A 57,671-nucleotide genomic window follows, 5' to 3' on the forward strand; every position below is an offset into this window, starting at 1 on the left:
ACCCAGGAAAATCAGAAAGCCAATAAGGATAATTAGGATAGGGGTAGTCATAGCGAGCCCGCGCCCGGGAAAGGAAAGCAGCAAGGTGCGAGCTCGGCAAATTAAGTCGCTCACCGGCAGCAACGGCCCAGGCCAGAACGGCGCGCGTCGGCATGAGGGGCCCGCGCAGGCCAGTGCGGCCATCTCCATCGCGCCGCCTGCTTGCCCCGGTCGCTCAACAACGCAAGCAACAAAATGCAAAAAGCCCATTCTGCTTGAACGGGCTTTTTGCGTGGGTTAAACTTCCCTCAGCTCAGATACAGGCTGCGAAGCTGCTCGAAAATGAATGGCTTGAACAACTCCCTGCACTGCAGCTTCCAGGTGTTGATAAAAATTATTGAGCTTCACTGTCCAGGGCAAATCGCTCAAACGCGGCCGTGACCGAAGTCGGGCCCTGCGCTATCACGCCCACGCGCACGCCCCGGTCCCAGGGCGGGAGAAACTTGCCATCGATGGCGCCATCGTTAGCCAGCGGGTTGGTCCAGGTGGTGCCGTCGGCGCTCCAGGCGAAGCGGTAGCTGTTGCCGCCGCTCACTTGCATGCGCAGCTGCACGGCTTTGCCGGCCGTGGCGGGCAGGGCCGTTTCGGCCAGCACGCGCTGCTTGCCGGCGCGCCGCTCCCACAGCCGCAGCTTGCCGCCGCCCGTGGTCAGGGCCAGGGCGTTGTCGGGGTCGCCGTGGGCAGCGAGGCCGGCGGCGGTGCCCGCGGGCAGGGTGGAGGGGGTCAGCAGTGTGGTAGTGGCCGTGTAGGCCGCCGTGAGGGTGTGGCGCCCGAGGGCCGCGCCTCCTTTGGCGGGGTGGGCGGTGAGGCGCAGCTGGCCGTTGCTGAGGGCAAATTTGGGCTTGTCTTCAATGGGCCACTGCCAGTCGAGGCCCAGCTTGTCGCCGGTAAACTCGTCGGCAATGGGGCGGGTGGCTTCGGGGTTGGGCTTGGCGGGCACGCTGGCATTGTCCGTGAATACAGGCCAGTTGTCGTCTTTCCACACAAACTCGCTCAGCACGCCCTGGCGGCCTACGTTCTCAAAACTGCTGGCGGAGTAGGCGTGGTGCAGCAGAAACCAGCGGCCGTCGAAGCCCTGTGTAACGGTGCCGTGGCCGGGGCAGCGCCATGCTCCGCTGGCGGTGATGATGGGGTTGCGCGGGTTTTTCTCCCAAGGACCGAGCAGGCTTTTGGCCCGGGCCACACCGGTGCCGTAGGTGCAGGCCGGCCCGCAGCAGCCGTTGGCCGCGTAAAAAGCATAGTAATAGTCGCCGTGGCGCACCATGCTCACGCCTTCCACCAGGTTGCCCTCCCAGGGCTCGGTGTTGCGAAACAGCTCGGTTTTAGTGCCCGTGAGGGCGGTGCGGCCTTCGTTCAGCGGCTGGGCCCAGATGGGCGTGGGCTGGTTGATGCTGTTGCCGTCTTCTTTCCAAATGAGGTAGAGCTTCCCGTTTTCGTCGCGCATGGGGAAGCCGTCAATCGAGCCGGCGGCCTGGGCCACCAGCGGGCCGTGGTCGGTGTAGGGGCCCTCGGGGCGGTCGGCGCTGGCCACGCCCACGGCTAAGTTGCCGCCCCGCTTGTGCGCCGAATAGAACACGTAAGTCTTGTTGCCCTCTTGGGTGATTTCGGGGGCCCAGAAGTAGTAGTCGGCCCAGGCCGGAAGCTTGTCCGGAAACACGTGGCCCACGAGCTGCCACTCCGTTAGGTTATCGGATTTCAGCAGAGGAAAAGCCGGCCCCCAGTTCGACGACGTGGCCGAGGCCCAGTAGGTGTCGCCCACCTTCACCACGGAAGGGTCGGGGAAGTCGCCGGGCATCACCGGGTTCGCAAAGAGAGCCGGCGCGGGGGCGGCCGTTGCAGCGGCAGCCAGGGCCGTTGTAGCGCTCTCTTTGCTCCCGGTTTCACTCACCTGGGCATCCGTGGGGGTGCGCTGGCAGGCCACGGCCAGCAAGCTGCTTGTTATTAGTAAAGACTTAAGCGTTGAAGTGGTAAGAGTCATATTTTCAATTGGAAAACAAGGTGCTTAGCAGAGTTTGTCAAAGCAAAGGCAAGAGTGGCGCTACTCTCCACTGGGCCGGGGCAGCGGGGTGCCGGTGGGCACCGGCGTGCTAAAGTTGGGGGTATCGTCGGGGTTCCATTCAAACTTTTGCATGCGGGGGTTGCGTGCGCCGCCGCAGCCTTGGTTGGGTGCAAGGTTGGCGTGGTAAATTATCCAGTCTTCTTTGCCGTCCTTCGAAGTGAAAAATGCATTGTGGCCGGGGCCAAAAGCACGGTCGGCGGGGTCTTTGGTAAAAACTGGGGTAGGCGTTTTGGTCCAGGCCGCAGCATTCATGGGGTCGGCGGTGCTGCTGGCCGCGAGCAGGCCCAGGGCATATTCATCGGAGCTGCAGTGGCTGGCCGAATACACGATAAACGTTTTGCTCCCGTGCTTCACAACCTGCGGGCCTTCATTGACGAAGGGGGTATTGATGCCAAACTGCTCCCAGGCAAACTGCGGGCGGCTGAGCTGCACGCGAGGGCCGGTAAGGGCCGTAGGCGAAGCCATGCGGCCAATGTATAAGTTTTGCTGGTCAGAGCCCACTTCTTGGCCCGACCACAGCATGTAGCGGTTGCCGTTCTGCTCCAGAATAGTAGCATCGATAGCCCACAGGTCCTGCCCAGGTACGACTACCTGCGTAGGAGAGCTCCAGGTGCCAGCGGTAGGGTCCGGCGCCGCATTTTCCATCACCCACAGGCGCTGGCCACCGCAACAATTGCCGGGGCCAGCCGTGAAGTACACGTACCATTTGCCATCCAGAAAGTGCAGCTCGGGTGCCCAGATGTCGCGCGAGGTAGGCCCGGAAGAGGGCGGCGTCCAGATGACCTTGCTCACTGCCGAACCCAACTCCGACATCTTTGCAGTTTTCCACAGCGTAAGGTTGCTGCCGGTGGTGTGCATGTAGTAATAGAAGCCGTCTTTCTGGGTCACCCACGGGTCGGCGCCAGAGTTAAGCAGGGGGTTGACGAAAGTATTGGATATGCTGGTAGGCGGCGTTACCGTCACAGGCGTAGGCTCTTTTTTGCAGCCCAGCAGCCCCAGCACGAGGGCGGTAGCTAAGTAAATGTGTCGGTAAGAAGTCATACAAGCGGAGGTTATGGGACGGCAGGCGTAACCAGATGGTAATGAGTACGACTTACGGTGTGAGGCGACTGAGTTGCTGGCCTCTACTTTAAGCCAAACAGCCGCTGCACCAAGCGGTACAGCGGCTGAGCAGTCATCGAGCGCTGCCCGATAAGCCTATAAATAGTTGGGGTTCTGAGCGAGCTTGTTCAAGTCAACCTCGGTCTGCAGTATAGGCAGCAGGCGCGACCTGCCAACGATAAAAGTGTTGAAGTCGGGGTCGCGGGCTTTGAGGCGGTCTACCTCGGCTTGGCTGTCGAGCAGGCCCCAGCGCTGCAAGTCAAACCACCGCACGCCCTCGCCGGTCAGCTCGGTTACTCGCTCGTGCATGATTTGCATGCGCATGGCTTCCCGGCTGGTGCTCGCGGCTGCTGGCACTGGACCCAGGCCGGCGCGGGTCCGCACCCGGTTGATGAGTGGTATAGCGGCTGCGGTTTGACCTAGCTCGTTCAGGGCTTCGGCTTGCAGCAGGAGCACATCAGCGAAGCGCATCACGCGCTGGTTGATGGGAGAGTCGAAGTCTTCGAAAGTGCGGTAGTAGTCGGTTGCGTACTTCCGGTAATAGATACGTGACCGGTTACGGGCATCCCGGCTGTAGCGGGTTAAGAAACCCACGCCGTACACAAGGGTGTCGGCATCGGCGGGCAGGGCCGAGGGAAAGAGCGTCTGGTCGCGGCGGTTGTAGAACGCAGTAGCGGCCAGGCGTGGGTCGCGCTGCCCGTTGGCAGCGGGTTCCTGCAGAAACTCGCGCACCACCCACGGCCGCAGTTCGCCGTCGTTGAAGCCCGCGCCGGGGATGCCGGGTCGGCCACCTGCTTCGGCCGTGCCAGGAATGCCCCAGAATTGCGAGCGCTGCCCGCCCTGCGACGACGTTGCGTCAGGGCCGTTGCCAGCATCGTTGCCACCCTTCCGCTCGTCCGAGAACTGCACCTCAAAAATGGACTCCCTGTTGTTCTCAGTGGTGTGGCGGAAGTTGTCGGTGTAGCTCGGAGCCAAATCGTAGCCGCTGCCGGGGGCAATTACTTGCGCAAACTGGGCTTGGGCATCGGCCCAGCGCTTGTTCTGCATGTAGGCTTTGCCCAGCAGGGTGGTAGCAGCACCCTTGGTGGCGCGGCCTGCCTCGCTGCTAGGGTACGTTGCTGGCAAGTCTGTCTGTGCGGCCTGCAGGTCAGATATTACCTGATTCCATACCTGGGCCTCGGTGCCTTGCTGGCTGGTTTGGTTCAGGTCGGTGGAGTATTGCAGCACCAGAGGCACGTTGCCGTACAACGAAACGAGGTTGAAGTAGCTCAGGGCGCGCAGAAAACGCGCTTCTGCTATTATTCGCTTCTGCAAAGTGGCGTCCATGCCTTCGATGCCGGGCACGTTGGCGATTATCTGATTGCTGCGGAAAATGGTGCGATAGTGGTCGCGCCAGATGTCGCGCGACACCTCAAAGTCGTAGTTTACTTGGACAAAACGGGTGAAGTCGGCCAGTTCGCCCCAGGGGCTTTGGCTAAAGCCGCTATCATCGCGCAGGTCAAAAGCAAAGTTGAGCCAGCGGCGGTACATGCCCAGGCCCTGCAGCCCCGCGTAGTTGGCCACGGAAGCTTTTACGGCGTCATCGCTCGTTTTCCAAGAAGTCTGGATAGTGGGCAGGTTAGGATTTACCTGGTCTAGCAAGCCTTTTTCGCACGCTGTAGCACCCAGCAATAACGCACTCGCTAGTCCGAATTTGGTTAAAAATGAAACTTTCATATCTGATATTGAATGAAGATGATGGAGAGGGCGGCCTAGAAGCCAGCCTGAATGCCCAGCGTGAACGAGCGCAGGTTGGGGTAGGAGCCTTCGTCAATGCCGCGGGATAGGTTGTTGGCCTGGGAATTGAAGGAACCAGTGCCCACCGTTTCGGGGTCGTAGCCGCTGTAGTCGGTTACCGTGAATAGGTTCTGCCCGGTGACATACACCCGCAGCGAACTCACGTATTTAGCGCGCTCTAGTGCTGCTTTGGGCACAGTGTACCCAAGTTGCACGTTCTTCATGCGCAAATAAGAGCCGTCTTCCAGCCAGCGCGTGGAGTTGAAGCGGGCATTGTTGCCAGCGGCAAATCCGTTCTGCGGGCCACCCGCTATGATGGCGCGGGGCGTAGTAGTAGACGGGTTAGTGGTGGTCCAGGGACTAAAATCTGCGCGGTAGTTGCTGTTATCGGCGGTGTTGTCCGTCAGGAAGCGGCCTAAGTTCATTACGTCGTTGCCCTGCACGCCCTGGATGAAGGCCGTCAGGTCGAAGCCGCCGTAGCCCAGGTTCAGGTTCAGGCCGTACTGCAGTTTTGGAAACACCCGGCCCACGTGGGTCCGGTCCAGGTCGGTGATGATACCGTCGCCATTAATGTCCTTGTAGCGTACGTCGCCTGGGGCCAAGCCGGCCGGAATGTTCGCATCGCCGCTCTGGTAAATGCCGTCGAATTGGTACAGGTAGAACGAGCCAATCTCATAACCCTTTTCGGTGCGGGTGATGTCGCGTGGGCCACCTGTAAAGAAGTTAGCAGCTCCGCTGCCTTCGCCACCAGCCGTGCCAAGGTCAAGCACGGTGTTTTTCAGCGTAGTTAGGTTACCCGAGGCGCCGTATCGAAACTTGCCCCGGTCGTCGTTGTAACCGAGCACAAGCTCAAAGCCCTTGTTTTCGAGCTTGCCAATGTTACGATAGGGGTTGTCGCTGGCATTGCCCAGCGTGAGGGGCAAAGAGGGGTTAACAAGGGCATCGAAGGTTTGCGACACATAGTAGTCGGCCGACAAGCTCAGCCGGTTACTTAGAAAGGTCGCGTCGAAGCCCACATTGGTCGTTTGACGGCTTTCCCAAAGGATGCCGGTGCTGGCGTAGTTGGTTTGCAAAGCCCCATTTTGGGTAACACCCCCAAAGCCGTAGTTGGCATTGGTGTTTATAAAGCCCTGCGACCGATACGACCCACCATACGGTCCGTTGACTAAGTCATTGCCGAGGCGGCCAAAAGAAGCCCGCAGCTTGAGGTCTGAAATGCCGCTGAGGTTCTCAAAAAATTTCTCCTTCGACACGCGCCAGCCCACGGAAGCCGCCCCGAAGTTGCCCCAGCGGTTGTTTGCGTCGAAGCGGGAGGAGCCGTCGCGTCGAAACGCCGCCGTCACGAGATAGCGCTGGTCGTAGTCATAAGAGAGCTGACCAAAGAAAGACTCTTTGCCCCACACATACGACGAGCCGATGGCCTGCGGCGTCTGATTGCCTGCGTCCAATGCCCAGAAGTAATTGGGCCCCTCACCGTAGCCGAAGTTGACACCTCGCGTCAGGTTCTGTTCGAAGCGCTGGCGGCTGTAGCCGCCCACTACAGTCAGGTTGTGGTCGCCGAAGCTTTTGTCGAGTGTCAGCGTGTTTTCGGCCATGCCGAACACGTCGTTGCCCTGCGTCTCGCCAAAGTTGGAAAGCTGGGTAATGTCATTTTGCCGCCAGATGCCGTACCGCCGCCGCTGCTGGTCCTGAAACGCGTGGAACTCTGTGGCCAAGTTGAGGCGGTAGCGCAGGAAGTCAAAAATGGATACCTCGCCGTACACGTTGCCCTGCAGGCGGTTCGACGTGCCCGTATCGTTGAGCAGGGTTTGCGAGGCAATCGGGTTTAGGCCGAAGGTGCTGGCGTTGGGGTTGCCGATGCCGAAGCCGCCCGGTACCGTGCGGTCGAACACCGGGTTCACGGGAAGCATTTGCACCACGTTGTAGAACGGCGAGCCGTAGAACGGGATGACGTTGAGGCGGGTCTGGTTGGTGCGCGAAAGCATAGCGTTTTCGCCAATCTTGAAGCGTCCGCGGGTGAAGCCCGTGTTCACGCGCAGGCTGTAGCGCTCAAACTCCGGCCCCTGCACTGTGCCTTTCTGGTTGAAGTAACCACCTGCCACATTGAAGGTTGAAGTAGGCCCACCGCCTGAAAAACCCAGGTTGTAGTCCTGCACCGAACCCTGCTTGAAAAATTCCTCCTGCCAGTCAGTGTCGATGCCGGCTGGCAAATTAGCGGCAAACGGCTGGCGCGGAAGGCCCGCGTTGTCGTACGCCTGGTTATTAATGGCTGCCCATTGCGCAGCGTTGGTTAGGTCGAGGCGCTTTATCAAGTTCTGCACGCCGCCGTTGGCGCTGAAGTTGATGGCCGTGGTGCCGGCCTTGCCTTTTTTAGTGGTGATAATGATGACACCGTTGGCGCCCGAAGCCCCATAGGGAGCCAGCGAGGCCGCGTCCTTCAGGATTTGTACCGATTCGACATCGGCTGGGTTAAAGTCTCGTTGGCCGCCCTGGTTCTGCACCCACAGGCCGTCAATAACGTAGAGTGGACCACTGCCGCTGGCAATAGTGCCTAGGCCGCGAATGTTGATGTTAGGCGCTTGGCCGGGCTGGCCCGAGTTAGTAACCTGCACGCCCGCCACGCGGCCCTGAATGGCCTCGCCCACGGAAGCTACCGGCGCCCGGCGCACTTCCTGGGCCGTCACCGTCGACACTGCGCCTGTTACATTTTGGCGCTCCTGCACCAGGTAGCCCACTACCACGGCCTCCGATAGTTGCTGCACATCTGTGGCAAGCGTCACGCTGATGTTGGATTGGCCATTAACAGCCACTTCCTTGCTGACGTAGCCCACCGACGAAATCAGCAGGGTAGCATCGGCCGGCGCATCGAGGGTAAAGCTGCCATCGGCGCCCGTAGAGGTGCCGTTGCTGGTGCCTTTCACCAGTACCGTAACGCCAGGTAGGCCTTCGCCTTTCTCGTCAACCACACGCCCCGTAATGGTTTGGAGCGGAGCAACCGCAACGCTGAACTCAACCGAGCGCCGACCAGCGGCCTGGGCTTCGGCTGCCGGCTGCATGCACAGCGGCACGCAGCACAATAATGCCGGCACTGTTTGTCGGCATAAATCGAGATAAGAATTTTTCATGAAAAAAAGGGTTGGTGGGGTTTTGTTTCAACGTGGCAATCGTTTGCATAGATTTTCAGCAAAAGAGGCACTTAACTAGAGCAATTCTGGAAACCAAACGGAATGCGGGAAAGAGCGGGGAGCGCGCAGGTAGTGCTGGGTGGAGATGCCCGAGCCGAGACAGGCATTTGCAACTAAGCTGTAATTATAAGCATAATTGCAAGAGTAGTCAAGCTCAAGTGTATTGTTATGGGCCTTGGGGTTGGAGCTAGTCTGTTGCTGGTGAATGAGTATTCATGGCAATTTGTTTTTAGGTGATATCCTTTGGCGAGAGAGTCATACGCTGCATCAGAATTGGGTTGTTGCCAAAAAACGCCTCATAGCCACGCTTGCGCAAGGTTTTTGAGGTGCCAGTTCGTCGAGAAAAAAGAAAGAGTAAACCAGAAGTCTTCCGCTCCATGACAGCAAACGTTTGCACAAGCGGCTTATACGGACGCGTGCAGTTTGGGATACGGCCGCAGCTGTACTATTAGAAAAACAGGTAGCTCTTCGGCTGCTTACTCACCCGAAGGCCGCGCCAGCGGCTGGCCGGGGGGCACTGGCTTGCCAAAGACCGGGGTGCCATCGGCCTGCCAGGTGAAGGGCTGTGCGCGGGGCGAGCGGAACCGGCCGCAGCCCTGCCCGGGCTCGTCGTTGGCGTGGTATAGTATCCAGTCCTCGGTGCCATCCGGCGACTTGAAGAAGGAGTTGTGGCCCGGCGCAAACACCTTGGCCGCCGCGTCTTGCTGAAATACGGGCACCGGCGACTTGGTCCAGGAACCCGGTTGCAGCAGGTCGCTGTCGGCTGGGGCGGTAAGCATGCCCAGGGCGTAGAAGTCGGTCCAGCAGCCGCTGGCCGAGTAGATAAGAACGAGTTTATTACCGCGGCGCAATACCTGCGGCCCTTCGTTCACATCGACGTGGGGTGGGTCGTCGGGCGTACTCAGGTCGCCGTGCCGCTCCCAGGGGTACACGGGAGTCGATACCTTCAGGCTCGGGCCGTCCACGGTCCAGGGGTTTTTCATGCGGGCCAGGTAAATGCACTGCCGCCCGTTCACGTCGCCTTCCCAACCCGACCACACCAGGTAGTACTGGCCATTGTTTTCGAACACCGAGCCGTCAATGGCCCACTTGTTGGCAACGTCGCGCAGTTGGCCTTTGTCGGTCCAGGTGCCTTGCATGGGGTCGGGCGAGGCGTTTTCCAGCACCCACAGGCGGTGGGTTTGGTTGGTGCCAGCATCGGCGGCGTAGTAGAGGTACCACTTGCCGTTGAGAAAGTGTAGCTCCGGGGCCCAAATGTCGCGCGAGTTGGGGCCGGTGGCCGGGGGCGTCCACACCACTTTGCTGGGCGCGGTGCTGAGTTGGCTCAGCGACTTGGTTTTCCAGAGCGTGATGTTGCGGCCCGTGGTGTGGGTGTAATAATAGTAGCCCTTGTGGTAGATGCTCCACGGGTCGGCGCCGGAGGGGAGGAGCGGGTTGGTGAACGTTGGTTTTACGGCGGCGGGCGTCTGCGCCTGGCTGGGGCAGGCGAGGAGTAGGGTGGTGCTGAGGAGCAGGAAAAGCTGTTTCATGGAAGTCGGTGCTTGATTTGGTGCAGGCTCAGACTGGCTTTGGAGCTTCACCCTCGGCGGGACCTCACCCCCGGCCCCTCTCCCGCGGAGAGGGGAGCCACGGCGGCGCGGCGTAAGGTTAACATGACTCTTTGTCAATCGTCAGGCTCCCCTCTCCGCGGGAGAGGGGCCGGGGGTGAGGTCCCGCTGGCTGATATCCCATCATATCCGGCCTCCACTTTACTTCCCGTTCAGCTTCTTAATCAGCTCCGTCTCATCCTGCCGGTAGGGCGTGCCATCCTTGCGGAACACCTCGTGGAACCACTCCACCGGCTCGCCGCCATCGGCAATGGGCACGTCCCACTGGTACTTGGTGTTGGTCTTGCCATCGACCAAGCCCCAGTTGATGGCGCCCACGTTTTGCTTTTTGAGCAGAGGCATGATGTTGGCGAAGCGGCTGTTGCGGGGCCGGGCCATGTACTCGGTGCAGATGAGGGGCCGGCCGTGGGTTTCGAGCAGCTCAATGATGCGCTGGTGGGTGGGTGCCTCGTCGTAGTTGTGGTAGGTCACGATGTCGGAATTAAGGGCCTGGTACTTATTCAGCGCTTCAAAATCCCAGTTCCAGAGGCCGATGCTCAGGGGCTGGGTGGGGTTTACTTCGCGGGCCCAGGCAAACACGTTGCGCACCAGCGGTAGCGAGGTGTTGAGCTTGTCGGAATTGCCGGGTTCGTTGAACAGGTCCCAGAAGAGGATGCGTTGGTCGCGGGCGAAGCTGCGCAGCACGTCCTGCACGTAGGGCTTGAGGGCGATGAACTTGCTGGAGTCGCGCGAGATGATGTCGCCGGGGTCCTGCATCCAGCCCGAGTTGTGAATGCCGGTTTTGGGCGCGGGCTGGGGGCCTGCCTGGGGGTTCTTGTTCCAGCAGTCGTCGAAGAACACCAGAATGGTTTTGATGCGGTGCTTGTCGGCAATGCCCAGGTAAGTGTCGACGCGCTGCTTGAAACCTTTGGGGTCCTGCTGGTAGGCGAGGCTGTGCAGAAACACTCGCATGGTGTTGAAGCCAATGGCTTCGGCCCAGCCCAGCTCGCGGTCGATGGTGGTGGGGTCGAAGGTATCGGCCTGCCACATTTCCAGCTGGTTGATGGCCGTGCTGGGGGCGAAGTTGGCCCCGCTCATCCAAGGGTGCGTTTTGTACCAGGCATTGGCTTTCTCTACCGACCAGCGTTGGCCTTGCACGGCGTTGGCCGTGCCTTTGGTTTTAATCTTGGTTTTCTGAGCATACGAACCATTAGTGGCCAGTAGCATCAGCACGAACAGGAGCAGTCTTTTCATGGAGTGGGTGGGATTAGCAAGGGCGGAAGTGGTGGCTGACAAAACTCAGAGCCGTTGTCGGGGAGCTTGCGGCTACTACGCTTTGGGCTGGGAAGATAGTAGGATTGTTTATGACGAAGATTATTTGCGTTGGCCAAGTGGCCCCGCCAGGGAGGGCGCCTACCTTGCGCCTGCATCCGGGGCGAGCAGCCTTATCTTACTTCCTTCAAGCGTCCATTCCCACCCACCAACGCGTTTCTGTTATGCCTTCTCGTCGCGATTTTATGCTGCAGGCCACCGCTGGCCTGAGCGCCCTGGCCCTGGCCAGCCAGGCGGCCGCCCGTGCGGCGGCCCGCACCTACACCAACCCCGTGTACGCCGGTCAGTTTCCCGACCCCTTTGTGCTGCGCCACCAAGGTCGCTACTATGCTTTTGGTACCACGGGCACGGGCCGCACCCGCGACGGCCGCATTTTCACGCTGCTCACCTCCAGCAACCTCGTGGACTGGAAAGATGCCGGAGGATGCCTCGCACCCCCCGCTGCCGCCGAGGGTGCCGACTTTTGGGCGCCCGAAGTGGTGTTTCACAAGGGTACGTTCTACATGTACTACTCCATGGGCGGCGGGGCTATTGGGGCCACTGTGGGACACCGCCTGCACGTGGCCACCAGCAAAAAGCCGGAGGGGCCCTACCAGCAAGTAGCCTTGCTCGACGTGCCGGCCAGCAAGTTTACCATCGACGCCCACCCGTACCAGGACACCGACGGAAAGTGGTACCTGTTCTACGCCCGCGACTTCATAGACACCGACAACGGCTACCGCCCCGGCACAGGCCTGGTGGTCGACCGCCTGCTCGACATGACCCGCCTGGCCGGCGAGAGCCGCACCGTGATGCGCGCCCGCCACGACTGGACCGTGTTTGAGAAAAACCGCACCATGCCGCTCTACGACAACAAAACCTTCCCGGAGTGGCACACCCTGGAGGGACCGTTCATTCGGCGGCACGGCGGCAAGTACTACTGTTTCTACAGCGGCGCCAACTTCCTCACGCCCCGCTACGGCGTTGATTACTGCGTGGCCTCGTCCATCATGGGCCCGTATTCCGACGCCGGGGCCGAAAAAGGCCCGCGCGTGCTGGGCGCCGTGGCTGGCCACGTGCGCGGCCCTGGCCACCACTCCCACGTGCTCAGCCCCGATGGCAAAACCGAATACTTGGTGTACCACGCCTGGAACACGGCCATGACCGAGCGGCAGCTCTGCATCGATAAGCTGGCCTGGACCGCCCAAGGCCCCCGCTGCGTGGGGCCCACCTACACGCCGCAGCCCCTGCCCAGCTAGTAGGAGCGGGGTGAAATTTGTTTGGGCCTGAGACACTGAGGGCAAGGGGTGGCAACGGTGGAGCGATATTTGTCGTTGCAGGCACTATAAGTTGTGCTTACTTTGCTCATGCTTCGTCCCATTTCCTTGCTCCTGGCCGTTGTGCTGGCCCTCACGGCCCGTCCGGCGGCAGCCTATGCAGTGCTCACCCACAAGGCGAACATCGATTCGACCTGGGAAAAGAGCCTGGTGCCAGCGCTGGAACGGCGCTACCCCGGCGCCAGCCCCGAGGAGCTGGAAGATGCCAAAGCCTACGCCTACGGCGGGGCCATCATCCAAGACATGGGTTACTACCCATTTGGTAATGTGCTCTTTACCAACCTGACGCACTACGTGCGCTCGGGGGACTTCGTGCGCAACCTCATCAGCCAATCCCACGACCGCCTCGACTATGCTTTTGCCCTGGGCGCCCTAGCCCACTACGCCGCCGATGTCAGCGGGCACGCCGAGGGCACCAACCGCGCCATGGCAAGCGTGTACCCCGAGCTGGCCGCCAAGTACGGGCCCGTTATCACTTACGAGCAGGCGCCTAAGCAACATTCCCAGCTGGAATTTGCCTTCGATGTGGTGCAGCTGGCCAGCGGCAAGTACCGCAGCCAGGATTACCACAAAAGCATTGGTTTTAAAGTAAGCAAGTCGTCGCTGGAGCGGGCTTTTCGCCAAACCTACGGCCTGGAGCTGGGGCAGGTGATTGCCAACGTGGACCTGAGCATTGCCTCCTTCCGCTTCGCGGTAAGCGAGCTGATTCCGACCGCGGCCCGGGCCGCCTGGCACCACAAGCGCAAGGACATCATGAAGATGAGTCCTGGGGCCCGGCGCCGTGACTACCTCTACCGCGAGAGCCCGCGCGAGTTTCGCAAGAAGTACGGCAACGATTATAAGCGGCCCGGCTTTGGCGCCCGCATCATCTCCTACTTCATTCGGGTGCTGCCCAAAATTGGCCCGCTCAAGCCTTTTGCCTTCAAGCTGCCCACGCCCGAAGCCCAGGAGTTGTTCAAGTCCAGCTTCCGGATGGTGATGGAGAACTACCGCGCCGATGTAGCCCGGCAGCCCGCCGACACGGCCGCCTCGCCGCTGGCCCTCGACAACACCGACTTCGATACCGGCCACCCCACCCGCGCCGGCGAATACGCCCTAGCCGATGAAACCTACGGCGAGTGGCTGCGCCTGCTGGCCAAAAAGAAGTTTGAAAACGTCAACACCAAAGCCCAGCAAAATATCCTGAATTTCTACAATACGCCGCCCAAAACGCCGGCCTCTGAAAAAGAAAAAAAGGACGACAAGCAGCGCGAAACCAAGGAAGCCTTGGAGCAGCTAAAGGCGCTACAGTAGCGTAGTAGTGAGGCGGCTGAGTGGCAGATACGGTAACTACTCCACTGCCAGTAGCCGGGTCGTGCGCTGAGCGCCGGCCAGCACGTGCACGCGGTAGAGGCCAGGGGCCAGCCCCAGTAAGCTCAACTCGCATCGGGCGCCGCTAGTAGCGGGCGTAAGGACTTGGTCGCGAACCACCCGGCCCAGGGCGTCGACGAGCGTGACCCGGCCTGGGGAAGCACCATGGAAGGCTGGTACCACCACCGTGGCCGAGGCGTGGGCCGGATTGGGAAATACCGTGACCGTGGGGGCCGCCAGGAGTTCGGAGGAAGTAGTGGATAAGACGGCCTGGTCCGTAAGACTGACCAGGAAGGGCACGATGCTGTTGCTGGGGTAGGTGAAGGCGTTATTGCTAAAATACGCTGGCGTTTCTACCCAGCCGCCCAGGTAAACAGTACGCCCCGACAAGGCCATGGTAGTGGCTTCATCACGCCCGAAGCCGCCCGCGCTCTGGGCCCAGTTGAAGCTGACGCTGGAGCCGGCATCCGTCATTTTTGCCACAAACGCGTCGCCGGAAGCGTTGCTACCGGAAAAGTTGCCCAGGGTATGGGAGCCGAACTGGCTGGTTTGGCTATAGATATTTCCTGCTAAATAGAGGCTGGGCCCATCGGCGGCCAGCCCTACCACGGCTTCACTGTTGAAGCCACCGGCTCGCTCGGCCCACATGAAGAAACCCGCAATGCCTGTGTCGGTAAGCTTGGCCACGAAGATGTCGGCATTGGTGATGGTGGGCGATGCGTTGGCCAGCGTGGTACTGCCAAAGGTGGCCGTGGGCCCCGAAAATATTCCGGCTATGTATACGTTGAGGCCGCTTACTGCCAGGGAACGAACGTAGGTGCCAGCGCCCGGCCCCGCTCCGGCTTGTTGCACCCATGCAAACTCGGCACTGGCCCCGGCGTCGGTCAGCTTGGCCACAAACACATCGTAGGTGCTGCTCTGCTTCGAAACCATCAGGGAGCCAAACGTGGCGGGTTGGCTGCTTAAGTTTCCGGTCAGGTACACACTGTTGCCGCTCACGGTCAGGGCCCGGCCGCCGTCGTTGAAGGTGCCGCCAGCTTGCACAGCCCAGGTGAAATCAGCGCTCGGCCCCGCATCGGTGAGCTTGGCCACAAACACGTTTTGCCCTCCAAAAGCGGCGCGGTTGGTCAGGACTGTGCTGCCAAAGGTGCTGCGCGGCCCCTCGAAGCCGCCGGTGATGTACACACTGCTTCCGCTCGCGGCGATAGCACTGGGAATGTCATCGCCGGCACCTCCGGCCTGGCGGACCCAAGAGAAGCTAGCCGTGCTGCCAGCGTCGGTGAGCTTGGCCACAAAAATGTCCGCAGTGAAGCTGGCAGGGGTTGAATTTAAAATCCGGGTGCTCCCAAAGCGGAGACTGTCTCTGCTGAAATAGCCCGTCAGGTACACATTGGAGCCATTTACGGCTAGGGCCGTTATGGACGCGTTGCCGCCGTCGGCACCTTGTTCAACCCAAACAAAGCTGCCAGTAGCCGGGCTCCATTTTGCCAGATACAAGGCCCGCCCACTTCCACTGGTGAGGGTGAAGGCTCCCAAATGAACGGTACCATCAAACGAGCCCGCCACATACACGTCGCCATTGGCCGCGGCGGCAGAGGCGTATACCGAAGAGCTGTTAGTGCCGGAGGCCCGCTCGCTAATGGCTATGGCGTTCTGCCAGGAAGGGGCCTGCGCCCTCGCCCCGCTGCCAACCAGTAGCAAGAGGAAAACCCAAACAAGTGTGAAGCCCCGAGTGCTCCCGGAAAAGGTGCCGAGCCAAGCGAATAAAGGTAGAGACATAGAGAGGTAGAAAAAGAGAAATAGTTACAAGAATCAAGGTTCAAAGGTAGAACTGGAGAGCGGAAAATATTTCATTCCGCTGCTTAAACCACAGGGCGTTGGCCGCATCTATGGTAATGAATTCTAGTCCTCCATTTTATACCATTTCATTGTTGCTATGAAAAGAATAGCCCCCTATTTCCTGACGCTCGCCCTGCTGGTGCTGCTGGTAGCCTCAGCCACTGCCGAAAGCCTTAGCGGCGGCCCGCACCCGCGCAAGCACTGGCCTGCCAACCCCGAAATCACAGCGTACCACCGGGCCAATATCCAGCCCGTGCTCCAGCAGCAGCGCCAGAAGCTGGAAGCCCAGCTCGACCCCGCCGACCGTACTCAACTCACTGCCTACCGCACCCAGCTAAAGGCCTTGCGCGAGCAAGGCAAGGCCCTGCGTCAGGCGCCCGCCACTCCGCCCGCCGATGGTAGCAACCGCCCCGCCCTCACCGATGTCCAGCGGGAGCAGCGTCAGCAGCTGCATTCCCAGACCAAAGGCATCATGCTAAATGTGGCCCAACTGGCGCAGAAATACGAAGTGCCCATCCAGCAACTTGCTAAGGAGGTGGAGCCCCAAAAGGAAAAGTGGGCCGCTGACCTGAAAGCCCTCGCTACCAAAAATGCCACGCCCGAGCAGCAGGAGCGCATGGCCGCCCACGGCGGACGCATGCGGCACCACGGCGCACACCGGTTCTTTGCCCCCGCCAGGTTCCTGCTCATGGACCCGAACGCGCCAACTGCTGCCACCTCTGAGCGCAATCTGGGCGGCACCAGCTTCTATCCCAACCCAGCCACCGCCACCAGTCAGTTGGATTATGATGTGAAAAAAGCTGGCCCAGTTACCGTCGAGCTGCTCGACAGCAAAGGCAACAAGCTGCGCACCTTGGTTGCAACCACGGAGCAGGAAAAAGGCCCCCATACCCAGCAGCTCGATTTGCGCGACCTGCCGGCTGGTACTTACTTCTACAAAATCATCACTAAGGCTGGGAGCGAGACCAAGCGGTTTGTGAAGGAATAATTCGCCTTCTCAGTCCCAGCGGGCCTCACGTAGCGACCTCACTCCCAGCCCTCTCCCGCGGAGAGGGGAGCCACGGCACAAGAACAAATAAGCTTTTCAAACAGAAAGCCTCACTGCAAACTGCAGTGAGGCTTTCTGTCTAATCATCAGGCTCCCCTCTCCGCGGGAGAGGGGTCGTACCCGGCAGGGCCGGGGGTGAGGTCCCCGCGTAAGGTCTCAGCTTCTTACCTACCCTGCACCAGCCCCCCACTCAGCCGGCGCAGCGTCGTCTCAGCCTGCTTGGCCTGGAAGCGGATATCCAGCAGCCGCACCTCAGCGTCGAGCTGGGTGCGCTGGGCTTCGCGCAGAGCTAGGGTGGTGAGTAAGCCCAGGCGATAACGCTCCAGCGCGATGGCCACGTTTTCGCGGGCCAGCAGAATGTTGGTTTCTTCCAGCTCCAGCAGCTGCAGGCGGTTCTGGTATTGCGCGTAGGCCTGCTCGGCGGTAGCATCCAGGTTCAGCTCGGTCTGGCTGAGCTGCAGCTGGCTTTGTTCCTCGCCAATGCGGGCGTTCTGCTCAATGCGGCGGCGGTTGAAGCCGTCGAATATGGGCACCGATGCCACCAGGCCGTAGTTGTAGCCGAAGGTGCGGCCGGTGTTGGTTACGAGCTGGGTGCCGAAGAAGGCGGCGCCGTTCACGTTGCGATTCAGGCCGTACCCCGACGTGAGGCCGATTTGGGGGAAGCGAGCGGCGCGCGCCAGCTTGCGGTCGTAGGTGGCGACTTCGGTGTTGGTGCGGGCCTGCTGCAGGCGCGGGTTGTTTTGCCGGATGGCCTGCGTGATGACTTCCCGGTCCAGGTTAGTGGTGACTACAATGGAGTCGGCGGGGCTAAAGTCGAGCCGCGGCGAGCGGCCCAGCAGGTTGTTCAGGTTGATTTTGGCCGTGGTCAGCGCTTCCTGCTGCTGGATGAGGATGGAACGGTCGGCGTTGTAGTCGACGCGGGCGGTCAGCACTTCTACCTTGGCGCTCACGCCCACGTCCACGCGGGCCTGGGTTAGGTCGATGCGGGCCTGCCCAATCTTGAGCGCTTCTTCGATGGAAGTGATTTTGCCCTTCTCGCGCACTACGGCGTAATACGCATCGGTGATGTTGGCCACGGTTTCTTCCACAATGGCGCGGGTGAGCTGCCGCTGGCTTAGGTCGAGGGCCTTGAGGCGGTCGTAGGCAATGAACATCCCGAAGCCGTCGAAAATAGTCCACGTGGCCGCTATGTTGCCGTTGAGCTGGTTCGACTGGGCGTTGCTGGCCGTGCTGGGCTCGGGCCGGCTCGACGACTCCTGGCGCACGTTGTTGGTATTGAAAACCCGGGTAAAGTTGCCGTTCACCGTGGGCAGCTGACCGGCGTTGCCGCGGGTTACGTTGTTTTCACTCACCCGTTCGTCGGTGCGCGAGAGCCGGATGTTGAAGTTGTTTTCCAACCCCAGCTGAATGGCCTGCGCCAAGGTCAGCGGCGCAGCCACCGCCACACTAGCGGGCCGGGTGAGCTGCGGCTGGCGAGGCGTGGAGATTTTTTGTTGTTGGGCGTAGCCAGCCAGCGGAAGCAGGAAAACAAGAAAAAGAAGCTTCGAGGGTTTCATGTGGAAAATTCAGAACATCTAACTCCCCTCCTTTTTTAAGGAGGGGACGCTAAGCCGTCAGGCTTAGCTGGGGTGGTTGCGCTCGTTGCACGATGGCCGAACGGCACCTGCATCATTCACGCGGCTATCGTTCAGCCATCGTGCAACGAGCGCAACCACCCCCGTCCGAGCCCTTGGCTCGAACATCCCCTCCTTAAAAAAGGAGGGGAGTTTGGGGCTAAGCCGCTACGGCGTCGGCGGGCTTGGCTTTGTGCTTTTTGGCGGTGGCGAAGTAGGAGTACATCACCGGCACCACATACAGCGTGAGGGCCGTGGCAAACACCAGCCCGCCCACCACGCCAATGCCCATGGCCCGGCGGCTAAGCGCGCCCGCTCCCGTGGCAATGGCAATGGGCAGAATGCCCAGAATAGCCGACAAGCTGGTCATCAGAATGGGGCGGAAGCGCGCTGTGGCGCCTTCCACCAGCCCGGTCATGTAGTCAACGCCACCTTTTTCCACGCGCTGGTTGGCAAATTCCACGATGAGAATACCGTTTTTCGTCACCAGGCCGATGAGCATGATGATGCCAATCTGCGAAAACAGGTTGAGCGTCTGGTTGAAGTACCACAGGCTGAGCAACGCGCCCGACAAGGCCAGCGGCACCGTTACCATGATGATAACCGGGTCGCGGAAGCTCTCGAACTGCGCGGCCAGCACCAGGTAAATCAGCACCAGCGCTAGGCCAAACGCGAATATCAGCGACGAGGAGCTTTCCTCGAAGTCGCGCGAAGTGCCCGACAGCTCAGTGGTGAAGGTGTCGTCGAGGTTCTGCTCGGCAATGGCGCGCATGGCGGCGATGCCGTCGCCTAGGGACTTGCCCGGGGCCAGCGAGGCCGAGAACGTGGCCGAGTTGTAGCGGTTGAAGCGGTAGAGCTGGGGCGGCGTGCTGCTTTCTTCCAGCCGAATCACGTTGTCGAGCTGCACCAGTTCGCCGGCCGCGTTTTTCACCGACAGCAGGCGCACGTCCAGCGGTTGGTTGCGGTCTTCGCGGGCCACCTGCCCGATAATCTGATACTGCTTGCTGCCCCGGATGAAGTAGCCGTAACGCTGGCCACTCAAGCCAGCCTGCAGCGTTTGCGAAATGCTTTGCACCGAGATGCCCAGGCTTTGGGCTTTCTCGCGGTCAATGTTCACGCGCAGCTCGGGCTTGTTGAACTTCAGGTTCACCTCCACAAACTGGAAGGTGGGGTCCTGGCGGGCCAGTTCCAGGAACTTGGGCACGGCTTCGCGCAGCTTGTTGAAGTCCTGGGTTTGCACCACAAACTGCACTGGCAGGCCGCCGCCACCGCCGCCAATGCTCTGGTCCTGCGACACCGACGTGCGGGCCGCCGGCAGGTTTTTCACGCCCGCGCTCAGGGCCGTGGCCACCTGGTCCTGGGTTTTGGGGCGCTGGTCGGCTTCATTCAAAATCACGCGGGCAATGCCCGAGTTCGAGCCGCCGCCAAAGCCGGGCGAAGTCACCGTGAACACGCTGCTCAGGTTTTCGCGGCCCGCCGAGTCGACGCCCAGCTTGGTAAGCTGGCTGATGTACGCATCCATGTACTCAAAGGAGGCCCCTTCCGGGCCCGTAGCGCTCAGGTTGATGCGGCTGCGGTCTTCCACCGGCGCCAGCTCCGACGGAATGATTTTCATGAAACCCCAGATGCCGCCGCCCGTCACCACTATCATCACCCAGGCCAGCCAGCGGTTGCGCAAAAACGTGAGCAGGCTGCTCTGGTAGGCATTAATGATTGTTTCGAAAAACGGCTCGGTTTTGCGGTAAAACCAGTTGTGCGTTTCCTGGCGCTTCAGCAGCTTGGCGCACATCATGGGCGTGAGCGTGAGCGAGACGAAGGCCGAAATCAGCACCGAGCCCGCCACCACAATGCCAAACTCGCGGAACAGACGCCCCGTGATGCCCGTGAGGAACACCACCGGTAGAAACACCGCCGCCAGCACCACCGTGGTGCTCACCACGGCCATCAGAATTTCCTCGGTACCCTTGGTGGCGGCTTCCTTGGGCTCTTCGCCGGCCTCGATGCGCGAGTAGATGTTTTCGAGCACCACAATGGCGTCGTCCACCACCAGGCCAATGGCCAGCACCACGGCCAGCAGCGTGAGCACGTTGATGGAGAAGTTCAACAGGTACATCACGAAGAAAATACCGATGAGCGACACCGGAATGGCCACCACCGGAATGAGCGTGGAGCGCCAGTCGCGCAAAAACAGGAAGATGATGACCACCACCAGCACAAAGGCCTCGACGATGGTGTGCTGCACCTCGCTGATGGAGTTGCGAATGAAAATGGAGTTGTCGATGCCCTTAGTGAGCTTCAGGTCGGGCGGCAGGTCTTTGCCGTAGGTGTCGAGGCGCCGGTTAAACTCGTCGGCGATGTCAATCTGGTTGGAGCCCGGCTGCGGAATAACGGCCAGGGCCACGCCCGGCACCCCATTTACCCGAAAGATGGTCTGGTCGTTTTCGGGGTATAGCTCGGCGTAGCCCACGTCGGACAAGCGCACCAGCGAAGCCGCGTCCTTGCGGATAATCAGGTTGTTGAAGTCTTCCACCGTGGTCAGGCGGCCCATGGTGCGCAGCGTGAGCTGCGTGCTCTGGCCTTGCACCGAGCCGCTGGGCAGCTCCACGTTTTCGCGGGTGAGGGCCTGCTGCACGTCGACGGGCGAGATGCGCAGGGCCGACAGCTTCACGGGGTCTAGCCAGAGGCGCATGGAGAACTTCCGCTCGCCGTACACGCGAATTTCCGACACGCCCGGAATGGTCTGCAGACGCTCCTTGAGGGTATTGTTGGCGTAGTCCGTCAGCTCCAGCAGCGTGCGCTTGTCGGAGTTGAGGTAGGTGATGACGATGGGCTGCGAGTCGGCGTTGGCCTTGCTCACGATGGGCGGGTCGATGTCGCGCGGGAGGCGGCCCTGGGCACCCGATACCTTGTCGCGCACGTCGTTGGCGGCCGTTTCCAGGTCGGCGTCGAGGTCAAACTCCACCGTAATCTGGGTGCGGCCATCGCGCGAGTTAGACGTCATGTTCTTGATGCCGGCGATGCCGTTGAGGGCTTCCTCCAGCGGCTCGGTCACCTGGCCCTGCATTACGTCGGCCGAAGCGCCGGTGTAGCTAGCCGAAACGGTAATGATGGGCGGGTCCACGCTCGGATACTCGCGCACGCTGAGGTAGCGAAACCCGATGACGCCAAAAATGACGATGACCAAGCTCATCACAATGGCGAGCACCGGCCGGTTGATACTAGTGGAGGAAAGACTCATGGCACTTGGCTGATAGAACTAAAAACTCCCCTCCTTACCAAGGAGGGGATGTTCGAGCCAAGGGCTCGAACGGGGGGGGGTTGAGGTCGTTGCACGGTATCCGAACGATTCACATGCGAGTTGTTCGGGTATCGTGCAACGCCCGCAACCACCCCAGCTAAGCCTGGCGGCTTAGCGTCCCCTCCTTGGTAAGGAGGGGAGTTTGATGTTCTTACTTAATTACTCTAACCTTATCGCCCGGCTTTACCTGCAGAATACCGGTTTGAATCACAGAGTCGCCCACGGCCAGGCCTTCGGTGATTTGAATAACCTTATCGGAACGGATACCAATCTTCACTTTTCGCGGCACCATTTTGCCGTTCTTCACCGTGTACACGTTGTAGCCGCTGGCTTCCGGAATCACGGCTTCGGTGGGCACTTGCAGGGCGGTGTTGCTTTCGCCTAGCTTCAGGTTCACGCGCACGAAGGCGCCGGGGCGCAGCTCGTTGTTGGTATTGGCGTAGCGGGCGCGCACCGGCTGGGTGCGGCTCACGGGGTCAATCTGGGGGTCGATGGCGTAGACTTTCGCGTCGAAGGTCTTGTTGGTGGTTTCGTCCACCACGCTCACTACGTCGCCCACGCGCACGTTGGCGGCAAAGCGGCCGGGCACGGCAAAATCAACTTTCACGGGCCGCACCTTCGAGAGAGTGGTGATTTCGGCACCGGGGCTCACAAACGTGCCCACCGTGGCGGTGGTCAAACCCAGCACGCCGGAAAACGGCGCCCGCACATAGGCCCGGGCCAACGAAGCACGCAGGGCCTGCAAGTCGGCCTGCGCCGTGAGCAGCTGGTTGTTGGCCGTTTCGTATTCCTGGGCACTGATGTATTCTTTGTCGAGCAGGGTGCGCTGGCGGCGCTCCTGGTCGCGGAAGAGCCTGATGTTGTATTCCTGCTTCTTGATAGCGGCCTGCGCCTCGTCGGCGTTGATGGTAAACAGCAGCTGGCCCTTGCTCACCGACTGCCCTTCCCGGATGTTGAGGCTGGTGATTTTGCCCGACAGCTCGCTTTTGATAATTACCGATTCCTCGGCCAGCACCGAGCCGGTGGCGGCCACTTGGTCGGTGAGGGCGGTGGCTGCTACCACGTACACCTGCACGGGCTGAGGGCCACCTCCGCCGCCTTTACCTCCCGGACCGCCTTTGCCGCCTGGGCCACCGCCTTTAGCGCCCGCGCCTTTTTTGTCGCCGCCAGCCGTGCTGGGGAAATACTTCATCTTCACGAAAACCAGCCCGGCAATGACGAGGGCCGCAATCAGCCAGCCCAGCCAGCCGCGCCCCCTGGAAGGCGGCGTTTCGGGCGTGGGCTCAGAGGTGGGAGGGGTAGCAGTGGGCCCGGGTGTGGTAGTGGTGTCCCAAGTAGGAGCAGGAGCCACGGTGGTATTTTCGAATGACATAGGTTGCAAGAACGCGCAAGCAGTAGTGGATGTTTGGGGCCGTTCGAGACGGCAGAACCGGCATTGACCAAAACAGATTTCGACTCGGACTGCTATAGTGCAAATTTCGATGTAAAGGTTGCGTCATTGTTCCTAAAATAGACGGAACACGTACTCCAACCAGACCGAGAGTACCTTCGCCCCGATGAAGCCAGCCGCCCCAAAACCTGCCGAGCCGCGCAATTTTTTTCAGGACGTGCACGAAGTCGCCCGCCTCATTCCGCCGGGCCGCGTGAGCACCTACGGCGCCATTGCCCACTACCTGGGCTCGCGGCGCGGCGCCCGCACCGTGGGCTACGCCATGATGGCTGCCCACACCGCCGACCACTACGTGCCCGCCCACCGCGTGGTCAACCGCCTGGGGCAGCTCACCGGGCGCTTGCACTACGCCACGCCCTTCGCCATGCAGGAAGCCCTGGAAGCCGAGGGCATCCGCGTGGAAGAAGACCAGGTGGTAGATTTCGCCAAGCTGTTCTGGGACCCCAGCACGGAGCTGGCCTAGGCTTATGCATCCGGGCTTATGTACCCACGGCCACGGCCGCTAGGGGTTGCGTTGTTTTTCCAGGGCATCCACGTCTGCCTCGCCCTGCCGCACGGACATGCACTGCCAGGGCATGAGCGCCGCGGCGGGCAGCAGCTTCACGTAGTTGGCCAAGGCGGCGTTGGGAGCAAGCAACGTGGCTGGCCCGCCCAGGGTGCCGAAGCTCAGGCGCATGGGGCGCCCAAAGTGCGGCCACACCAGCTCCATGTATTGGCCCGGCCGCAACTGGCCCACCTCCTGGTCGTCGAGGAACAGGCGCTGCGCTTCGGCTGGGCCGCCCAAAGGCCGGTACACATACACAAAAGCTGTGTCCCGCCGCGAAGACGGTCCCCGCGCCTCAAGCGGCGCCGCAAGACCCGTCCGCATATCGAGCGTGTACACCATGGGCTGGCCCGTATTGTCGGGGCCCGTGCCGCCATACCCGCCAAACCCCAGGCTGCCTTCGATAAACTTTTTGCTGCGTCGGTTGGTCGCCTCCACATCCACTGGTGCGCTGCCCACAAACGTATAGCCATCGCCTTGCCGGGTTAGGGGGCGGTAGTAGGTTTGCTGGCGAACGTAGGGCTGCCGTCCATCGGAAAAGCCCCACACCGTTTTGGGAGATACCCGCTCGCCGGTTGCATCGCGCACTTTCGCCCGAAACAGGATGGAGCCCTTCCAATCGGAGGTTTTCCCGTGGGGCAAATTAAAGTTTAGCGTGGTCGCAAGTGAATTGGCGTGGATGGTGTCCAACTCCAGCGTAGCCGTGGTGTCGGGCCGGTTGGTGAGGAATTGCTCAATGCTGTAATAAACGCCCCGGTGCGGGGCCGCCACCCGCAAAATTGCCGGGCGAGCCACCGGCGGAGCATCCACAGGAAGTTGCGTTAATGTGCGGGCCGGTCGCCGGGCCGCTAGGGCCCAATTGGCATCGGCCAGCTGCAGCAGGCAGCGCTGCAGGAGCAGTGCCACGTGCGTGCTATGGTGAGCGTCGGAGTATATGCCTCGGGTGCTGGTTTGGTCGGCCACACTGGCTACAAAGTGGTAGCCATCGGGCAGGTGTTGGTACACATCGGCTACGAGCTCGGCAGTTGCCGTTGCCGCTTGGTTTTTTACGCTAGGTACCTCGCTTACGCGGAGCTGGCGCAGGCACAGCACCACTGCCCGGTCGGTGGGCTGCTGGGGCAGGTGCTGCCGAAACCAGTCCGTTAGCTCGGGCTCCAGGCCCTTCCGGAACATTACGGTGGCTCTCGCATCGTACAGGCCGTGGTATATCGTGCCAATGGCTGGTTGGCCTTTTCGGCCGTCCACTACCTGCTCCACAAACACCGTGCGCCCGGGCACACTCAGCGGCTGGTTGCTCAGCTGCAGGTAATAAATGGTGCCACGCGCCGGCGCGACCTGGGCATTGGCCGGCACCAGGCAGGCGAAAGGGCACAGCAGCGCCAGCACGCAGCGCAACCAGTTAGTGGCATTCGGTAGAAAAAGCCGCATCGGAAGGAGGTATGAAGCGAATGGGACGGAATGCGAGGCAGGCAGCGCCTAGTAGGGCACCGTCCGCAAGCGCTGAATGCGGCGTAACTCAAACAAGCCTTCCTTCGCCGATACTGCCCGTAGCACAGGCGCGCCGCCGTCGGCGGGCACGGTGCATTCCAGGTAAGTGGGCTGGCTGAAATCCGGCACAAACTCCTGGCAGCCTTCGGGCCCGGTTCCCAGTCGCACACATAGCTTCAACTCGTGCTGGCGGTCGCGCCAGGTCAGGGCGGTCCAGTTGCGGGCTTGCAACTCCATGCTGTTCTGCCCGGAAGCGCTAAAAGTCACGGTTTTGTTTTTGGCCGCGTCGGTCCGCCGATACACGTATACCCTGACCGAGTCAGGCGCTTTTGCGAAGCCGTTGGTTTGGGCATCGTCCTGCACGGGCACCACGCGCCCCGAGGCCAAGCGGAGTTCGTAAAGGTCCATCTGGCGGGCACCATTGGCAGCGCTGGCAATGGCAACCCCCACCAGCCCGGCCACGGCACCGGCGGCAGCTAGGGTGTTAGCCGCCTGTGCATCAAATGCCGGCGGGCCCGTGAAGGTGTAGGTGCGCCCATCGGCCGCCGGCAGTAGCTTGTAAAAGCGGCTGTGGTACGCAATCAACAGCTCTTTGCCATCGCTAATCCCCCAAAGCCCCGACGTACTCACCGGGCGGGTAGGATGCGTGTTGTCGGTGTATAGGTAGTTGGGCTGCACTTCGTCGGTGCCTGCCCAGCGCTTGCCGGGGTGGGCAATGTGCTCAAATGTGAACGGATAGGCTGGCTCGCTCGGCTCATTGTTCAGAAACTCCTGCAGGTTGCGGTACACGCCCATCTTGGGGGCCGCCCCGGCTGCCTGAATGGGAAATCGTCGGGCCGCTGCGCCGCCCAGGCCGGCCAGCGCATCGGCGTGGCTTAGGGTTTCGTGGTTGCTGGGCGCAGCGGGCAAGGCCACCAGCTGCCGCAGGGCCTGTTGCAGCACCAGAGCCAGGTTGGCAGGATGAAACTTGGTGACGTCGAGCCCTCCGCGCCGGGTAAATTCGCCCACACTCAACAGCACGCGGTAGCTGCTGTCGGGCTGCGGCTCCAGAAAATCGGCCACCAGCTCGGCCTCGGCGTGCTCGGAGCTGGTGCGCTGCACCTCGCTCAAGCCGAGGGTGAACACGCGCATAATCACCGGCCGGGCATCGGGCTGGCGCGGCATCTGCACTTGCACAAACTGCTTCACCTCGGTGGCCAGGCTTTGCGTGAAATCGGCCGAAACCCGGTGGTTGTCGAGCCCCTGGAGCACTTCGCCCAGCCGGCTGCGGTCGGTTCGCAGGTCCAGCACCTGCGTCACCTGCCAAGGACTGGTAGGAACGTCCAGCTTTTCAGCTTTCAGGTCGAAGCGGTAGGGATGGGACTGCCCAGAGCTTGTATTGGCGAGTAGTAGCCCTGAAAATAATAAATAAACGGATAGAGAATAGTTCATCTACCAAAGCTACTGTCTCCTTATTAGTTATAAAAAGACTTGGCTCAGATAATAGAATAATTTTTATGACATAGTACTATTAGGTTTATTATTTGACCTGTTCGATTGTCTTATTTGGGACCGACTCGCTTGGCTACAGAACAGGTTTAGGTGCGCTAGGCTATGTAGTGTATTTGGTTGGGGCCAGAGTTTGTCGAGAAGTTACTTTCAGCACGAAGCGGAGCTTCACCGTCTTTTTCGACTCATCTCGCCTTGCCTGAGGTGGCCAAAATCACTTCCTCCCCGTGTTAGCGTAAGTTCTATAAATTGACCGAAAGTGACCGGCGCGAATTGCCGGAGCCACCGTTCAGGTAACGGACATCCTCAGCGAAGCCAGAGGAAATCGGGTTAGAAATCGGAGCTGTTTGGAAGGCTGCAGAGACGCGGCACTTGGCTTTGCTGCCTTGCGTGCCGCGTCCCCGCACCTAGAATATGTTTAGAAAGTCATCCACCGGTCATTCCGAGCGTAGCCAAGGAATCTCGCTCGCACCGTTCGGGCCTCGTGCAACGACTCGGGCGAGATTCCTCGGCTGCGCTCGGAATGACGAACAGTCACTCATTACCTCCTAAACAGGTTCCTAAACACCCGGAAAATACCAACACCTCGCGCACTTTTACTTTTGTCCGGCCGCGGCAGCCGCCAGCACGGCGCTGCGCATTTCTTCGGGCGAAGTATTTTTCACGAGGTAGCTGTGGGCGCCTTCGGCCAGCACGGTGCTCACCAGGGAGGGGTCGTCGTGCATGGAGATGATGACCACGCGCACCCCGGGAAACTGGGTGCGCAGCAGGCGGGTGGTTTGCAGGCCGTCGAGAATGGGCATTTGCATGTCCATCAGCACGACGTTGGGGCGGCTGCCTTGGTCGAGCAGCTCCAGCAGTTCCTGGCCGTTGCCAGCCTCGCACACCACCTCAATGCCCGCGTAGCCGCTAAGCAGGGCCCGCAGTCCTTTACGGAACAGAATATGGTCGTCGACGATAGCCAGACGTACTGGCACGGCACCCGCAGTAGGAGCGTTGTTGGGAATCATGAGTGTAGAATAAAGGTGGGGGTGAGCGTGCCGGCTGGCATCAGCGTCACGGGCAAAATGGCCTCGACGCGGGTGCCCACGCCGGGTTCGGAATGGTAGTGTAGCTGGCCGCCAAGCACGGCCACGCGGCTTCGTAAGTTAATCAGGCCCATGCCAACGGGCTGGCCGTGAGGGCCGGGTGGGGGCAGTTCTTCCAAGGCTGCCAGGTCGAAGCCCTGGCCATCGTCGGAATAAGTCAGGGTGAGCAGGCCGGGCACGGCGTTCACCCGCAACACAATGTGCGGGGCTTCGGCGTGCAGCAAGCCGTTGGTTAGTAGCTCCTGAGCAATGCGGTACACCATGAGCTCGTGGGGCGGAATGAGCCGGCCCAGGGGGCCTTCCTGCTCCAGGCGCACGTCAGGGCCGTTGTCGGCGGGCACGGCTTGCACCAGCGCCCGCAGGGCCTGGGCCAGGCCCAACTGCTGCAGGGTGGCGGGCTGCAGGTTGCGGGAAATGCGGCGCACTTCCGCCACGGCCTGGTCAATCAGGGCGCTGGCTTCGGGGGCGGGGGGGCTGCCGGGAGCAAACAAGTGCAACTTGGCCAAAGCCAGGATGGTGCCCACGCCGTCGTGCAGCTCGGCTGCAATGCGCTGCCGCTCGTCTTCCTGCGCCACCAGGGCTGCGGCCAGGGCCTGCTGCTGGGCGGCTTCCTGCATCTGGGTCATTTCCTGCTGCTGCCGAAGCTGCATCCGCTGGTAGCGCACTACAAACCACACCAGCCCAAGCACAAGCAGGAGCAAGATAGTAGTGAGCAATAGCAAGGGTAGAAAATCCGTCACACGAAGGCTTCTGACGAGCAGGAAGCGCAAAAAAAAAGGAAAACAACGGGGCCTCCAGTTAGCAGGTTTGCGGCCTGGGGCGTGCAGCGCAAGCGCTACAGTTAGGGTTTTAGTAGAAGCAGGATTTCATGCCCCCAAGGGCACTTGGGTTTATGGGCTACAAGAAAGGCAATCGCCGCGGCATTTTTGAAAAATCAATTATTTATACATTCCTCAGTACCCAGCAAAGTGCTAAGTTTTTGAAGACAAATTCACCCATTGCCGGAGCCTGCTGCGCCTATTTCTAACTAAATAGCAAGAGGCAAAAAGGCAGAAATAAGCTCGGGCTTCGGCAGATGAGTAAGGCTTCAAATGCAAGGCAAACTGTATAAAAAATAGTTTGTGCAGGATTAATGCTTCAAATATACAAAGCTGCCAGCCGAGGGGTGAAGGCGTTTGAACCTAGCTACCAGGGGCGTCCGGCCCCGCCAGCCAGGTCGTCGTGTTCGTCGTCCTCGGCTTCATCATCTTCGTCATCCTCGTCCTCCTCATCAGTTTCTTCCTCTTCTTCTGCTAATTCATCGGCTTCGTCTTCGTCGTCCAAGGTGTCAAACACACGGTCGAGCGAGGCTTCGGCGTGCCGCAGCTTGTGGCGGCACAGCCGAATCAGCTCGGCCGAGCGTTCGACGCGCGTGGTGAGGTCGTCCACGTCCACGGCATCGGTTTCGAGGGCGCGTAGAATGGTTTCCAACTCCTCAATGGCTTCGCGGTAAGTCATGTGTATGCTATAGTGAATTAAAAGTGTGTTGATGAGGCAGTGGGCAGCACTCTGCTGCCGATTACTGCCCCGTGGTTAGCTGCTGACGCAAATGGCTAAGAGCAGCCTGCTCGCTGATGGCCGCCAGCCGGAGCTCGTGGCGGTGAAGCTGCCGCTCCAGAGCCAGCTGCAGCTGAAAGCGCCGCCGCAACAGAACCTCGCGCCGCCGCCGGTGATGGCGTATAAACCGACCCAACAGCGCCCGTCCGCGCTGGCGCAGGCCGCGCTGCTCCCGGGCCAGGGCGCGCCGCGCCGCACGCGGCAGCTGGTGCCGGAAACGCACCAGCCCCAGTCCCAGTTGCCGCAGCTGTTCGCGCGGGCCCTGGGCGGCCTGGCGGGCGCGGGCGTGCAGGGCCTCGCGGGCATTGTCGAGCTGGCGGTGCGCGGCGTAGCGGCTTTGCCCGCTCAGCTGGTCGAGGCGGGCGTGGCGCTGGCTGAGCTGGCGGCGGGCCAGCGCCACCACTTGTTCGCCGTAGCCAAGGAAAGCTGCTTCGAGCCGGGCCAGGCGCTCAACCAGAAAAACGGCCACGGCCGTGGGGGTTTTAAGGGCGCGGTGGGCGGTGAGGTCCACAATGGCTTCGTCGCGCTCGTGGCCGATGCCGGTGAGCACCGGCAAGGGAAAGGCGCCCACGGCCGCTGCCAGCCCGTATTCGTCGAAAGCCAGCAAATCGGTGCGGCTGCCTCCGCCCCGAATAATGACCACGGCATCGAACTGGCTGCGCCGGGCGCGCACGCCGTCCAGAGCGGCGCGAATGCTGGCGGGGGCTTCGTCGCCCTGCATCATGGCCGGAAAAAGGGTTAGGGCAAAGTCATAAGATGCTTCGTCGAGCTGCTGCACAAAATCCTGGAAGCCGGCCGCGGTGGGGGAGGAGATAACGGCCAGTCGCTGCGGTGCCAGGGGCAGCGTGAGCAGCTTCTGCCGCTCCAGCAGGCCTTTTTCTTCCAGCAGGCGCAGGGTTTTCAAGCGCAGCAAAGCCAGCTCGCCCACCGTGTAGCTGGGGTCAATGGCCGTTACGTCGAGGCTCAGCCCGTATTGTTCGTGAAAGCGCACCTGCACCCGGAGCAGCAGTTTTAGGCCGGGGCGCAGCGGCTGGCCGGTGTGGCGCTCGAAGGCCGGCGCCAGCTGCTGGTAGCGCTGGCTCCAGAGCGTGGCGCGGGCCTGGGCTTTCACGGGCGTGCCGCGACTGTCGATGGTTTGCTCGGTGAGGGTGAAGTAGCAATGCGCACCGGCAAAGCGGGGCACGGTCAGCTCAGCTACTTCAGCAATCACCCAGTAGGAGTCGGCCAGCTGTTGCTGCAGGGCCTGCCGCACCCGGCCAAGCAGGTCGGCGAGCCCGAGTGGGGGAGGAGGCAGAATGGGCGGAAGCTCGGGGCGGCGGTTGTAAAGCGGCATCGGTGCAAGTTACGGGCGAGGGACGTAGCAGGGCAGGAAAGAACAGAAAACTCCCCTCAGCTGAGGAGGGGACGCTGGCGCGAAGCGCCAGCTGGGGTGGTTGAAATCGTTGAACGAGGTAAGAACAATACTTGCATGAGTCACACGGCTATCGTTCGGGTGTCGTTGGCTACGCCGACCTTCGGTTCAACGAGCGCAACCACCCCCGTCCGAGCCTTTGGCTCGAACATCCCCTCCTTAAAAAAGGAGGGGAGTTGGTCGTTCTATTCTTTCTTCTTTTGTCCGCCTTGCAACCCCGATGAATCCCGGGTGTCTGTAACTTCACGGCATATTTTCCCAACCCAACACTCTTTTCATGTATTTAACTTCTATTGCGCGGCGACTGAGCTTGGCCGTGCTTGGCCTGGGTAGCATGGCTACCACGGCCGCGGTGGCGCAAACCACCAAGCCGGCCGCGGCTTCCACCCAAAAAGGCGTGGGCATCAACGTCGCCAACATCGACCCGTCGGTGAAGCCCTGCGAGGACTTCTTCCATTACGCTTCGGGCAATTGGCTCAAAAACAACCCCATTCCGGCCGCTGAATCGCGCTGGGGCTCGTTCAATGAGCTGGCCGACCGCAACAACGCCACCCTGCGCGCCATCCTGAACGATGCCGCCAAGAATGCTCCCAAGGCCCGTAAGGGCTCGAACGAGCAGAAAGTAGGCGACTTCTACGCCTCGGCCATGGACTCGGCCGCCATCGAAGCCGCCGGCCTCAAGTACCTGCAGCCGCACCTCAACCGCATCATGGCCATCAAGGACCTGGGCGAGATGCAGCGCTTCCTGGCCGACCCCAAGGCCCACGCCGGCAGCGTGTGGTACAACTCGGGCGTGGGGCAGGACGAAAAAATCAGCACCCAGTACGCGGTGCAGTTTTACCAGGGCGGCCTCTCGCTGCCCGACCGCGACTATTACCTGAAGGACGACGCCCGCTCCAAAGCCATTCGAGCGGCCTACGACACCTATTTGGTAAACACCTTTAAGATGCTCGGCGATAACGAAGCCACGGCCAAAGCCAACGCCGCCGCCGTTGCCCGCATCGAGACCCGCCTGGCCAAAGCCAGCAAGAGCCGCGTGGACCTGCGCGACCCCTACGCCAACTACAACAAGATGACGCTGGCCCAGGCCGACGCCGCCTACCCCAACCTGGCTCTGCCGCTCACGCTTAAAGAAAATAACCTCGGCGCCGCCAAAGAGATAATCGTGGGGCAGCCCGAGTTCATGAAGGAAGTGAGCACTATGCTGAAGGAGGAGCCTATTGCCGACCAGAAGCAATACCTCCGCTTTCACCTCGTGACCGGCGTGACGCCCGCCCTGCCCAAGGCGTTTGTGGACGAGAACTTCCGTTTTGCCCAAACCCTGACCGGCGCCAAAAAGCAGCAGCCCCGCTGGAAGCGCACCCTGGGCGCTACCGACCGTGCCCTCGGCGAAGCCTTCGGCCAGCTGTATGTCGACAAAGCCTTCTCGCCCGCGGCCAAGGCCCGCGCCAAGGAGATGATTGAGAACCTGCGCGTGGCCTACGCCGACCGCATCAAGGCCACCGACTGGATGAGCGAAGCCACCAAGAAGGAAGCCCTGACCAAGCTCAACGCCTTTGTGGTGAAGATTGGCTACCCCGACAAGTGGAAGGACTACTCCAAGCTGAACATCGGCCGCGAGTCATACCTCAACAACCTGCTGGCTGCCCGCGAGTGGGCCAACCAGGATGAAATCAGCAAGTTCGGCAAGCCGATTGACCGTAACGAATGGGGCATGACCCCGCCCACGGTAAACGCCTACTACAACCCGCCGATGAACGAGATTGTGTTCCCGGCCGGTATTCTGCAGCCGCCGTTCTACGACCCCAAGGCGGATGACGCCGTGAACTACGGCGGCATCGGCGCTGTGATTGGCCACGAGATGACCCACGGCTTCGACGACCAGGGCCGGCAGTACGACTCCAAGGGCAACCTACGCGACTGGTGGACCAAGGAAGATGCCGACAAGTTCAATGCCAAGGCCGCCATTGTGGGCAAGCAGTACGACGCATTCATGCCCCTCGACTCGGTGCACGTGAACGGCAAGCTGACCATGGGCGAAAACCTGGCTGACCTCGGTGGCCTCACCATTGCCTACGCCGCGTTCAAGAAAACCCCGCAGGCCAAGGCCGGCAAAACCATCGACGGCTTCACGCCCGAGCAGCGCTTCTTCCTGGGCTACGCCCAAATTTGGCGCAACAATTCCCGCCCCGAGGCCCTGCGCCAGCAAGTGCAAACCGACCCGCACTCGCCCGCCGAGTTCCGCACCAACGGCCCGCTCATGAACATGCCGGAGTTCTTCGAGGCCTTTGGCTGCAAGGATGGCAACAAGATGATGCGCCCCACCGCCGACCGTTCCAAAATCTGGTAACAAAAAACTCCCCTCCTTTTTTAAGGAGGGGATGTTGTCGCTGTGCGACAACGGGGGTGGTTGCGCTCGTTGAACGACACCCGAGCGACTTTGCTGTCACTCGTTCACCCATCGTTTAACGACTCAACCACCCCCGTCCGAGCCCTTGGCTCGAACATCCGCTCCTTAAAAAAGGAGGGGAGTTGGTCGTTTCCGGCAAACTTTACATCAACCATTTCCCAATCAAATGCATCAATTCTCTTTTGTGCGGCGCGCGGCTCTATCTGCAGCGCTGTTAGGACTGGTGGCTGGCGCGGCTCAGGCCCAGACCAAGGTAAAAACCAAGACCAAGACCAATTCAGCTACTACCAAGAAAAAGGCGGAAGTGCCAACCGGCATGGGGCAGCCGGGCGTCGGCGTCACGCTGTCTAACCTCGACCGCACGGTGTCGCCCTGCACCGATTTCTTTCAGTTTGCCAACGGCAACTGGATAAAGAACAATCCGATTCCAAATTCCGAAACGAGCTGGGGTTCCTTCAACGAGTTGCGTAACCGCAACCGGAGTGTAGCCCGTCGTATTCTGGAAAAAGCTGCGGCCGACCGCACGGCCAAGCCCGGCTCGAACATGCAGAAAGTGGGCGACTTCTACGCTGCAGCCATGGACAGCGTGGCCGTGGAGAAAGCCGGCTTGAAGTACTTACAGCCCCGTCTTAACCAAATCAATTCCATCCAAGACCTGGCTGGTGTGCAGCGCTACCTCGCCGACCCCAAGAACGTGGGCAAGGGATGGTATGGCTTTTACGTGGCCCAAGACAGCAAGAACAGCAACGCGTATGCTGTACAGATGCGGCAGGGTGGACTGACCTTGCCCGACCGCGACTACTACCTCAAAGACGACGCCCGTTCCAAGGCCATTCGTACGGCGTATCGCAACTACCAGGTAAACCTGTTTAAGCTGCTGGGCGACGACCAGGCCACGGCCGAGAAAAACGCCGATGTGGTGACCCGTATGGAAACCCGCATGGCCAAGGCCAGCCGGGACCGGGTGGCCCTGCGCGACCGCGAAAGCAACTACAACAAGATGACCGTGGCCCAGGCGGTGACCGATTATCCCAATTTAAACCTTCCCCTGCGCTTGAAGGAAAGTGGGTTGGCTGATGCCAAAGAGATAATCGTAGGTCAGCCCGACTATCTGAAAGAGGCTAGCGCCATGATGAAGGAGGAGCCCATTGCCGACCAGAAGCAGTACCTGCGCTGGCACCTGGTGGAGTCGGTGGTATCAGCCTTGCCGAAGGCATTTGTTGACGAAGAATTCCGCTTTACGCAGGTGTTGTCGGGCGCTAAGCAGCCGCAGCCCCGGTGGCGCCGAGCGTTTGCCGCCACGGATGGTGCGTTGGGGGAAGCCTTCGGTCAGATTTACGTCGACGAAGACTTTAGTCCTGCTGCCAAGGCTCGGGCCAAGCAGATGGTAGAAAACATGCGCATAGCTTATGCCGAGCGCATTCAAGCCACGGATTGGATGAGCGCCGCCACTAAGGCCGAGGCGCTGAAGAAGCTGAATGCCTTCGTGGTGAAGATTGGCTACCCCGACAAGTGGAAGGACTATTCAGACCTAAATATCAGCCGCGAAAGTGCCCTGAATAACTTGTTTGCTACTGCTGAATGGAGCACCAAAGACAACCTTACCAAGTTCGGCAAGCCCGTAGACCGCACGGTATGGGGCATGACCCCACCCACGGTAAACGCTTACTACAGCCCCAGCCTCAACGAAATTGTGTTCCCGGCCGGCATCCTGCAGCCGCCGTTCTACGACCCCAAGGCGGATGATGCGGTGAACTACGGCGGCATCGGCGCCGTGATTGGCCACGAAATGACCCACGGCTTCGACGACCAGGGCCGTAAAGTCGACTCGGAGGGCAACCTGCGCGACTGGTGGACCAAGGAAGACGGCGAGAAGTTTATGGCCAAAGCCGACGTGGTGGGCAAGCAATACGACGCCTTTTCTCCCCTGGACTCGGTGCACGTGAACGGCAAGTTGACCATGGGTGAGAACCTCGCCGACCTTGGTGGCCTGACCATTGCCTACCAGGCTTTCAAGAAAACGCCGCAGGCCAAGGCTGGCAAGAGCATCGACGGCTTCACCCCAGAGCAGCGTTTCTTCCTGAGCTGGGCTCAAATCTGGCGTGTGAATATGCGCCCTGAGTCCTTGCGCCAGCAAGTACAAACCGACCCACACTCGCCCGGCCAATTCCGTTCCAATGGCCCATTGCAGAACTTTCCGGAGTTCCACCAGGCCTTCGGCTGCAAGGATGGCGACAAAATGGTGCGCTCGGCTGCCGACCGCGCCAAAATTTGGTAAGCTATTTGCAAGAAGCCATTTGAATCACGAGTGAGAAACTGTTCTCCCTCCTGATAGAAGAAGGCCCGTTCCCTTTGGGAGCGGGCCTTTTTATGTTTAATTGGTTGATGCTGAAGGCAGCGCTGCGCTCCATCCTACTCTGCCAGCAGCAGCGGCAGGGTTTGCAAGCGCTGCTGCACCTGCTGCAAAACGGCGGGAGCCACGGGCACTTGGGTGCCGTGCTGGGTTAGCAATTCGCTCAAAAGGGTGTGCAGGTTTTGCACGTCGGGGCGGAGGCGGTGGCACACGGCGCTCCATTGTTCGGTGCCCAACTCGGGGGTGGCCAAGCACATGTGGCGCACCGCAATGGCGAGGCTGGCCACGTCGGCCAGGGCCGTGAGCGCCTCTTGCTCGGTGGGGCTGAAGGGGCGGGGCTGCTGCCCAATCAGGCAAAGCACCCCAATGGCCTGGCCATCGGGCATGCGCAGGGGCGCCGCGGCATAGAAACCCGCTCCCAAAGCCAGCGCCGAGCGGATGGCCGGCGCATCGGCGCCGGTCTGAGCAGCCGCGGCCAGGTTTTCGTACGCCAGCGTGTGAGGCTGCAGAATTGCGGTTGAGCACAGCGCGTTTACCCGCGGGATGGCCGTCACGGCAGGTAGTCCGTACAGGGCCGGAAAGCGTACTTCCTGTTCATCTACCAGCGCCAGAAAGGCCAGGGGCTGCGCAAAAAGCGTAGCGCTCAGGGCTAGTAGGTCGTTCAAGATGTCGTCGGGGGCGACGTGGCTGAAATCGTAGTGGCGCAGCGTTGCCAGGCGTTCAGCTTCGTTGGGCGGAAGCAGGGAAGCGGGCGTGAGCATGTGATGCAGAAAGGAAAGAAGCGCGTTGAAGGAATATACAAAGGAAACAACTGCCGACGAGGGAAGCCTCCTGCCAACCCGTGAGTGCAGTATAAAATTTCCTCTCCGATACGTGGCAGCAGAACCGTGCGCCGGTTTATTTTCTTTCGCCCTGCAGCTTAGAAGTTAGCTAATGGGCACGTTCTGAAGTAGTCAGGATTTCTGAGCCAGAAGGTTGCGTGGGCCTAGTGACTCATTCGCCAGCCTCGGGGCTCACTGCCCACAACCAGCCGGTACATGGGCCCGTTTACGGCATTGTTCTGCTTGCTTACGAGGCTTCTTCGTTTGTCAGTGCGGTGCGTCGCTCTCTTCTTCTCCCATGCGTCCCCAGTCCCCTCTGCCTGCGCCTACTCCTACTCCAGAGGAAACAGCCCTTGTGCAGCGCCTACTGGCCCGCGACGAGCGAGCCCTAGGGATTCTGCACGCACGCTACGCCGATTCGCTTCTGGCTGTCATTCGGCGCTTGGTGCGCGACGAGGGCCTGGCTGAAGACCTGCTGCAGGAAGGCATGTGCAAGGTGTGGGCCGGCCTAGCTAGCTACGACCCTCTGCGAGGGCGCTTGTTTACGTGGATGGCCCGGGTTTGCAGCAACCACGCCATCGACTCGCTCCGCAGCCAGTACAACCGCTTTCAGAAGCGCACATCTCCGCTGGAAACTAGCGCTGCCCAGCATGCGGCCGACCCAAGCGCTTTCAACCCCGAGCACCTTGGCGTGCGCACCTTGCTGGACGACCTGAAGCCCCAGCAGCGCGAAGTGATGGACCTGGTGTTCTTCGGCGGCTGGACCTACGCCCAAGCTGCCGAGCAGCTCGGCATTCCGGTGAACACGGCGAAGACCCGGGCCCGCGCTGCACTGTTGGTGTTGGCGCGCCGCGCCCGCTAACGCCACCTGCCTGCCTTGGGCAGCAGCTTGCTGAAGCAGGCAACAATAAAATAAGTGAGCAATTTCTTGCTTAAGCTTACCCAGCAGAGCCCACAGGACTTTTTAAAGCGTCAGATTGAGCCTAACCAAACGGTTCTAGTGCTTTGCCAGCGCGGGTTAGCGGAGCCGTAAAACGACGCGACAAGCTCATTACGAAATACTAAGAGAAGGCTTCGGCCCGGGCTGCAAAACCTTGTTTTTGGGCTTGCTTTTCAAGGAGGCGAATTCTAGTTTTGGAATCTGGCTTATTCCAATTTCATGCACCATATTGTTTACTCAAGCAGGACCATTTATCCGTTCAACGAAGCCGATTTAAAGTACCTGATGAATCAGTGGCGCGCCAAAAATGCTCGGTTGGATGTCACGGGGGTACTGCTGTACAGCGAGGGTGATATCATGCAGGTGCTGGAGGGGCCGGCCGCTGCAGTGCAGGGAATATTTAAAACGATTGCCGCCGACGTTCGCCACCAAGCAGTAATAAAACTCAGCGATGGCCCCGTGCAGGGCCGCGCGTTTGCAAACTGGTCGATGCGCTTTCGGGCCGTTGATACAGATGATTTTGAGCGTTTCGTGCAGCAAACGAAAGCCGCTTCACAGTACGGCGACACTCTGGCGCCATTACTGGAAGTGTTTATGGCTCCGGAGGCCTGGTAGCCCTAGTGAAGCTGCCCGATATTACAGCAGCTTGTTGCCGCTAAAGCCACTAAAACTGCTCGACAGGCGCGAAGGCGCGAACTACAAAGTTCGCGCTACTGATGCTCGAAAGGACCCAAAAATGCGAATGAGCGGCAGCATTCGTGTGGCTACTTCACTACCTCAACTTTGATGGGAATGTCCTTCACCGGCCACTTGTCGGACTCCACGGGCTCATTGGCAATTTTGTCTATCACGTCTTGGCCTTCGATAATTTCTCCAAACACGGTGTACTGGCCGTCGAGGGAGGGCACGCCGCCCACGGTGGCATAAGCCTTGATTTGGGCAGGGGTAAGCTTGCGCCCGGCCATGGCCTGCGACTGGTTTGGGTCGAGCTTTTCACCCACCACGAAGTAAAAATCGGTGTTGGAGGAGAGGCGGCCGGGGTTCTGCTCGTCGTCGTAGCGGGCCATGCCCAGTGAGCCTTTCTTGTGGAAGTGCTCGGCCTTGATTTCGGGAGGCAGGCGGTAGCGCCGCAGCCGGATGGTGCGTGAAACGTAGGTTTGCCCGCCCTGCACGGCAAAATCCTTCACCACGCGGTTGAACATGGTTTCGTTGAACACGCCTTTGCGGGCCAGCAGCAGAAAGTTGGCCTTGTGAATCGGGGTGTCGTCGTAGAGCTTCACCCGAATGTTGCCCAGGCGGGTGCGCACCAGCACCTCGGAGCCGGGGTGCTCGCGGCCGTAGGCCAACAGGGCGGCCGGGGCGGCGCTGTCGGTGAGGGTGGCCAAGTCGGGTCCGGGAGCAACGGGCGCCGTTTTGGGGACTTCAGTAGCTGGCGGGGCCTGGTTGCAGGCCGCCAGCAGCGCCAAGCCAACGAAGAGAAAGCGTTTCATGGCACAAAGTAAGCCCGGCCCCGCACTTAGGCGGAACCGGGCTAAAATTATAATGAAGGCCCGTATCTTATTTGGGCCGGTAGGTGTTAAGGTCCTTGCTCAAGCCTAGTTTCTTGGCAATGTCGGCAAACATCTCGGGGTCAAAGTTGTCCTCGCCGGGCGAGTTCAGCTGGGGCTCCTCTTCCAGGATGGGGTAGGGCACGCCTTTCTTGGCGCCCTGCACCATCACCAGCTCGGAGCCGTCTTCGGGGTGCTTGCCGTTCCAAATAACGCCGGCTTCCATGTAGGCGTTGGGCGAGAAGGTATACAACTCCCGGTGCAGGCCGTGCTTCATGAAAGCTTTGGCTTCGGGAAACTTAGCATTCGACAACGTAGGGATGGGCATGAGTTTTTTCACGTCCACGCCGGTCAGTTTTTCCAGGGCCAGGGCGTAGGCGTACACGTGCAGGCCGCCGCGCACCAGCAGGTAGCCCACCATGGTGCGGGCGCAGGGGTCGGTCACCATTTCGTACACGCGCATCTTGTTGGCACGGGCGCCGCATTCCAGAAAGAAGTTGTGCAGCAAGTCGAGGCGCAGGTTGCCCGAGCTGAATACGTTGTCGCCGGTCCAGGGGCGGCCCATCGAGTCCATGGGCAGCGCGGCTTGGCCGCTGGCAATGAAGTGGTGGGTGTTGCGGGCGTCGGCGGCGCCGGCCAGCGGGCCAGACACCGGGTCGGGGTTGCGTTCGCTCACCCCGGTCAGCAGCAGGTTGATGGCGTAGCTCACGGCCTCAATGTGCGAGTACTCTTCGGCCGCAATGGCGGCGGTCAGGGAGTAGAACGGACGAAGGCGGTCGCGGCCCCGGAAGTTGAACGACTGGAACGTGTAGTTCATCAGCGTGCTCATCTCTCCGAATTTTCCTCCCAGCAGCTCCTGGATGGCGGCGGCATCATTGGCCGATGGGTTTTTGGGCTTTGGCAGGTCAAGAGCCAGCTCATCAAGTCGCAGTATCATAAGCGGAAAGTGGTAGGGGTGAAAATGAAAATCCGGCCCCGCAACCGCGACACCGGATTTTCTTACGTCTACTTTTTCAGCTTGGCTATCAATATTTTAATAGCCTCAACCGTAGATGAAAGCTGCACGCTAGCTAACGCCCACAGACCGTGGCTAGTTTGGCGCGTCGCTCTTCTGCTTAATCTTTTCGGTGCCGGCCGGGCCTTTGCTTTTCACCTTCAGCTTGTCGATGACCGGGGCAGGAGCATCGTCGTCGTCATCATCGGCCGCTGCTGCCTTGCGTGTTGCGCCGCTTTCTTTGGCTGCCTTGATTTCGTCGGCTACTTCTACTTTCTTCTCTTTCTGCTGGGCCAGCAGCATTTGGTCCTGGCTTAGGCTGTTGCGCTTCCAGGCGGCCAGCTCGTTGGTCAGCTTCTCTTTTTCTTCCTTGGTGGGCTTGCCCTGGTGCATCAGCTCGTTGAGGTTGGGGCGGCCGCCATCTTGCCAAGCCGTGAGCCAGAGCGAGGAAATCATGGTGGGGGCACCTTTCAGGCGGAAGTTAACCATGCCGCCCACCGCTTTTTCGTACTCGTCGGCAAAGGCGTCGGAGTAGCGGCGCGAGGTTTTGCCGTAGCGGTGCGAGAAGGTGAAGCGCACGTCGGGCTTCATCACTTTCTCAATCTTGCTGGCTCGGTCGAAGGTTTCGCCCACGAAGCCATAGCTCTCTTGGATGACGCCCCACACGGCGGCCAGCGGGTCTTTCACGTACTTGGCCGGCTCGCCCACCAGCTTGTAGTCGTTGATGAACCGCTCGGGCAACTGGCTTTCCCAGAGGCTGTGCAGGCCCTTCTGGTCGGTGAGCTGGCCGTCGTAATTAATGGTGGTGTGCAGCGGCACAAACGCATCGCCCATGTAGTGGCTCAACTCGGCCGAGTACTTCACAATGTTGATGGTATCGCGCTGCTTGAAAGCTTCCGTGAGCTTGTTCTTGGTTTCGAGGATAACCCACGGCACTGTGCCGTATTTCTGCAGGGTATCGGCCGAGAATTTCTCGGCGGCCTTGTCGTACTGCCGGGGCATCCGGCCAAAGGGGTTGTCTTCGGAGTAATGGTCGATGTCGATGAAGTGCTTGGGCGCTTCGGTGGGGTCGGTGTTGCGGCGCTCATCGGGTGCCGTACTCAGGCGCACCAGCTCCGCCATGTGGCGGTAGTAGAACGCCTGCATCGACGCCGGCAACTCATACACCGCGACCTGCGTGATGGTGCGGTGGCCAAAGAAACCCCAGGCGCCAGCGGTGCCGTGGGCAAGCATGAGGGCCGCAAGCAGCAGCGGCAATAAGGTTTTTTTCATGATAAATGGAAAGATTGCCGGGTGAGGTATAGTTGCCCTCCCCAAAGTTCGGCAATGGCCGCGACATTCAATCACCCCATCGTTTACACGTTGATTATTAGGCCTGCACGGCTCTTTCCTTTCAGCAAACAAGTGCCTTTTACGGAATAGACTTATTCCCAAAGAAAAAGTAGTCCCTTCTTGACCGTCCTGTCGAGCGCAGCCGAGACATCTCGCTTGTCTCGTTGCACCGATTGGATTGCTACCCCACGCGAGATGTCTCGGCTGCGCTCGACACGACGGTCTCTTTATTCAGAAACAAGTCGAGTACCGCTCCGATGAAATGCTAAGGCTATATCTCAGCCGCGGCCTTAGTTCATGCATGTCTACGACAGGTCGACCAAGTGTTTTTTGCTGGGTAGGGGAGCCCCGTCAGCATCTTGCCGGCGCTGTAGCAGCTCCGAGAGCTTGGTGTAGATAAACCCTGCGGCTTGCTCGCGCAGCTTATCGGCGTTGCCCTCAAATACCTCGCGGTATTCGTAGGCCTGGCCTTCCAGCAAAATCGTGACGAACATAGTGCCCACCGGCTTGTCAGGAGTTTCGGACGCGCCCGGGCCGCAGAGGCCGGTTACGGCTACGCACACATCGGCCCCTGGCAGGTGCTTATGCAGGCCCTGGGCCATTTCGTTGGTGGTTTGCTGGCTCTCGGCAGAGTAGGTCTTGATGGTTTCCTTGCGCACGCCCAACAGCTTCTGCTTGGCCTCGACGTGGTACGTAACCACGGAGCCGAGCAACACTTCGCTTACCCCGGTGGCGGGCGCTAGCTGGGCCGCCACCAGGCCGCAGGTGCAGCTTTCAGCCAAAGCCAGCGTTAACTTGTGCTGAAGAAATCGCTGAACGAGGGCATTAATATCGGCTGGCTTCATAAATAAATTAGGAGGTGAGTAGGCCGATGCATACGCACCCTGCAACGGCTTAGGTTGCGGCCGAGCTTAGCCTGACTTACCGTCTATTCGGCTACGGTGGCGCTTTTTCTGGCCCAGCGCCACAGCGGCCAGGCCCCGGCCACCAGGGCCAGCGCTACCAGGGCGTGCCCCGTATCGGACACGGCGTTCATAACTAGAAACGCCACCGACAGCGCCACCAGCAAGCCCGTGCTCCACGGGTGGCCCCACGCCTGAAAATCGCCGGGCTGGGCCGGTTGCAGGCGCCGCAGCTTAAACAGCGCCGCGAAGCCCACCACGTAATATCCCACAAACAGCACGCTGGTGATGGCCTCCAGCTCGGCCACGGTGCCGCTCAGCAGCAAACCCAGCGTGAGCACTCCCGCTACCACGAGCGCCGGGCGGGGCGTGCCGCCGCCGTGCACGCGCGCCAGCCGGGCCGGCAAGTGCCCCGCCCGACCCAGCGCAAACAATACCCGCGTGGCCATCAGCAGCACCGAGTTGAGCACGCCCACCATGGCCACCACGCCCAAGGACAGCACCAGCTTTCGGCCCAGTGGCCCAAACAAGGTAGCCGCCAGTTCTGCCAGCGGCAGTTCCGAACCCTGGATGGCGCCAAATGGCAGGACCCGCAGCAGGGTGGCGTTCAGCACAAAGTAGAGCCCCAGCACCGCCGCCACGCCCCAGAGCAGCGCCCGCGACAGCGTGCGGCCCGGCTGCGGCGTTTCCTCGGCGAAGTAGATGGGCCCGTACCAGCCATCGTAAGCAAACACCACCACTTGCAGGGCCGCCACCACGCTCACGGCCGTGAGGCCAGCCGCGGGCGTAACCCGTGCCACAACGGGGGGTGGGCCCGGCAGCCAGGCGCTGGCCACCAGCAGCCCCACCACGCCCAGCAGCAAAACAGCCGCCGTGATTTCCTGCGCCCGGCTGCCCTCGCGCAAGCCCCGAAACTGCACCAGGCACAAGGCCAGCACGGCCAGCACCGCTAGCCAGGTGGGGCCGTGGGGTATGGCCAAGGGCAGCAGTTGGGCCAGGTACTCGCCCAGCAGCAGGGCCACCAGCGCGCCGGTCACGCAGCTGCTGGTCCAGTCGGCCCAGGCCACCGCTACGGCCGGAAACTCTCCAAAGGCGGCCTCGGCATAGGCGTACCAGCCGCCGGCCTGGGGCAGGCGGCCGGCCAACTCCGCCATGGTGTTTGCGGCCAGCAGCGTGTAGAGGCCGCCCACCACCCATAGCACCAGCACTGGACCGGGCCCGCCCAGCGCCCGCGCCAGTTCGCCGGGACTAGTGAGAACCCCAGTGCCCGCCGTACCGCCCACGGCCACCGCCAAACCAAAGCCCAGGCCCACCAAGCGGCGCAGCCCAGCAATGCGGGAAGGAGTTTTCATTTAACAGGTAGCATTTAACAATTGACAATTAGCGGAGTCCAGTCGCTACACATACACGCTGCTCGCTGATGACAGCTTCCTGCCCAAACTGAACTGGTAACTACCAATTGTTAAATGCTAATTGTTAAATGTCAATTGATAAATCAGTCTTGGCGGTAGGTTACGCCGGCCTTCATCACGAAAACCGGACGCATCATGGCTGAAATATCCTGGAGTGGGTTGCCGTCGACGGCAACGATGTCAGCAAATTTGCCGGCTTCCAGCGTGCCCAGGTCGCTGCTGCGGCCTAGCAACTCGGCGGCACTCAGGGTGGCGCTGCGGATGGCTTCTGCGGCGGGCATGCCGGCTTCGGTCATGTAGCCGAACTCCAGCGCGTTCGCACCGTGCCGAAACACGGCGGCATCGGTGCCAAAGGCGATTTTCACCCCAGCCTTGTAAGCCCGCCCGAAGGTGCCCTGCAGCTTGGGGCCAATGGCTAGCGCCTTGGGCGTCACGAGTGGCGGGTAGTAGTTGGGGTTCTTCGCCGCCGAGTCGGCCACCGACTTGCCGGCCGTGATGGTGGGCACGTACCAGGTACCCATTTTCTTCATCAGTTTCATGGTTTCATCGTCCATCAGCGTGCCGTGCTCAATGCTGGTGACGCCGGCCCGCACTGCCCGCTTCATGCCTTCGGCGCCGTGGGCGTGGCAGGCCACGGCTAGGCCCAGGTCGCGGGCAGTTTCCACCACGGCTCGGATTTCGGCCTCGGTCATCTGCGGCGCCGAGCCGTCTTTGGCCACTGAAAGCACGCCGCCAGTCGAAGCTATTTTGATAAGGTCGGCGCCGCGCTTGTACTGCTCGCGCACCGCCTGCCGGCCTTGGTCGGGCCCGTTGATTATGCCGTCGGCCGGGCCAGGCACGCCCATTAGGTTGAGGCGGTAGCCGTTGGTGGGGTCCATGTGCCCGCCCGTGCCCGAGATGGCCTTGCCTGCCGTGATGATGCGCGGCCCCACCACCTGCCCGCGGTTGATGGCGTTGCGCAAGCTCACGTTCACACCCGAGCCGCCTAGGTCGCGCACCGTGGTAAAGCCTGCCATCAGCGTCTTGTTGACGTGGGCAATGGCCTCGTAGGCTACGTCGGCAGGGTTCTGGGTCAAATCCTTGACGAAGTTGTCTTTGCTGGTTTCGCCCTCCACGTGCACGTGGCAGTCAATCAGGCCAGGCATCACCGTGCGGTTGGTGAGGTTGACAACTTTGTCCTGGGGGCCGCTGGCGGCCGTATAGCCACTTTGCACGGCCACAATCCGGTCTTTCTCAACCACAATCGTTTGCTGGCTCCGCAGTTTGCCGCTGCGCACATCCAGCAGCTGGCCGCAGTGCAGGTAGGTTTTTTGGGCGAAAGCAGTCGGTGCGGTTAGCAACAGCGCCGCTGTAGCCCAGGCGTGAATAGATTTGCGCGTCATACGTTTGTCTTAATGAACTGCCAAGGTACAACGGCACTCAGTACTTAAAACAACAGCATTTTACCCATCCTCATGACCACACAAGAAGAATTCGAAGCAGCCAGCCAGCGCGCCCAACAGCTCCCCTCCAAGCCCTCCAATATGGTGCTGCTTCAGCTTTATGCCCTTTATAAGCAAGCCACCGAAGGCGACGTAACCGGCGACCGCCCCGGTGGTTTCGACTTCAAAGCCATTGCCAAATATGACGCCTGGACCGGCCTGCGCGGCACCAGCAAAGAAGCCGCCCGCCAGCAATACGTGGAGCTGGTGAACGAGCTGGCTGGGTAATTAATAGGGTAGGAGGGTGTGCGGGTAGGAAGGAGAGAGGTGAAAAGCAAACAGAATACCCCATACCCTCCTACCCCCATACCCTCCCGCCCTAAACACCATGGACATCTCCCGCAAAAAGCCATCGTACCCCCTCACGCCCGAGCTGCGCCAGTACCTGCGCACCTACGACCGGGAGGCCCCGCTGCCGGTTACCTACGACGAGCTGCGGCACTTCAGCAACTCCTTTCCGCTGCTCGACCGCACGGGTAAGGACACGCTCTGGCAAACGGTGTTCTTCGAGCCCCAGACCTTGCGCGAGCTCAGCCAGGGCCTCACGGAGGTGTATGCCCTGCTGAAAACCGCCGGTGACCTGTCGTTCAGCGAGCACCTCGTGGCCGACCGCATCGACTATTGCCAGTTCGGCAACTCCAACCCGTTTCGGGTGCGCATCGTCAACCAGTTCAACGACAACTACGACTACTTCTATGTGAAAAAGGCCGACGCCTCGCGCCTTTACGGCCTGGAGCTGGAGCACCTGCTGTCGCCGAATTCCATGAACTTCCTGGTGACCGGCGACACCCTCATCGAAGAGCACATCGCGGGCATTCCCGGCGACGATTTTATTCGTCTGCGCCTCAATCAGCCGCATATCAACCAGGTGCGCATTGCCAAGGAGTTCGTGAAATTCAACGAGCGGTGCTTTGTGCGCCTGCTCGGCGACATGCGCGCCTACAACTACGTCATCGATGTCACGCCCGACTTTGAGGACGAACAGTACCGCGTGCGCGCCATCGACTTCGACCAGCAGAGCTACGAAGGCCGCCGGGTGATGTACCTGCCGCAATTCTTTAAGGACAATGCCGAGGTAGTGGCCATGTGTGCCAAGCTCCTCAAGCCCGAAACTGTGCGCCAGTACCAAACCGAGGAGCGCGCCCTCATGGCCCGCCGCGCCCGCGCCGAGCGCCACCGCCTCCGCGACCTCCTCGACGTGATGCGCCGCCACGAACTCGCCCCGCCCGAAAAAGTGGAGCAGCTAAAAGCCGAACTCAACCGCGTCCACAAAACGGAGGCTTTCGAAAAGTGCGATTCCATGGGCGACATCGTGCGCCAGAACCTCTGGCTCATGCTGGGGGCCGGCGGCCGGGCTGAAGTTGGGTAGGGGCGGCGAAACGCTGCTCGGGCTAAACCCGTCGCTGCTGTTGGCCTTTTGCCTGTACCTTTCAAAGTATTTAATTCTTTCCTCGTCTACACCTTGAACAATTATTTCTCCAGAATCCTGCTGCTGTTTTTGCTTGGGTTGGGCCTGTGTGGTACGGCTCTGGCCACCACCCCACCCACAGGTCGCCCCCTAGCCGAAGTCCTCAACCCCGATGGCACCTTGAAGGCCGGAACCAACGGCTCCTTCGATGCCCGCGCCTTTCGGATGCGGACCGCGCCCGACGGACGGCCCGTATTCAGCCCGATGGGCACGACTGGGACCGGCGATGAGCGGTGGGCAGACGGGTTTGGGCTGCCCAATGGGGCTTCTGAGGTCGTGCAAACCGTGGTTCGGGCAGGAACCGATGTTTACATTGGGGGAAACTTCACGGCCGTTGGCAACGTAGCGGCCAATCGGCTGGCCCGCTGGAACGGCACGACGTGGAGCAGCCTGGGCACGGGCGCTGCCAACGGAGTGAACGCTGGTGTTCTGTCGTTGGTCGTGGCCGGCAACGGGGACGTGTACGCGGGCGGCTATTTCACGCAGGCCGGCGGGGCAGCGGCCAACAACATAGCCCGTTGGGACGGCACGGCGTGGAGCACCCTGGGCACGGGCGCCGCCAACGGAGTGAATGGTAATGTCAATGCGCTGGCTATAGCCGTCAATGGGGACGTGTACGCGGGCGGGCGCTTCACGCAGGCCGGCGGGGCAGCGGCCAGCAGCATAGCCCGTTGGAACGGCACGGCGTGGAGCAGCCTGGGCACGGGCGCTGCCAACGGAGTGAATGTAGATGTTCGTGCGCTGGCCATGGCTGGCAACGGGGATGTGTACGCTGGTGGAGGCTTCACCGTGGCGGGCGGGGTCGCCGCTGTTCGAGTGGCCCGCTGGAACGGCACGGCGTGGAGCAGCCTGGGCTCGGGCGCCGCCAACGGAGTGAATCTAGATGTCTGTGCGCTGGCTATAGCCGTCAATGGGGACGTGTACGCGGGCGGCTATTTCACGCAGGCCGGCGGGGCAGCAGCCAACAACATAGCCCGTTGGAACGGCACGGCGTGGAGCAGCCTGGGCTCGGGCGCCGCCAACGGAGTGAACGCCGGTGTTCTGGCGTTGGTCGTGGCCGGCAACGGGGACGTGTACGCGGGCGGGCGCTTCACCCTGGCCGGGGGCGCTGCCGCCGGTGGAGTGGCCCGCTGGAACGGCACGGCGTGGAGCAGCCTGGGCTCGGGCGCCACCAACGGAGTGAACGCCGATGTTGTTGCGCTGGCCGTGGCCGGCAACGGGGCCGTGTACGCGGGCGGGGGCTTTACCCTGGCCGGCGGGGCAACAGCCAACCGGGTGGCCCGCTGGAACGGCACGGCGTGGAGCAACTTAGGCACAGGGCCCGCCAACGGGGTGAATGGTTATATCAATGCGCTGGTCGTGGCCGGCAACGGGGACGTGTACGCGGGCGGCTATTTCACGCAGGCCGGCGGGGCAGCGGCCAACAACATAGCCCGTTGGAACGGCACGGCGTGGAGCAGCCTGGGCTCGGGCGCCGCCAACGGAGTGAATAGCTACGTTAATGCGTTAGCTATAGCCGTCAATGGGGACGTGTACGCGGGCGGGAACTTCACCCAGGCCGGCGGGGTCGCCGCCGGTGGAGTGGCCTGCTGGAACGGCACGGCCTGGAGCAACTTAGGCACGGGCCCCGTCATTGGGGTGACCGCTGGGGTGGTCGGCGGGGTCAATGCGCTAGCTATAGCCGGCAACGGGGACGTGTACGCGGGCGGGGGCTTTACACAGACCGGTGGGGAAGTCCCCGGTGGAGTGGCCCGCAGGAACGGCACAGCCTGGAGCAGCCTGGGCACGGGCCTTGCCACCGGGACATTCAGTAGCTACGTCTTTGCGTTGGCTATAGCCGTCAATGGGGACGTGTACGCGGGCGGGAACTTCACCCAGGCCGGCGGGGTCGCCACCGGTGGAGTGGCCCGCTGGAACGGCACGGCCTGGAGCAGCTTGGGCTCGGGCACCGCCAACGGGGTGAATGGTTATATCAATGCGCTGGTCGTGGCCGGCAACGGGGACGTGTACGCGGGCGGGCGCTTCACGCAGGCCGGCGGGGCAGCGGCCAACAGCATAGCCCGTTGGAACGGCACGGCGTGGAGCAGCTTGGGCTCGGGCGCCGCCAACGGGGTGAATGGTAATGCCCGTACGCTGGTGTTGGCCGGCAGCGGGGATGTGTACGCTGGTGGTGGCTTTACCCGAGCGGGCGGGGTCGCCGCCGGTGGAGTGGCCCGCTGGAACGGCACAGCCTGGAGCAACTTAGGCACGGGAAACAATGATATAATATTCAGCATGGCTACTGGGCCAACTGGCAAGCTTTACATCGGTGGGGATTTTACCGCTACCGGCGATGGCAGCAAGGTAATGGTCAACTTCGGTATCTACGACCCCAACGCGCCCCTAGCCACCAAAGCCACGGCTGCCATGCCCGCCGCGCAGCTCTTTCCCAACCCAGCCCACGGCACGGCCACCCTGCGCCTGCCCGCCAGCACGCCCCGCCTGCCCCTCACCCTTACCGATGCGCTGGGCCGCACCGTGCGCTGCTACCCCGCCCCGGCCGGCCCTGACGCCGCGCTGGACCTGCGCGGCGTGCCCGCCGGCGTGTACGTGGTGGGCTGCGGTCAACTCACGCAGCGTTTGGTAGTGGAGTAGGGGGTGTAAACCCGCTTTTCTTCGGCAGCAAAAAGCCCGCTGGCCAATTGGTCAGCGGGCTTTCTGCTATTTGCGCGGATGCCGGATTATACGGCCGGCTTGGGCGCTGGCAAGTCAAACGCCGTGGCGTCGTGCTCGAAATGGCCTTTGTGCGAGCCGTCGCAAAACGGCTTCTGCTTCGAAAGCCCGCAGCGGCAGATGCTGACGCGCTGGCGCCCACCCAGCCCGTACGGCTGGCCTTGGGCGTCAACTATTTCGATGTCTTCACCCTCCACGCGGAGGGCGCCATTGGAGAGAACGGTGAGTTTAGTAGCCATTTTTTAGAGTTATGAGTTTGAAAAGATGAATGCTTAAAGGGTGCACACAAAAGCATGAGGTGCAAAAACAGAAAATATTAATTGAGCAACTGCCAGTGCCCTCTTACAGCGCTTTCCGCATGATGTAGTCGTTCATGAAATACGGCCCGATGGGCACGTCTACTTCCCGGTGACGGGCAAAGCCGCGCCGCTCGTAAAACGCAATGGCGGGGTTGTAGCGGTTCACGTTCAGGTCCAGAAACTGGCCGCCGGCTTCGCGGGCCGCGTTTTCTACGGCCTCGATGAGGTGTACGCCCAAGCCCTGGCCCTGGCGGGTGGGCAGCACGTAAATCTTGTGCAACTTGAAGCCCGAGCCCCCGTCTTCCTCAGCCGGTTGGGGGCTGAAGGACGCAAAGCCCGCGGGCTCGCCGGCCACGTAGGCCAGCAGAAACGAGTGGTGCTGCTCGGCCATCTGCCGCTTAAGGGAAGCCGGCGTATAAATCACGCGGTACATGTAGTCAATCTGCTCGCGCGAGATGATGAAACGGTACGTGGGCTCCCAGGTAGCCTCGGCCAGCTGAATGATGGTGGGGATGTCGTTGAGCGTGGCGGGCTCAATGCGCGGCGGCGCGGTTGGGGCGTCAGAAGTCATAAGCTGCAAAACACGAAATTGCGGCGAAAAAAATGAAACCAAACCGCCTGAATGAATACGGTTGGCCCATTCCTTGCGTTAAAGCCCCTGTTCTTGTTTTTCTTACTTCCTTCTTTATGAAATCTGCACCTTTCTTTTTGCTGATGCTCGCGGGCCTGCCTTTCATCAGCGCCGCCCAAAACTCCACCTCGGATAGCATGCGCCAGCGCGGCGAGCTCACCGGCGCGCGGCCCTCCGGCGATTTGTTGGCCAAGCCAGGCGCCCGTGCCCAAGCAGCTCCCCGCCGCGCCGATTCCGACCCCATTCAGCAGCACTTACTCAACTCCGACGTGAACCTAGCCCGCGTGAGCGCCCACCAGCTGCCCGACCTCTACGAGCGGTTCATTGCCACCACCCGCGACGAGCGCCGCAAGTGGAGCTACCAGGACTGGGACAACGCCGGCGTGGTGCTCGCCCGCCTTAACCAGCGCTACGAGCAGGTTCGTACCGAATTGCCGCTGGAAGAGCGCCTGCGCGTTCGCACGTTCCAGGGCGAGTTTCACACCCTGCGCGGCGCCCGGCAGGTAAAAGACAAAGTGGAGTAGCCATGCCGCTGCTTATTGCTCGGGGAAAGACGCCGCTGGGCGGCTGTTCTCCGGGCATCTTTGTTGCCGCAGCCACGCCATGGCTAGGTCCAGGTCTTCAAATACCTCAATGGCCATGTGGGGGCGCAGGGCGTTAACGAAGGTTTGGCTGGCAAACCGGTTTTCGCGGTCGGGCGAAAACACGTAGGCCATGGCCTTTACGCCGGCCTCCAGCGCCAGCGGCAGCCATTCGTACTGCAGCCAGGGCAGGGCCTCGCTCCAATCGCCGCTGGTGTCGCTTTTGTCGTTGAGAATAAGCGAATACGCAAACTGGTCGCGCCAGTGGCTGCCCTGCTGCACGCCCTTCACAATTTCGGCCCCCGTAAGATGGCCGTGCCAACGCACGCACAGCAAGCCTTCGTCGGGAAAAATACTGTATTCGGCCAGCGCCGACCCTTGGTCGTCCTCGAGGGCAAGCAACTGAGCAGGAGGGGCGTTTTGCATGGCAGAAGGCATTGGTGGCAGGGATAGACCAAATATATACGACTGTTGATAAATAGGGTGGTATTCCGGCATGCTGCTACCTTTGGGGTTCTGCTTTTCTTTCGTCTTTTTCGTTCGTAGCGCATGCACATTGCCATCGTCGGCAACATTGGGGCTGGTAAAACCACGCTGGCTCATAAGTTGGCTCAGCATTTCCGCTGGGAAGTGTTTTTGGAAGATGTGGACGATAATCCTTATTTGAAGGATTTTTACCACGACATGCCCCGTTGGGCCTTCCACCTCCAGGTTTATTTTCTCAACGGCCGCTTCCGCCAAACCCAGCGCATCAAGGAGCTGCAAAAGGCTGGCAAAGGCATCATTCAGGACCGCACCATCTACGAAGATGCCCACATCTTCGCGGCCAACCTGCACGATTCCGGCCTGCTCGAAACCCGCGACTACAACAACTACTACGCGCTGTTTGAGTCGATGATAGACCTCGTAGCGCCGCCCGACCTGCTGCTCTACCTCCGCGCAGACCTGCCCAAGCTCATCAGCCAGATTGAGAAGCGCGGGCGCGACTACGAGAACAGCATCAGCATCGAGTACCTCAAAAACCTCAACGAGCACTACGAGAAGTGGATTAGCACCTACAGCGCCGGCCGCCACCTCATTGTAGATGTGAGCGACCTCGACTACGTCCGCAACCCCGAAGACCTCGGTACCATCATCGACAAGATTAACAACACGCTTTTTGGCCTATTCTAAATTCTCGCTAAGCATTGATTTACAATCAAGCAAAAGCCCCGCTTTCTGAATCAGAAAGCGGGGCTTTTGCTATTAAAGAATGATGTAGAGACGCCACACTTGGCGTCTCGGCGTCCGCGCCGCTAGGGAACGGCAGCCATCGTTCATGTACTGTTCAACGACGAGACGCGAACCGAAGGTCGGCGTAGCCAAGTGTCGCGTCTCTACAGTCCGTTCTCTTGGGCTGATGGCAATGCTTCATTAAGAAAATTCACTAACGGCCGCGCCGCCGCAATGCCCGCCACCACCTGCGTCACAAAGCCAGGCGCCAGTACTTCCGCATCGGAGTAGAAGCGGCCCACGCCGTAGGTTTTGAGCCGCAGCCAAGCCAAATCTGGGTCATCGGCCGCGTAGCCGCGCGGCGGCCGCGTCAATTGCGGGCCTGTGGTGTCAAGGCCCGCCGGAAAGTGCTTCAGCAGCTCCGGAGCCTGCCGCTGCCGATGAAACTCCTCGCCGTTGTAATGAATCTCCTGCCGGATGGCCGCCAGCATGGCCGGGGTAGGGTGGAAGGTGCCCGCGCCCAGCCAGCTGCGCCCTTCCGGCTGAATGGCCAGGAAATAGCCCGCCCGGGGCGCGTGGCGGCCTCCCAACTTCAGGCCGGCTCCCATGCGCCGTTTGTAGGGTTCCGGGTCGCGGTGAGCCCGGTCGTTCTTGTGCAACCGAAACATGACATCGGCTGTAGTCAGGCCGGCCAAGTCGGGGTCAGAGACCGCAGCCTGGGTCAATACCTCGCCAACGAGCTTGGTGCAGGCTGCGCGGGCGCGCTGGTAGTCGGGGCGGTGTTCGGCCATCCAGGCCGTGGTGTTGTTGGCCGCCAGCCGGGTCAAAAAGTCAAGCAGATAATCCAGTTCCATGCAAAAGCCGGGCAGTGGGCCCGGCCCCGCACAACGCTGCCATAGCCGCCAGAGTTGCGCCCAGAAGCTCAATTACTTTAAGCTAGCCGAGTCTGACGCTACTTGTGGCTGAGCACGGTTAGCGCGTCGCCTACCCGCAAGCGGCCATTTCCCGGGCCGGTCACGTTTTGGCCAAATAGGGTGCTGTTCTCCACCTTGCGGTAGGTAGCCAGGGTGCGCAGCGGGTCGCCCACGGGGTTTTTAATGGCACTCTGCTGGTCGATGGTGGTGAGGACGCACCGCCCGCAGCCCCGCACCGCCCGAAAGGATACGCCGCCGATTTGAAAGTTCTCCCAGTGGTCGTCCTCGTAAGGAGTGCCGCCGCCAAATACCAGGTTGGGCCGGAAGCGGTTCATCAGGACGGGCTGGGCCAGGCGCGTGTTCAGGTCGGCCAGCGCTGCTTCGCCAATCATCAGGAAAGGGTAGCCATCGGCAAAGCTCACCAGCTGGCCTTCGGGGTTGTGCTCGGGCTCCACGTCGCGGCGCACCATGTCCGACATGTACACCAAGCGGCAGGAGCGGCCCAGGGCTTCAGTCATCCACTCATCGGCTTGCGGTGTGCCGCGCCAAGCCCACGCAATGTCATCCCAAATGGTGACGAACAGCGTGCGTTCCGGTGTGGCCTCGAAGGGAATGAACAGGGGCAGCAAATCGGGCCGCTGGCGGTGGGTAATCAGAAAGCCATTGTACGCCGGCGCCACGGAGAGCAGAGCCAACTCCGGCAGCTGCCGCTGGGTCATAAAGCGGTTGCGCTCGTCTACCAGCAGCCAGCGGCGGTCGTGCTGCAGCCCGCGAGCTGTCACATCGGCCTCGGCCACCGCAAAGCCGCCCAAAGATTTAACAGGATAAAGAAACAGGCCAGTAAGCGTGAGGGAAGCGGACATACCCACAAAAGTACCGGCCTGGTTTCATAAATGAGGTGCTGAGGCAATGAAATGATGTGGCGGCAAGTTTTAATTTCAACCCTGCTACTCAAGCAAAACGAGCCGCAAACCCGCTATTTTGCTCACTACTCCACCACCAGCAAATCGGCTTCGCGTACAAAAGCCTCGCCTTGCTGCCATTTTACTCGGTACCAAATGTCCTGGCGCCCCAGCACCAGCAGGCGGTCGCCCACGGCGGCCGTGCTCAGCCACGCTGCGCCGGCACTGGGCCCCGCCATCAGTACCGCTCCAGGGCGTGCCACTAGGCCTGCGGGCTTGGGCTGCAGGAAATGCAGGTAGGCACTCAGCAGCCCAACGTAGCCCGCATAGGCCAGCCAAGCCCCCCGCGGCCCCCGACGCCACAGCAGCCAGACGGCGCCCACTACGGCCCCGCCCAGCAGCACCTGCAAGCCAGGGTAGTAGTAACGATGGGCCTGCACACGCACTTCCTGCTGCCAGGTCATGGGATAACCCACTAGCTGGTGCTGCGCCGCCAGGGTAGCCAGCTGCCGCCACGTGCGCACCCGCGGCTGGCGGGCATAGGCCAGGCTCAGATACAGCAGCGTGGCCGGGTAGTGGCCCAGTTGCTGCTGGGCGTAGGCAAGCTTCAGCAGCAGCGCGGGCGAGGCCTGGCGCTGCTGCCACACCTGGCTTTTGTAAGCCGGCACAGACGCCGCGTACTGGCCGGCCGCAAACAGCGAATCGGCCCGCTGCAAACCCTCGGCAGTGCTCGCTGCCGGGAAAAGTGAAAATTTATTTTCGGGTTGCTTTGCACCCAACGCACAGATAGGCAGACTGATTAATCCCAGCAAAAGGGGCAATGCAGAAAGAGAAGAGACTTTTTTTTGAATCAAGGTTGTGTAGTTAGAAAGGTCGTCGTACTTTTGTGCCCACAAAAAAGGTATCGCCTTTTGAAGTGACAAGGTACCGATTCTGTAGCTCAGCTGGTAGAGCAGTACACTTTTAATGTACGGGTCCTGGGTTCGAATCCCAGCGGGATCACAAAAAAAGCCGTTTCCTCAGTGGGAACGGCTTTTTTGCTTTTGCCTAGGACAGTTTGTAGGACAAATAAGGCGGATTGCTTCTTAGAGTACCCGATTTGCCGGCTTACACTACGTCGTAGGGATGGTGAAAAAAGTTTGAGTAGCTTGTTCGCTCATTACCCTGAATATGTCTGACGAAGCCAAAGGTTCGCTTATCAATATTAAAGACGTGGCGGGGCTAAGTGAGCCCATTACGAAGCTCATTTCAACAATCGAGGCCGGCTGTGGCCGTTTGGCGAATGCACTGTGGCTAAACAAAAAAGACGCAGATAATGAAGCGTACCGCATTCAGCAGGTTGGGCAAGCAGAAACCCAATTACTGATTGAAAGAGCGAAGGCTATTGCGGGCCTTGCTGAGGGAGGCCAGTACGTCGATAAGATGGAGATTTCATTGGATAACGTCCAAGCCCAATTAGTAAATCATCCTCCCCAATCGGCCGCGTTGTTTGAGCGTTATTCTGAACGGGCAGCCTACCAGAATGCGATGCGCCAACAAAACATTGAGGCGGTTGTAGAAAAGGCCGCAGAGGTTCTAGCACATGGAGTAGCTGTATCAGACGAGCCAGTGAGCCAGGCATTCGTAAATAAGTATTTCCGTGCAGTCGAAGATGTATCCGAACCAGCTATTCAAGCGCTCTGGGGAAGAATACTGGCAGGTGAAGTCCAACAACCAGGAAGTTTTTCATTGCGAACGTTAGCCTTTTTAACAACTCTTACGCAAGAGGAAGCCAAGGACTTTGAACGACTATGCGCTCACGTTTGGCAGTTTCCTAGCGGAAAGAGATTGCCTATAATATTTTACAAGCATGATCCTTCTAGCATGGACCCTGGTCATGCAAGGCAGTTCAGATTCGAAACGCTAGCCCATTTAGCTGATATAGGTCTTATTGATTTCAGACCACAAACTGGGCCCTGGGCCCTAGCAGGCTTCAGTATTGGTGCTCCGGCGACCCAGATAGCCTATAATGGCTCAATGGTTATGGTGAGTGGTCTCCCTGGAAGAAAATTGTATAAAATCGCTTCAGGGAACGTGCTACTTACAAAAATCGGGGCTGAATTGGTGCCCATTTGCAAGCCTGCATACGATTATCAAATCATGGACGATGTTATGCAGGAATGGATGAGCAAGGGGTATACTTTCTCTAGCACTGTCCTTCAACCTGCCGGTAACGGTCCTGTTGATGGAAAAGGCCTCAAATGAGATAGGAGCGCTGTTCGATTTTCACCATTGGCTGTGAGCGGACGTTGCTTAGCTTACAGCATTAACACTAATCAGAGCTTCCCCACACCTTCTACCTTCCTACAATAGCCAACTAAGTGTTTATGGCCAATGCCAACATAGCAATTTGGATATCAATATTTTCCTTTGCAAGCTCCTTGCTAGTAGTACTAATCACCAGCGCAGTGACGCTGGCCTCCAAGAAAATTGACGCTCAGCAGAAGAAAGACGACCATAACCACGCTCTGCGAACAATTTTCATAGCTCGGAAAGTAGAAGCAGCAGAAAGCGCAATTGCTAAATGGACAACTCACCTAAAACATTGGGTTGTTATTAAGTCAATATATGAAGACATGAAGAGCGGACTTTCCAGTCTGTATACACCGGTAGAAGTTGAATTTAGAAAACAACGTTTGGAAAGGGTTACAGCTAGAAGTGAAGCTGCTTCATTTACAGAGAATGATTCCTTTTATCTTTATTTTGATGCAGAAGAATATCACTTATTCGATAAGACAAGCAAGTCAGAGTTTTATAAGCTAAAAAAGGATATAAATATTTCTGCCGATAAGTCTAACAATGCACTTGATTTATATCGAAAAGCGATAGAGAATGAAGAGGAGGATTTAAAGCAGGCATTGTATGGAGACTACGTAAGCAGCCTTGACGCATATTATGCTAAAATCGAAAAAGTTATTCACTTGATTGACGCCGAATGCAAGCACTTAAGGGCCAATTGCACCACTTTGAGGCAGCACATGAGAGCTTATGATTTATAGCAGCACGCGATAAGGACTCGCGCAACTACTCAGAGGCTTGGGGGTGGGACCGACACCACATGAGGGTCTACGACATGGCTCAATAACCTGGAAAGTTTTACTTATTGCCCATTGTCAGATTTTGAGTACTGCATTATTTATAATTTCCAAAACGCCTCCAACCAAGCACTATGCTTGGGGCTTTTGTCCATAACAGGCGGCGGGTAACCCAGCCGTTTTTGCAGGTTCAGCAGGGCTGCGAACGGACGCGTAGGCTTGCCCTTGTACCAGAGCTTGCGGCGCGGGCGGTCAATCAAGACCTTTTCCAAGGCGTCGTCTTCGGCCTGCTGCCGCGACGAATGCCGAGCACGCTCCGTCACCAACTGCGAGGGATAATAGAGCCGTCCCGGCCCCCACGCCTGGCGGCACATCAGTTCGCCGGTATCGGTATGCAGGTAGAGCGTCGTCGTTCGCAGTCCCGACACGGGGCACACCAGCAGGTAACGGGCCGGGTAGGGATATGATATGGGGCTGACAACCGGCACCAGCTCCAGCCAGTAGGAGTGGGGCTTGCCCCGCCACTCGTACCGCACTTGCAGGTAGGGTTCCGCGACTTCGCTCAGCACTTCGCACGAGATGAAAAGGCGGTGCTGGCCGCCCCACAATAGGTTAAGCGGAGGGCTGCCGGGCTCCAACCCTCCCAGCTTGCGCAGGTGGCGCAGGGAGAGTTGGTAGCAGCTGGTTGTGGTCTGGGCATTTAAACCAATCGGTCGCATAGGGCATGGTCGAAATGAATAGATTATGAGGGGGGTATGATTAAGGATAAAGCAGGAAGGCGGGGTATAGCCGGGCCGTTTTCAGCAGGGGGTGGGCGGAAGCCCGTGGCAGTGGGGCGTTCCAGGCGTTCCAACACCGTTCCAGCAAGGGGAGGGGCATTGGAACGGGCAAAAACCCGCTGCATAATCCCTTACGGCCCCTTTTTTACTCTACTGTTCCACTGTTCCAATGAAAATAGAGTTAATATGTATAGAGAATAAATAAAGAAAATAGGGGTGCATTTATTATTTATTTAACTACTGTATATAGTTGGGAAAACCGTTGGAACGGTGGAACGGTGGAACGGGAGGGCAAAAAAC

Annotated in this window: 46 protein-coding genes and 1 tRNA gene (1 of these 47 running past the window's edge); 16 read left to right on the forward strand and 31 right to left on the reverse strand. The window is 60.3% G+C overall.

Translation table 11 applies throughout. From position 1 onward, the window contains the following. The 7 genes from BMZ66_RS12650 to BMZ66_RS12680 all read right to left on the reverse strand — a co-directional run. A protein-coding gene (locus tag BMZ66_RS12650; RefSeq protein ID WP_177204712.1) for a cation:proton antiporter crosses the window boundary here: on the reverse strand, positions 1-51 show its start. 1,233 nt of this gene lie to the left of the window's left edge; the window shows 51 of its 1,284 coding nt (coding positions 1-51); its start codon is at positions 49-51; its stop codon lies beyond the left edge, outside the window. Between the two features lie 322 nt (positions 52-373). Next, positions 374-2,017, reverse strand: coding sequence for a family 43 glycosylhydrolase (locus BMZ66_RS12655; RefSeq protein ID WP_234795081.1), 1,644 nt, complete (start codon positions 2,015-2,017; stop codon positions 374-376). A 60-nt stretch (positions 2,018-2,077) separates the two neighbouring features. Then, the gene (locus BMZ66_RS12660; RefSeq protein WP_092673632.1) at positions 2,078-3,139 is read right to left on the reverse strand and encodes a glycoside hydrolase family 43 protein; all 1,062 of its coding nucleotides are present in this window, start codon (positions 3,137-3,139) and stop codon (positions 2,078-2,080) included. 156 nt (positions 3,140-3,295) lie between these two features. Next, positions 3,296-4,915, reverse strand: coding sequence for a RagB/SusD family nutrient uptake outer membrane protein (locus tag BMZ66_RS12665; protein ID WP_092673635.1), 1,620 nt, complete (start codon positions 4,913-4,915; stop codon positions 3,296-3,298). A gap of 35 nt (positions 4,916-4,950) precedes the next feature. Next, positions 4,951-8,100 carry a SusC/RagA family TonB-linked outer membrane protein gene (locus tag BMZ66_RS12670; protein ID WP_092673638.1) on the reverse strand — a complete coding sequence of 1,050 codons (3,150 nt, stop codon included), beginning with the start codon at positions 8,098-8,100 and terminating at the stop codon, positions 4,951-4,953. Positions 8,101-8,636: 536 nt separating this feature from the next. Then, positions 8,637-9,689, reverse strand: a complete 1,053-nt coding sequence (locus tag BMZ66_RS12675) for a glycoside hydrolase family 43 protein (protein WP_092673641.1) — start codon at positions 9,687-9,689, stop codon at positions 8,637-8,639. 219 nt (positions 9,690-9,908) lie between these two features. After that, a complete protein-coding gene (locus BMZ66_RS12680; RefSeq protein WP_092673645.1) occupies positions 9,909-11,000 on the reverse strand; it encodes a glycoside hydrolase 5 family protein in 1,092 nt (363 codons plus the stop codon). 242 nt (positions 11,001-11,242) lie between these two features. Between BMZ66_RS12680 and BMZ66_RS12685 the strand changes: the two genes are divergently transcribed. Both BMZ66_RS12685 and BMZ66_RS12690 read left to right on the forward strand, forming a co-directional pair. Then, positions 11,243-12,316, forward strand: a complete 1,074-nt coding sequence (locus tag BMZ66_RS12685; RefSeq protein WP_214606995.1) for a glycoside hydrolase family 43 protein — start codon at positions 11,243-11,245, stop codon at positions 12,314-12,316. A 108-nt stretch (positions 12,317-12,424) separates the two neighbouring features. Then, positions 12,425-13,687, forward strand: coding sequence for a zinc dependent phospholipase C family protein (locus tag BMZ66_RS12690; RefSeq protein WP_092673651.1), 1,263 nt, complete (start codon positions 12,425-12,427; stop codon positions 13,685-13,687). 36 nt (positions 13,688-13,723) lie between these two features. On the opposite strand, the gene BMZ66_RS12695 is transcribed toward BMZ66_RS12690, so the two are convergent. Then, entirely contained in the window at positions 13,724-15,523 is a 1,800-nt protein-coding gene (locus BMZ66_RS12695; RefSeq protein WP_143080187.1) for a T9SS type A sorting domain-containing protein, read from the reverse strand. A 157-nt stretch (positions 15,524-15,680) separates the two neighbouring features. Between BMZ66_RS12695 and BMZ66_RS12700 the strand changes: the two genes are divergently transcribed. Continuing rightward, on the forward strand, positions 15,681-16,571 hold the full coding sequence (locus BMZ66_RS12700; protein WP_092673657.1) for a T9SS type A sorting domain-containing protein: 891 nt from the start codon (positions 15,681-15,683) through the stop codon (positions 16,569-16,571). Between the two features lie 224 nt (positions 16,572-16,795). Here BMZ66_RS12700 and BMZ66_RS12705 read toward each other — a convergent pair whose 3' ends face one another. From BMZ66_RS12705 to BMZ66_RS12715, 3 genes are all read right to left on the reverse strand, one after another. Continuing rightward, the gene (locus BMZ66_RS12705; protein WP_092673660.1) at positions 16,796-18,187 is read right to left on the reverse strand and encodes a TolC family protein; all 1,392 of its coding nucleotides are present in this window, start codon (positions 18,185-18,187) and stop codon (positions 16,796-16,798) included. Between the two features lie 217 nt (positions 18,188-18,404). Further along, positions 18,405-21,482: an efflux RND transporter permease subunit gene (locus BMZ66_RS12710; RefSeq protein WP_092673663.1), complete on the reverse strand. Its 3,078-nt coding sequence runs from the start codon at positions 21,480-21,482 to the stop codon at positions 18,405-18,407. Between the two features lie 211 nt (positions 21,483-21,693). Then, a complete protein-coding gene (locus BMZ66_RS12715; RefSeq protein WP_092673666.1) occupies positions 21,694-22,914 on the reverse strand; it encodes an efflux RND transporter periplasmic adaptor subunit in 1,221 nt (406 codons plus the stop codon). Positions 22,915-23,098: 184 nt separating this feature from the next. On the opposite strand from BMZ66_RS12715, the gene BMZ66_RS12720 reads away from it, so the two are divergent. Continuing rightward, positions 23,099-23,455, forward strand: a complete 357-nt coding sequence (locus tag BMZ66_RS12720; protein ID WP_092673669.1) for an MGMT family protein — start codon at positions 23,099-23,101, stop codon at positions 23,453-23,455. Positions 23,456-23,494: 39 nt separating this feature from the next. On the opposite strand, the gene BMZ66_RS12725 is transcribed toward BMZ66_RS12720, so the two are convergent. The 6 genes from BMZ66_RS12725 to xseA all read right to left on the reverse strand — a co-directional run bounded on the left by BMZ66_RS12725 (position 23,495) and on the right by xseA (position 30,529). Beyond that, positions 23,495-24,964 carry a hypothetical protein gene (locus BMZ66_RS12725; RefSeq protein ID WP_143080188.1) on the reverse strand — a complete coding sequence of 490 codons (1,470 nt, stop codon included), beginning with the start codon at positions 24,962-24,964 and terminating at the stop codon, positions 23,495-23,497. 48 nt (positions 24,965-25,012) lie between these two features. Then, on the reverse strand, positions 25,013-26,455 hold the full coding sequence (locus BMZ66_RS12730; RefSeq protein ID WP_143080189.1) for a hypothetical protein: 1,443 nt from the start codon (positions 26,453-26,455) through the stop codon (positions 25,013-25,015). A 653-nt stretch (positions 26,456-27,108) separates the two neighbouring features. Then, positions 27,109-27,522, reverse strand: coding sequence for a response regulator (locus BMZ66_RS12735; protein ID WP_092673678.1), 414 nt, complete (start codon positions 27,520-27,522; stop codon positions 27,109-27,111). After that, positions 27,519-28,316, reverse strand: a complete 798-nt coding sequence (locus tag BMZ66_RS12740) for a sensor histidine kinase (RefSeq protein WP_092673682.1) — start codon at positions 28,314-28,316, stop codon at positions 27,519-27,521. Before BMZ66_RS12740 ends, BMZ66_RS12735 begins: the two co-directional genes overlap by 4 nt. A 469-nt stretch (positions 28,317-28,785) precedes the next feature. Further along, positions 28,786-29,097: an exodeoxyribonuclease VII small subunit gene (xseB, locus tag BMZ66_RS12745; RefSeq protein ID WP_092673685.1), complete on the reverse strand. Its 312-nt coding sequence runs from the start codon at positions 29,095-29,097 to the stop codon at positions 28,786-28,788. 61 nt (positions 29,098-29,158) lie between these two features. Next, the gene (xseA, locus tag BMZ66_RS12750) at positions 29,159-30,529 is read right to left on the reverse strand and encodes an exodeoxyribonuclease VII large subunit (protein WP_092673688.1); all 1,371 of its coding nucleotides are present in this window, start codon (positions 30,527-30,529) and stop codon (positions 29,159-29,161) included. Positions 30,530-30,884: 355 nt separating this feature from the next. On the opposite strand from xseA, the gene BMZ66_RS12755 reads away from it, so the two are divergent. Both BMZ66_RS12755 and BMZ66_RS12760 read left to right on the forward strand, forming a co-directional pair. After that, the gene (locus tag BMZ66_RS12755; protein ID WP_092673691.1) at positions 30,885-32,957 is read left to right on the forward strand and encodes a M13 family metallopeptidase; all 2,073 of its coding nucleotides are present in this window, start codon (positions 30,885-30,887) and stop codon (positions 32,955-32,957) included. Between the two features lie 226 nt (positions 32,958-33,183). After that, complete coding sequence (locus tag BMZ66_RS12760; protein WP_092673694.1) at positions 33,184-35,295, forward strand: M13 family metallopeptidase; 2,112 nt, start codon at positions 33,184-33,186, stop codon at positions 35,293-35,295. 134 nt (positions 35,296-35,429) lie between these two features. On the opposite strand, the gene BMZ66_RS12765 is transcribed toward BMZ66_RS12760, so the two are convergent. Then, positions 35,430-36,131, reverse strand: a complete 702-nt coding sequence (locus BMZ66_RS12765; RefSeq protein WP_092673697.1) for a GAF domain-containing protein — start codon at positions 36,129-36,131, stop codon at positions 35,430-35,432. Positions 36,132-36,489: 358 nt separating this feature from the next. On the opposite strand from BMZ66_RS12765, the gene BMZ66_RS12770 reads away from it, so the two are divergent. Together BMZ66_RS12770 and BMZ66_RS12775 are read left to right on the forward strand one after the other, a co-directional pair. Beyond that, complete coding sequence (locus BMZ66_RS12770) at positions 36,490-37,053, forward strand: RNA polymerase sigma factor (RefSeq protein WP_092673700.1); 564 nt, start codon at positions 36,490-36,492, stop codon at positions 37,051-37,053. Positions 37,054-37,350: 297 nt separating this feature from the next. Next, positions 37,351-37,746 carry a BLUF domain-containing protein gene (locus BMZ66_RS12775; RefSeq protein ID WP_092673702.1) on the forward strand — a complete coding sequence of 132 codons (396 nt, stop codon included), beginning with the start codon at positions 37,351-37,353 and terminating at the stop codon, positions 37,744-37,746. Positions 37,747-37,895: 149 nt separating this feature from the next. On the opposite strand, the gene BMZ66_RS12780 is transcribed toward BMZ66_RS12775, so the two are convergent. From BMZ66_RS12780 to BMZ66_RS12805, 6 genes are all read right to left on the reverse strand, one after another. Further along, entirely contained in the window at positions 37,896-38,621 is a 726-nt protein-coding gene (locus BMZ66_RS12780; RefSeq protein ID WP_092673705.1) for a peptidylprolyl isomerase, read from the reverse strand. A 67-nt stretch (positions 38,622-38,688) separates the two neighbouring features. Continuing rightward, the gene (locus tag BMZ66_RS12785) at positions 38,689-39,615 is read right to left on the reverse strand and encodes a manganese catalase family protein (RefSeq protein WP_092673709.1); all 927 of its coding nucleotides are present in this window, start codon (positions 39,613-39,615) and stop codon (positions 38,689-38,691) included. A 153-nt stretch (positions 39,616-39,768) separates the two neighbouring features. After that, positions 39,769-40,944 carry a zinc dependent phospholipase C family protein gene (locus tag BMZ66_RS12790; RefSeq protein WP_092673712.1) on the reverse strand — a complete coding sequence of 392 codons (1,176 nt, stop codon included), beginning with the start codon at positions 40,942-40,944 and terminating at the stop codon, positions 39,769-39,771. Between the two features lie 365 nt (positions 40,945-41,309). After that, complete coding sequence (locus BMZ66_RS12795; protein ID WP_092673715.1) at positions 41,310-41,849, reverse strand: CinA family protein; 540 nt, start codon at positions 41,847-41,849, stop codon at positions 41,310-41,312. A gap of 83 nt (positions 41,850-41,932) precedes the next feature. Then, entirely contained in the window at positions 41,933-43,258 is a 1,326-nt protein-coding gene (locus BMZ66_RS12800) for an APC family permease (RefSeq protein WP_092673719.1), read from the reverse strand. A gap of 143 nt (positions 43,259-43,401) precedes the next feature. Continuing rightward, positions 43,402-44,700: a metal-dependent hydrolase family protein gene (locus BMZ66_RS12805; protein WP_092673722.1), complete on the reverse strand. Its 1,299-nt coding sequence runs from the start codon at positions 44,698-44,700 to the stop codon at positions 43,402-43,404. Between the two features lie 72 nt (positions 44,701-44,772). On the opposite strand from BMZ66_RS12805, the gene BMZ66_RS12810 reads away from it, so the two are divergent. From BMZ66_RS12810 to BMZ66_RS12820, 3 genes are all read left to right on the forward strand, one after another. Further along, a complete protein-coding gene (locus BMZ66_RS12810) occupies positions 44,773-45,027 on the forward strand; it encodes an acyl-CoA-binding protein (RefSeq protein WP_092673725.1) in 255 nt (84 codons plus the stop codon). 100 nt (positions 45,028-45,127) lie between these two features. Further along, the gene (locus BMZ66_RS12815) at positions 45,128-46,168 is read left to right on the forward strand and encodes a hypothetical protein (RefSeq protein ID WP_092673728.1); all 1,041 of its coding nucleotides are present in this window, start codon (positions 45,128-45,130) and stop codon (positions 46,166-46,168) included. 93 nt (positions 46,169-46,261) lie between these two features. Then, positions 46,262-48,901, forward strand: coding sequence for a T9SS type A sorting domain-containing protein (locus BMZ66_RS12820; protein ID WP_143080190.1), 2,640 nt, complete (start codon positions 46,262-46,264; stop codon positions 48,899-48,901). 86 nt (positions 48,902-48,987) lie between these two features. Here the strand turns inward: BMZ66_RS12820 and BMZ66_RS12825 are convergent, their stop codons facing one another. After that, positions 48,988-49,218, reverse strand: coding sequence for a CDGSH iron-sulfur domain-containing protein (locus tag BMZ66_RS12825; protein ID WP_092673735.1), 231 nt, complete (start codon positions 49,216-49,218; stop codon positions 48,988-48,990). A gap of 103 nt (positions 49,219-49,321) precedes the next feature. Beyond that, complete coding sequence (locus tag BMZ66_RS12830) at positions 49,322-49,849, reverse strand: GNAT family N-acetyltransferase (protein WP_092673738.1); 528 nt, start codon at positions 49,847-49,849, stop codon at positions 49,322-49,324. A gap of 116 nt (positions 49,850-49,965) precedes the next feature. On the opposite strand from BMZ66_RS12830, the gene BMZ66_RS12835 reads away from it, so the two are divergent. Continuing rightward, a complete protein-coding gene (locus BMZ66_RS12835) occupies positions 49,966-50,433 on the forward strand; it encodes a hypothetical protein (RefSeq protein ID WP_092673741.1) in 468 nt (155 codons plus the stop codon). Positions 50,434-50,445: 12 nt separating this feature from the next. On the opposite strand, the gene BMZ66_RS12840 is transcribed toward BMZ66_RS12835, so the two are convergent. After that, positions 50,446-50,916: an STAS/SEC14 domain-containing protein gene (locus BMZ66_RS12840; RefSeq protein ID WP_092673744.1), complete on the reverse strand. Its 471-nt coding sequence runs from the start codon at positions 50,914-50,916 to the stop codon at positions 50,446-50,448. 123 nt (positions 50,917-51,039) lie between these two features. Here BMZ66_RS12840 and BMZ66_RS12845 point away from each other — a divergent pair, with 123 nt between their 5' ends. Continuing rightward, positions 51,040-51,663: a deoxynucleoside kinase gene (locus BMZ66_RS12845; RefSeq protein WP_092673747.1), complete on the forward strand. Its 624-nt coding sequence runs from the start codon at positions 51,040-51,042 to the stop codon at positions 51,661-51,663. 203 nt (positions 51,664-51,866) lie between these two features. Here the strand turns inward: BMZ66_RS12845 and BMZ66_RS12850 are convergent, their stop codons facing one another. From BMZ66_RS12850 to BMZ66_RS12860, 3 genes are all read right to left on the reverse strand, one after another. Beyond that, positions 51,867-52,556 carry a DUF2461 domain-containing protein gene (locus BMZ66_RS12850; protein WP_092673750.1) on the reverse strand — a complete coding sequence of 230 codons (690 nt, stop codon included), beginning with the start codon at positions 52,554-52,556 and terminating at the stop codon, positions 51,867-51,869. Between the two features lie 98 nt (positions 52,557-52,654). After that, the gene (locus BMZ66_RS12855; protein ID WP_092673753.1) at positions 52,655-53,479 is read right to left on the reverse strand and encodes an MOSC domain-containing protein; all 825 of its coding nucleotides are present in this window, start codon (positions 53,477-53,479) and stop codon (positions 52,655-52,657) included. Positions 53,480-53,604: 125 nt separating this feature from the next. Further along, on the reverse strand, positions 53,605-54,234 hold the full coding sequence (locus tag BMZ66_RS12860) for a hypothetical protein (RefSeq protein WP_092673756.1): 630 nt from the start codon (positions 54,232-54,234) through the stop codon (positions 53,605-53,607). 213 nt (positions 54,235-54,447) lie between these two features. On the opposite strand from BMZ66_RS12860, the gene BMZ66_RS12865 reads away from it, so the two are divergent. The 3 genes from BMZ66_RS12865 to BMZ66_RS12875 all read left to right on the forward strand — a co-directional run bounded on the left by BMZ66_RS12865 (position 54,448) and on the right by BMZ66_RS12875 (position 56,556). After that, positions 54,448-54,520 (forward strand) — tRNA-Lys (locus BMZ66_RS12865). A 168-nt stretch (positions 54,521-54,688) separates the two neighbouring features. Further along, positions 54,689-55,762, forward strand: a complete 1,074-nt coding sequence (locus BMZ66_RS12870) for a DUF2806 domain-containing protein (protein ID WP_092673759.1) — start codon at positions 54,689-54,691, stop codon at positions 55,760-55,762. 122 nt (positions 55,763-55,884) lie between these two features. Continuing rightward, positions 55,885-56,556, forward strand: a complete 672-nt coding sequence (locus BMZ66_RS12875) for a hypothetical protein (protein WP_092673762.1) — start codon at positions 55,885-55,887, stop codon at positions 56,554-56,556. Between the two features lie 137 nt (positions 56,557-56,693). Here the strand turns inward: BMZ66_RS12875 and BMZ66_RS12880 are convergent, their stop codons facing one another. Continuing rightward, positions 56,694-57,311, reverse strand: a complete 618-nt coding sequence (locus BMZ66_RS12880; protein ID WP_092673765.1) for a hypothetical protein — start codon at positions 57,309-57,311, stop codon at positions 56,694-56,696. Positions 57,312-57,671: the final 360 nt, after the last annotated feature.

It is taken from the genome of Hymenobacter arizonensis (assembly GCF_900115775.1).
Classification (GTDB): Bacteria; Bacteroidota; Bacteroidia; order Cytophagales; family Hymenobacteraceae; genus Hymenobacter; species Hymenobacter arizonensis.

Coding starts and splice junctions, on each gene's coding strand:
- BMZ66_RS12805 (WP_092673722.1), bottom strand. CDS start 44,700: ATGACGCGCAAATCTATTCACGCCTGGGCTACAGCGGCGCTGTTGCTA.
- BMZ66_RS12765 (WP_092673697.1), bottom strand. CDS start 36,131: ATGCTCACGCCCGCTTCCCTGCTTCCGCCCAACGAAGCTGAACGCCTG.
- BMZ66_RS12870 (WP_092673759.1), top strand. CDS start 54,689: ATGTCTGACGAAGCCAAAGGTTCGCTTATCAATATTAAAGACGTGGCG.
- BMZ66_RS12840 (WP_092673744.1), bottom strand. CDS start 50,916: ATGCAAAACGCCCCTCCTGCTCAGTTGCTTGCCCTCGAGGACGACCAA.
- BMZ66_RS12735 (WP_092673678.1), bottom strand. CDS start 27,522: ATGATTCCCAACAACGCTCCTACTGCGGGTGCCGTGCCAGTACGTCTG.
- BMZ66_RS12725 (WP_143080188.1), bottom strand. CDS start 24,964: ATGCGGCTTTTTCTACCGAATGCCACTAACTGGTTGCGCTGCGTGCTG.
- BMZ66_RS12660 (WP_092673632.1), bottom strand. CDS start 3,139: ATGACTTCTTACCGACACATTTACTTAGCTACCGCCCTCGTGCTGGGG.
- BMZ66_RS12795 (WP_092673715.1), bottom strand. CDS start 41,849: ATGAAGCCAGCCGATATTAATGCCCTCGTTCAGCGATTTCTTCAGCAC.
- xseB (WP_092673685.1), bottom strand. CDS start 29,097: ATGACTTACCGCGAAGCCATTGAGGAGTTGGAAACCATTCTACGCGCC.
- BMZ66_RS12810 (WP_092673725.1), top strand. CDS start 44,773: ATGACCACACAAGAAGAATTCGAAGCAGCCAGCCAGCGCGCCCAACAG.
- BMZ66_RS12855 (WP_092673753.1), bottom strand. CDS start 53,479: ATGTCCGCTTCCCTCACGCTTACTGGCCTGTTTCTTTATCCTGTTAAA.
- BMZ66_RS12730 (WP_143080189.1), bottom strand. CDS start 26,455: ATGAACTATTCTCTATCCGTTTATTTATTATTTTCAGGGCTACTACTC.
- BMZ66_RS12670 (WP_092673638.1), bottom strand. CDS start 8,100: ATGAAAAATTCTTATCTCGATTTATGCCGACAAACAGTGCCGGCATTA.
- BMZ66_RS12705 (WP_092673660.1), bottom strand. CDS start 18,187: ATGAAACCCTCGAAGCTTCTTTTTCTTGTTTTCCTGCTTCCGCTGGCT.
- BMZ66_RS12680 (WP_092673645.1), bottom strand. CDS start 11,000: ATGAAAAGACTGCTCCTGTTCGTGCTGATGCTACTGGCCACTAATGGT.
- BMZ66_RS12720 (WP_092673669.1), top strand. CDS start 23,099: ATGAAGCCAGCCGCCCCAAAACCTGCCGAGCCGCGCAATTTTTTTCAG.
- BMZ66_RS12785 (WP_092673709.1), bottom strand. CDS start 39,615: ATGATACTGCGACTTGATGAGCTGGCTCTTGACCTGCCAAAGCCCAAA.
- BMZ66_RS12655 (WP_234795081.1), bottom strand. CDS start 2,017: ATGACTCTTACCACTTCAACGCTTAAGTCTTTACTAATAACAAGCAGC.
- BMZ66_RS12830 (WP_092673738.1), bottom strand. CDS start 49,849: ATGACTTCTGACGCCCCAACCGCGCCGCCGCGCATTGAGCCCGCCACG.
- BMZ66_RS12715 (WP_092673666.1), bottom strand. CDS start 22,914: ATGTCATTCGAAAATACCACCGTGGCTCCTGCTCCTACTTGGGACACC.
- BMZ66_RS12815 (WP_092673728.1), top strand. CDS start 45,128: ATGGACATCTCCCGCAAAAAGCCATCGTACCCCCTCACGCCCGAGCTG.
- BMZ66_RS12710 (WP_092673663.1), bottom strand. CDS start 21,482: ATGAGTCTTTCCTCCACTAGTATCAACCGGCCGGTGCTCGCCATTGTG.
- BMZ66_RS12835 (WP_092673741.1), top strand. CDS start 49,966: ATGAAATCTGCACCTTTCTTTTTGCTGATGCTCGCGGGCCTGCCTTTC.
- BMZ66_RS12880 (WP_092673765.1), bottom strand. CDS start 57,311: ATGCGACCGATTGGTTTAAATGCCCAGACCACAACCAGCTGCTACCAA.
- BMZ66_RS12875 (WP_092673762.1), top strand. CDS start 55,885: ATGGCCAATGCCAACATAGCAATTTGGATATCAATATTTTCCTTTGCA.
- BMZ66_RS12825 (WP_092673735.1), bottom strand. CDS start 49,218: ATGGCTACTAAACTCACCGTTCTCTCCAATGGCGCCCTCCGCGTGGAG.
- BMZ66_RS12760 (WP_092673694.1), top strand. CDS start 33,184: ATGCATCAATTCTCTTTTGTGCGGCGCGCGGCTCTATCTGCAGCGCTG.
- BMZ66_RS12700 (WP_092673657.1), top strand. CDS start 15,681: ATGAAAAGAATAGCCCCCTATTTCCTGACGCTCGCCCTGCTGGTGCTG.
- xseA (WP_092673688.1), bottom strand. CDS start 30,529: ATGCCGCTTTACAACCGCCGCCCCGAGCTTCCGCCCATTCTGCCTCCT.
- BMZ66_RS12665 (WP_092673635.1), bottom strand. CDS start 4,915: ATGAAAGTTTCATTTTTAACCAAATTCGGACTAGCGAGTGCGTTATTG.
- BMZ66_RS12790 (WP_092673712.1), bottom strand. CDS start 40,944: ATGAAAAAAACCTTATTGCCGCTGCTGCTTGCGGCCCTCATGCTTGCC.
- BMZ66_RS12850 (WP_092673750.1), bottom strand. CDS start 52,556: ATGGAACTGGATTATCTGCTTGACTTTTTGACCCGGCTGGCGGCCAAC.
- BMZ66_RS12770 (WP_092673700.1), top strand. CDS start 36,490: ATGCGTCCCCAGTCCCCTCTGCCTGCGCCTACTCCTACTCCAGAGGAA.
- BMZ66_RS12780 (WP_092673705.1), bottom strand. CDS start 38,621: ATGAAACGCTTTCTCTTCGTTGGCTTGGCGCTGCTGGCGGCCTGCAAC.
- BMZ66_RS12845 (WP_092673747.1), top strand. CDS start 51,040: ATGCACATTGCCATCGTCGGCAACATTGGGGCTGGTAAAACCACGCTG.
- BMZ66_RS12675 (WP_092673641.1), bottom strand. CDS start 9,689: ATGAAACAGCTTTTCCTGCTCCTCAGCACCACCCTACTCCTCGCCTGC.
- BMZ66_RS12685 (WP_214606995.1), top strand. CDS start 11,243: ATGCCTTCTCGTCGCGATTTTATGCTGCAGGCCACCGCTGGCCTGAGC.
- BMZ66_RS12800 (WP_092673719.1), bottom strand. CDS start 43,258: ATGAAAACTCCTTCCCGCATTGCTGGGCTGCGCCGCTTGGTGGGCCTG.
- BMZ66_RS12695 (WP_143080187.1), bottom strand. CDS start 15,523: ATGTCTCTACCTTTATTCGCTTGGCTCGGCACCTTTTCCGGGAGCACT.
- BMZ66_RS12690 (WP_092673651.1), top strand. CDS start 12,425: ATGCTTCGTCCCATTTCCTTGCTCCTGGCCGTTGTGCTGGCCCTCACG.
- BMZ66_RS12775 (WP_092673702.1), top strand. CDS start 37,351: ATGCACCATATTGTTTACTCAAGCAGGACCATTTATCCGTTCAACGAA.
- BMZ66_RS12755 (WP_092673691.1), top strand. CDS start 30,885: ATGTATTTAACTTCTATTGCGCGGCGACTGAGCTTGGCCGTGCTTGGC.